The sequence below is a fragment of the Nocardia sp. NPDC057440 genome (genome assembly GCF_042802915.1).
Classification (GTDB): Bacteria; Actinomycetota; Actinomycetes; order Mycobacteriales; family Mycobacteriaceae; genus Nocardia.
This window is the reverse complement of the sequence record NZ_JBHVDF010000007.1, coordinates 348747-394394: the sequence shown is the minus strand read 5'-3', so window position 1 is coordinate 394394 and position 45648 is coordinate 348747. Positions and strand designations below refer to the sequence as shown.

The window sequence follows — 45648 nt, the reverse complement described above, 5'->3', positions numbered from 1 at the left end:
GGGGGGCCGGCCGGCCCCTACCCCGCTTCAGGGGTGTTTGTGGGGGGGGCGGTGGGGCGCGGTGCGCTGGCCGCCCTGGGGGGCGGGCGGTTCGGGGGGGGGGGGGGTCCCCGCGGCCGGGCCCGCGCACACCTCGACGATGTCGTGGTCTCGGGCGTCGGCACCGCCGAAGCGGCGACCGGTGGTCATCGAGGCGATGGCCGACTTCGGGGGGAGCTTGGCCTGGATGAGCGCGGCCATGCCCGGGGTGAACGGGATGCGGATGTCGACCTCGGGGAAGCAGAAGAAGCCGCGGTCGGCGCGCATCACGCGGTAGTCGTGGGCGATGGCCAACATGGCGCCCGCACCGAAGGCGTGCCCGGGCAGTGCGGCGGCGGTCGGGATGGGCAGGGTGAGCACGCGCGCGAACAGCGCCTGCACCCGCCCGATGTACCACTGGGTGCGCGCACCGTTGGCGATCAGCCAGTCCAGATCCAGGCCGTTGGAGTAGAACTTGCCGCCCGCGGTGGTCACCAGACCTTGTGCTCCCTCGGCCAGCACGGTGTCGAGGTGGGCCTCGACGGCGTCGAGGAAGTCGGGGGAGAAGCGGTTCTCGTCGCCGCCGAGGTCGAGGACGGCGATCTTGTCGTGGTATTCGAGAGTGGGCATGGTGATTCCTTTCGAGGGGTTTCCGGAAAAAGGTCAGTGCGGGCCCACGTCCAGGACCGCGCGCACCGAGGCGCGCAACTGGTGGCGGGCACGGGGATCGGTGAGCCGGTCACGGCGCAGCAGGATGGCTGTGGGCAGGTCGACGAGGCAGGTGGTGATCACCTCGACCGCGCGCGCGTCGCCGCGATCCCACAGGGCGCGTGCGAGGCGGATCATCAACTCCACCAGGGTCCGGTCGGTGCCTGCCAGTTCGGCGGCCAGCGCCTCGGGCACCTCGTCGCCGAGCAGTTCGTCGCGCGACACCAGGTGCAGCAGCCTCGCGGATTCGGGGAATTGTTCGGCGAAGAGCACCGGGGTCTCGGCCGCGGCCAGCACCGCTTCGATCGCCGCGGACTGCGTCGCGGCGAGGTGGGTGTCGACGAGTTCGGTCTGCATGGCCAGAAACCGGTGCGCGGCGCGTAACCAGCTGCGCCCGAGCAGTTCCGCGCGCGAACCGAAGGTGTGATAGATCGCCCCGTTGGACACCCCGGTCGCCGCGGCGACCGCGCGGATGGTGACCGCCGCCGGGCCCGATCGGACGGCCAGCAACTGTGCGGCATCGAGCACGGCATCGGGGTCGTGGGTTCGTGGGCGAGGCATACCGTCCACTGTAACAGAGCAATTGCTCTGTAATAGATCCGCACAGATCCGCCGCCATCGACCCTCGACGCCGAAACCTCTGTTGCGCACTGCCACTTCATGTTTCAGCCGGTCACGGATACTTTCCGGCGCAGGGAGCCCCGCATCGTAGATTCGTTGACGCTCGCACGAACCGGCCATACGATGCGGTACTGTTCGGTCCTCCCTGCCTTGCCCGAACGACAGAACGGCGCACCGATGTCACGAGTGGTCACCAAGGAGCAGTACTTCGACACCGCTCTGGAGGTGCTCGCCGAACTCGGGTTCAAAGGCCTCAACATCGGTGTGCTGTGCCGCCGCCTCGGAGTAACCAGCGGCTCGTTCTACCACCACTTCGGCAGCTGGCAAGGCTTCGTCGACGCGCTACTCGAGCACTGGGAGAACCGTCAGGTGCTCATCCTGCGCACACTGAACTTCAACCAGGGCAACCCCGACGACGACATCCGCGCCATGTCCGACCTCGCCTCGGGCCTGCACCATGCCGCCGAGGCCGCGATCCGCGCCTGGGCCGCCAACGACGAATCGGTCAACCTCGCGCTCAAGCGGGTCGACGAATCCCGCCGCCGCACCGTGCACAAGGCCATCACAGGTGTCGTCGGCGCCGACGACGACACCGCCGCGGTGGTCACCTCACTGGGCATGGCGATGCTGATCGGCTACCAGCAGATCGCCGCGAGCGGCGAGGATGTCTCACTGGACAAGCTGCTCACCGAATACGCCCGGCTGATCTACTCCCACGCCCGCCGCTGAACCACTCAGCCCAGTAGCTCGTCCACATAGCACCAGCGCCACGCCTCACCCGGCTCCACACTGCGCATCACCGGATGCGCGGTCGCCGCGTAATGCTTGCTGGCGTGGTTGCCGACCGAGGAATCACAGCACGCGATGTGCCCGCACGCCAGACACATCCGCAGATGCACCCACGTCAGGCCCTCGGCCAGACATTCCTGACATTCGTCGGGTGTACCGGGTTCGAGCACCAGCGGCGCGTCGCGCAGGTGCACGCAATTGTCGGCCGGTCCGGGCAGGGCGAGAAGTTCGACGTCTTCTTCCTCGGTCTCGTCGTATCGATCGATGATCGACTCTTCCAAATCGAGCCTGGCCAGCACATGCTGCAGGATCGCGTAGTCCAGGGCGCCCGAATCCCGCACCCGCAGCACCGTTTCCCGTTCCGCGCGCAACATCTCCAGGCGCAGCCGCCGATACTCCGCGGTCGGAGTCGCCTGCTCGGATTCCGCGCGCCCCAGCCGCTCCCACGCCGCATTGGTCTTCCACGCGACCCGATCACGCAACGACTCGACGACCCCGAGCGGGGTGTCAGGGGTGATCCGGCGTTCGAGCTCCGCCAAGCCCGCCGCGGTCGCCTGCTGCAACAGATTCGCCTTCTGCAAGGCGTCCTCCGCGCGACTGGGTCCACGCAGATGCAGCCACCGCACCAGCAACGGCAGCGAGGTGCCCTGCACCAGAAGCGTGCCGGCGACGACGATGACCGCCAACAGTTTCAACACCGGCAGCTGCGGGGTGCCCTCGGGCAGCAACAACACCGCCGCGAGGGTGACCACACCCCGCATCCCCGCCCACGACACCACCGTCGCGTAACTGAGCGGCACCTCCGATCCGGTGCGGTTGATCCGATGGAACAGCAGCGCCCACGGATAGATCCACAACGGTCGCGCCAGCATCGCCGCCGCCAGCACCGCCGCGGCAGCGATGATCAGCTTTCCGTGGTCGAGCCCGCTGCTCCACGCGCCCTCGAGGATCGCCCGCATCTGCAGGCCCACGATCAGGAACACCGAGCTCTCCAGAATGAACTGGATGGTCCGCCAATTGGTGCGCTCGGCGATGCGCGAGGCCGCGCTCTGCCACACCGGCGCGCCGTGCCCGAGGATCATCCCGCAGGTGACCACCGCGATCACCCCCGAGGCGTGGATGCCCTCGGCGGGCAGATAGGCGATGAACGGCGCGAGAAACGACAACGAGGTGTCCAGCACGGGATCGGTGATCCGGCGGCGCAGCATCGCCAGCAGATAGGCCACCGCGATCCCCACCGCGGCGCCGCCGCCCGCGGCGAGCACAAAGTCACCGCCCGCCTTCCACACCGTCACCGTTCCCGCCGACGCCGCGATCGCGGTGCGCACCGCCACCAGCGCGGTCGCGTCGTTGAACATCGACTCGTCCTCGAGGACGGTCACGATCCGCCGCGGCATCCCGATCCGGCGCGCCACCGCGGTCGCCGCGACCGCATCCGGTGGCGCCACCACCGCACCCAGGGCCACCGCGACCGCGAAGGGCACCGGCAACAGCCACCACACCACCGCGGCCACCAGGAAAGTGCTGAACAGCACCAGACCCACCGACAGCGACGCGATGGTGCGCGCGTTGGCCCGGAAATCCACCAGTGAAGTCCGAATCGCCGCGGTGTACAGCAGCGGGGGCAACAACCCCAGCAAAATGATCTCCGGATCCGGATGCACCTCCGGGACGAACGGCAGATACGACGCCGCGACCCCGGCCAGCGTCAGCACCAGCGGTTCGGAGATTCCGAACCGCCGCGCCAACGCCGCCAGCGACACCGCCGACGCGACGAGAACAACGAGGCCGAACGCGACATGCACTGTGGCATTCTCGCAGAGCAAACGGCTGGCGCGAACCGACCGCACAGTACGTGACATGAACTCTGACAGTGGTTCGGCGGAATCGCTGTGGCGTCCGCGTTCGCGCGCAATGCTTGTCGACACAAATGGAGGAGGTTGATATGGAGGAGTTTGCGCTCTGGCGAGCCAGCGGACGGCGCCACACCCACCGCGGTCACCAGATCTTCTGGCGCGACGGCGGAGCGGGTGAGGACGGCACGCTGCTGTGTATTCACGGATTTCCCACCGCATCCTGGGATTGGCACGCGCTATGGCCGGGTCTGTGCGCGCGATTCGCCCGCGTGATCGCACCGGACATGATCGGATTCGGCTGGTCGGCGAAACCGCTCAACTACCGCTACACGATCGCCGATCAGGCCGACCTGCACGAGAACCTGCTACGCGAGCAGGGCATCGGGCGAGTCCACATCCTCGCCCACGACTACGGCGACACCGTCGCCCAGGAGTTGCTGGCCCGCGACACCCGTCGCCGCGCCGAGGGCGACGACTCGCTGGTGATCGAATCGGTGTGCCTGCTCAACGGCGGGCTGTTCCCCGAAACCCATCGAGCCCGCCTGATCCAGCGGCTGCTGGCCGGTCCACTCGGCCCGCTGATCGGTTTTCTCAGCACCGAGCGCACCTTCGCGCGCAGCCTCGCGGCCGTTTTCGGACCCCGCACCAAACCCGGCGACGAGCAGATGCGCCAGTTCTGGCTGCTGTGGTGCAGCAAGCACGGTAAACGCAACGGCCACAAGCTCATTCGCTATATGGGCGAACGTAGGGCGAACCGGGCACGCTGGGTGGGCGCGCTACAGGAAACCACGGTGCCGTTGCGGCTGATCGACGGCCTGCTCGACCCGGTCTCCGGCGCGCACATGGTGGCGCGCTACCGCGAACTCGTCCCCGGCCCCGATGTCGTCGAACTGCCCGAAGTCGGTCACTACCCGCAGCTGGAAGCCCCCGAGGACACCCTCGCCGCTGTCCTCGACTTCCACAGCACGCGCGTGAAATAACGCCGCCACCCGCCATCTGGACACTCTCATAAGATGGCGGGTATGGCAGCGGTACGCCGAGCAGGCAGCGAACCCTCCGCCCGCCCGCGCACCTCGAATGCGCGGCGGCGCATGGTCGACGGCGCGATCGAATCGCTGCGCATTCACGGAGCGAGCGCCACCAGTGTCGATCGGGTGCTGGCCGCCACCGGCGCCCCCCGCGGCTCGGTCTACCACCATTTCCCCGGCGGGCGCACCCAGCTGATCACCGACGCGGTCACCGCGGCCGGCGTCCTGATGTCGGAATTCATCGAAAGCATCACCCGCGACAACGACCCGATCGCCGCATGTCAAGAGATGCGCTCCCAGGTGGCGTCCTTCATGACGTAATGCTTGCCGAGGCCGTGTCTGACGATGCCGAGGAATCGGTACTCATCGGCTGACCTGGCCGACGCGGGTGCCTGCGGTGCGGGAGGACCGAGTGTGATGCGGTCGGACGAACCTCGCGTACCTCGCGCACACTCTCGTCCGGCAGTGCCGATAAAGTTCCCAAGTCTGGGGATAAATCCCGCCGATCAGTGCGGTGGCAGTCGGCGGGGAGTCGGAGGACTGTATTACCAAGCCCGTCATGAAGAGTTGGACCGCTCCGCTGTGCACTGCGGGCGGACCGGCTAGTCCACAGGGGAGGTGATGTGACGGCGCTGCGGTCCCCGCTCTCATGTATCTACCACGCCGCTGGAAGACACGGTGTACGAGTTGCAAGACTCAGCAAACGATCCACGCGGCACGGTAAGCAGCCGATTGGGCAGCCCGCGCGGAAGTAAGCAAGCCCTGTCCGATTGCCACCGACAGTGGCGTGCAGCGCACCCCACTGAACGCGTGGCTATTTCAGGATGTCGGCACCGACGCAGGCACTGCCCACCGCGGCCTTGCCTACGGGCGCACCAGCCACGGTGACCCAGGTGTTGTTGACCGCGGAATTGCCGGAGAAGGTGTCGGTCAGCGCCGGATCGTGCAACAGGTTGACATTCGCACCGACCCCGGCCGATATCGCGTTTCGTCACGTCCGGTCACGGGGTGTCCCTCCAGCCACACAGCAGCGGCCGTAGGCGATCCGTGCCCCGATCAGTGGACGGTTCCGTGGTCGCCACGGATGTGGGCCGGCCCCGCCGGAGGCGAAGCTATGAGCACGTCCGGTTCACCCGAACACACGGACACACCGGCTCGATACGACCCACGACTTCAGGAGTGAACATGACCAGCTCTGCCACCCACGGAATCAAGACCGTGCTGCATCCCGTGTCCGACCTGGCGACAGCCAAGGCGGTGTACGCCGCCCTGCTCGGGGTAGCACCGCAGACCGACTCGTCCTACTACGTCGGATTCGAGGCCGAGGGCCAGCACATCGGACTGGTGCCGAGTGGGGGACCGCAGAGTTCGACCGCACCGGTGTCCTACTGGCACGTGCCCGACATCGAGGCGAAGCTGGCCGAGCTGACCGACGCGGGCGCCACCGTGAAAGAGCCTGCGCACGACGTCGGCGGCGGCCGCCTGGTGGCCACGGTAACCGACACCGACGGCAATGTCCTCGGGCTGATTCAGGACCGATAACCACCGACCCGACTGCCGTTTTCGGCGTCATCACGACACCGAGCAGCGACTCACCCAACCCCACCACCTCACCGAAGGAACTGCCATGACCACCATCGAACCCGTCACCCTCGAAGTGACCGACCCCCAGGCCGCCGAGGCCATCTACGCCGCCGCCTTCGGGCTGGGTGACACGCTGAAGTTCCGCGCCTCGCAGGCACCCACGACCGGCTTCCGTGGCTTCATCATGTCGCTGGTGGTATCCCAGCCGAGCACCGTCGACAGCCTCATCGCCACCGCGCTCGACGCCGGCTTCACCACGCTGAAGCCGGCCAAGAAGAGCTTCTGGGGCTACGGCGGCGTCATCCAGGCCCCGGACGGGACGATCTGGAAGGTCACAACGTCACAGAAGAAGGACACCGGCCCAGCCACCCGCGAGGTCGACGACGTCGTACTGCTGCTGGGAGTCGAGGACGTCAAGGCGACCAAACAGTTCTACGTCGACCGCGGTGTGGCCGTCGCGAAGAGCTTCGGCAGCAAGTACGTCGAGTTCGCGACCCCCGGGTCGTCGGTCAAACTGGCACTCTACGGGCGCCGCGCCGCCGCCAAGGACGCCGGCGTCTCCCCGGACGGCACCGGATCCCACCGGATCGTCATCGGCAGTAGCGCCGGAACCTTCACCGACCCCGACGGGTTCGCCTGGGAGGCGGTCTGACGCCTCGGCCGCCCTCCGCACCGGAGGAGCGGACCGTCGTCGACCTCGGGTTCGATGTCGAGTCGGCGCTGCCACTTCCGCCCGCTCCGAGAACATCGGCGCGGGTGGAAGTGGCAGCGCGTTCTCTCCTGAGCGCCGCGCCACCGGAACACCTACTGGACCGGGCCGCAGAGATCACCCACTCCGAAATTCGTTGGCCGCACCCGATCCTGATCGTCGAGGACAACCAATCATTCCGCCCACTGACGGTCGAGGTCTCCGCACCCGAAGCAGATCCGCAGACACTCCTCGGGCACCACCCACACCGCACCCGAACACCGACTAGATCGGGGTGATCGACAGGCGCAACGCGCCGGGCGCCGCGACGGGCACCACCGGGTTCTTCGGTGCGATCGCATCGATCCTGCGGTACCGCGCACCCAACGGCGGACGCTGATCGACCTCACCCTTGTTGGGCCACAACGACATTGCCCGCTCCGCCTGCGCGGTGATCGTCAGCGACGGATTGACCCCGAGATTCGCCGAGATCGTCGAACCATCCACGATGTGCAAACCCTCATAGCCGTACAACCGGTGATAAGGGTCCACCACACCGGAGTCGGGACAGTCCCCGATCGCGCAGCCGCCGATGAAATGACCGGTGATCGGGATATTCACCATTTCGGTCCAGCAACCCTGCGGGATGCCGTCGATCTTCTCCGCCACCCGGCGGGCGACATCATTGCCTTCCGGAATCCACGCCGGGGGAGCCGCACCGGTCCCCGGTGTGGTGGTCATCCGCCTACCGAACAGGCCCCGCTTGTTGTAGGTGATGATCGAGTTGTCCAGATTCTGCATGACCAGCAGGCCGATCGTCCGCTCCGACCACCGCCGCGGATTGTGCAACGTCACCAGATCCCGGCGCCGGCGCACCAATTCACGCAGACCCAGCACCCAACGGCGCTTACCATCCTGACCATCGACCAACACCGTGGTCAACAACCCCATGAAATTGCTGCCCTTGCCGTACCGCACCGGCTCGATGTGGGTGTATTCGTTGGGATGGATCGAGGATGTGATCGCGACCCCCTTGGTGAAATCCGAATCCTTGTTGCGTGAACGCGACGCCAGCACCGCCTCGGAGTTGGTGCGCGCGAGATGCCCCAGACGCGGTGAGACATTCGGCAACACCCCGCGATCCTTCAACGTGTGCAACAACTGTTGAGTGCCGAGCGCCGCCGCGGAGAACACCACCTGATCGGCAGTGAACGTCTGCTTCGCCTTACGCACCCACCGCCCCGTCCGCACCGTGTCCACCGCATACCCGCCGGCAGGCAACGGGCGCACCGTCACCGCCGTCGTCAACGGGTGCACCGTGGCACCGGCCCGCTCCGCCAAATACAGGTAGTTCTTGACCAGCGTGTTCTTCGCCCCGTGCCGACACCCGGTCATGCACTCGCCGCAATGGGTGCACGACCGCCGCTGCGGGCCCACCCACCGAAGAACGGATCAGCCACCGCCGCACCCGGCCGAGTGTCCTTGTCGGCGAACAACACTCCCACCGGCGTACGCCGATACGTCTGCGCGATTCCCATATCCTCGGCGACCGCCTGCATCACCCGATCCGACGGCGTCGTCGCCGGATTCGTCGTCACCCCCAGCATCCGCTTCGCCTGGTCGTAATGCGGCGCCAACTCCGACTTCCAATCGGTGATATGCGACCACTGCCGATCGCGATAGAACGTCTCCGGCGCCTCGTACAAGGTGTTCGCGTACACCAGCGACCCGCCCCCGACACCGGAACCGCTCATAATGAAAGTGTCGTTCAGCAACGTCAACCGCTGAATACCGAAGCAACCCAGCTTCGGCGCCCACAGATACTCCTTCACATGCCACGAGTTCTTCGCGAACTCCGCATCCGCGAAACGCCGTCCGGTCTCCAGCACACCGACCCGGTAACCCTTCTCGGTCAACCGCAGCGCCGAGACACTGCCACCGAATCCCGAACCGATCACCAGCACGTCGTAGTGCGTCCCCATGTGCGCGCCTTACCTTCCGGTCCGAATCAACACCGAGATTCGTGTTCGGCCTGAACATGATCGCGGCGGTGTAGTCATACCGACAACGGTAGGCATCGGGATACCTCTGGTGAGAGAGCCGGACGGCCATTGAATCGATATTTTCGGCCACCCGTGGGCGCGGTGTTCCGCCGCGAAACGCTACCGCGCTACCCGCCGACCGCGGCAAGCACACTGCGCGCCTGATGGTCGGCGCCGAGCTGGTTCGGATGGAACGGCACCGCCGGGCCCACCGGGTCACTGCTGAACGGCACCAAACCCTCCGCCCACCGCACACCCGCAGGCTGACACGCATCATGCCCGTCACTGGCCGCATACGTATCGACCAACTCGACGCCGGTCGCCTCGACCGCCCGCGCAACCATCGCATTCAACTCGACCAGCTTGCGGCCCACCCATCGCGCATCACCATCGGAAATCGGGATCGCCGGAAAACACCCGCCCTCGGTGCCGACACCCTGGAAATAGTTCAACACCAGCACCCGCGCGTGCGGTGCCCGCGCTCGAATGCCCTCGATCGTCGCGACCACCTTCGGCTCCGCCGCCGCGATACTCGCCGACATTCGATCAACCCCGTCGACGACAAAAGAATCCAAGCACGGCGTCGCTCCGGGATCGAGAGTCGGACACCCCTGGACCGCAGCGGCCAAACCCGCATCGTTGCCGCCGATCAACAGCGTCACCAAATCCGTCGACGGGGTGAGCCGATCGAACTGCGGGGGATTGAGCCCCTTCTGGCTTCCCGTCATGTCGACAGTCCGCGCGCCACCACAGGACGCATCCCGGAACACCGCGACCGCCAGCGCCGCAGCGACCTGCTTGGCATAGCTGCCCCGGCTCTGCACACACGCCAGTGGCACGAACTCCCCGCTCACCAGCCCCGGATTCAGCGTCGCATCCGCCGCCCACGAATCACCCAGCGCCACATACTCGCCGAACCGCGGCGGCGTCGCGGACACCGACTCCGAAACGACGGGCAGCGTCACGCAGACAGCCGCACACGCGATCAACACCCGAGACACCTTCTTCATGAACCCTCCACAAGTGACCCGTCGTCGCGAGTCGAACAAACTGGACGCACGTCCAGCATGGGGTGAAAATACCACCCTGACAGCGACTTTACCGACCGAGCCCGATCGAACCCGATCGAACACAACCCAGGAATCCCCAAGCCGCCAAGACACACAGCGCCCGAGAGCAACTGCCATTCACGCGAACATCCGTGCCGCAAAGCAGATTTCAAGACACGGCGGCGTCCCGCAACCAGACAGCTCGAGCACACCCCGAGGCCGCCGCGATCACTGCTCCCCCTCCGACACCGGTGAGATCGCCGCACCAGCCGCCAGCAGTCTCTCCGCCAGCACCCGACAGCGCCTCCCCAACTCCGGCGGTTCGAGCACCTCGAAATCGTGCCCCAACAGGAGCACATGCATCAGCACAACGTCGAGACTGCCTGCCCCGCTGAGCACCTCACAAGCCTCGCTCCCACGCCGACGCACGACAGCCGCCGACGCCGAAATCTGCGCGCGCACCGTATCGGCCGACGCATGCACAAGAAAACGCGCCCGCTGCGGATAGACCCGACTCGCCACCCCCTCCTGCACATACGACACCGCGTCGGGCACCACACGCGGACGAAAACGCCAGGTACGCGCAGACACACCGGCCATCCGGTCGACGCGGAAGCTGCGCCAGTCATCACGATCGAGGTCATACGCGAGCAGATACCAGCGCCGATCGGAGGCCACCAGACGATAAGGCTCGACCCGCCGGCGCCGCACCTCGCTCCCCGACGGGTAGCCGAAGCCGGCCTCCACCTCATCACGGCAGGCCCTGGCCAGCGTGATGAGTACCTCGGGGTCGACCGGCATGCGGCCCGCACCGAAAGACTCCACCGAACCGGCGAGCGCGCGCACCTCATGCCGCAACCGGATGGGCAACACCCGATCGAGCTTGCTCAGCGCCCGCAGTGCGGCGTCGCCGGCACCTGCGACCGCGCCACCCGCGCCGACCAGCAGCGAGACCGCAGTAACGATCGCCTCCGCATCGTCGAGAAGCAACGGCGGCACATCCTGCCCCGGGCCGAGCCGATAGCCGCCACCGACACCCTGGCCACCATGCACCGGATACCCGAGCGCGCGCAACCGCTCGACATCGCGCCGTACCGTGCGCGGCGTGACCCCGAGCCGGTCGGCAAGCTCCGGGCCAGTCCAGACCGGGCGCTGCTGCAACAGCCCAAGCAGGGTGAGCACCCGCTCCGTCGTACCCCGCTCGGCACCGCCCGCCACATCCACCTCACCCACCCTGCCAGAAATAGCGGACCGATTCTGTCCGCTAGGCGTGCCAGGGTGGACCCATGAAGCCCAACGAACTCGACTGGAACCGGACGCTACGCGAGCAATGGGAGTTCCACTGGAACCATCAGCTCCGAGCCCGGCTCGCCGGCCTCACCGACGACGAGTACTTCTGGTCGCCGGTGCCAGACACCTGGAGCGTGCGACCACGCGGCACCTCGACGGCGCCCACGCAGGTCGGCGCCGGGACCTTCACCATCGACTACGGCTTCCCCACGCCGGTCCCCACGCCCTTCACCACGATCGCTTGGCGACTCGGTCACGTCATTGTCGGCGTGCTCGCCGCACGCAACGCGTCGCACTTCGGTGCGCCCGCGGCCTCCTACGACACCTGGGAATACGCCGACAGCGCGGCCACCGCGCTCAACCAGCTCGAGGCCCAGCTCGACGTCTGGCTGACCGGCGTGCGCGACCTCGGCGAGGCCGGACTCCTGGTCCCGGTCGGCGCGAAGGAGCCCTTCCCCGAGCTGTCCATGGCCGATCTGGTGCTGCACATCCACCGCGAGCTGATCCATCACCTGTCCGAGGTCTGTCTGCTGCGCGACCTCTACCTGCATACGAACCCCGGCAACTCCGGGAGGAGACCATGACCACACAGACGACACACCTCGACCCCGAAGAGCTCCCCAGCAACCCCGCCTTCACACAGGGCGTGATCGCACCCGCTGCCCGGACGCTCTACGTCGGTGGCCAACTCGGCACCGATAGCACCGGAAGACTGCTCGACGGTATCGAGGCGCAAACCGCTCAGGCAATGCGAAACGTGTTGGTCGTGCTCGCCGCCGCGGGCACCGGTCCCGAGCATGTCGTCAAACTCGACATCTACCTCGTCCATGGGGTCGACGCACAGGTGGGATACGCGGCGTCACGATCAGTGTGGGGCAATCACCGCACAGCCATCACGGTCGTTTCCACCGCAGGACATGCTCGCCCAGGCGCGCTCGTGGAGATCGACGCAATAGCGATCGTCCCCGAATAGGACGAACCCGCGGATCGAGGCCGCGAGGTGCGACTCGCTGCGTGGCCGATGCCGGTCGGCGTCAAACGTGACACCACATTGTCACAGTGACGTTTCTCGGTGTAGTCGCCAACATCGAGCGAAGGAGGGGAGTCGAGGTAACGCCCTGCCTTCCACGACAATTCGATCGCACCCCGCAGTAGGCATGCCTCCAGCAGGCGCAGAGCGGAGCGCTGTCATGGTGCGGCGACCATGACAGGCTCACTCACACGGTCCACGCGAAATCCCGGCAGGAACCGATCGACATACGGAATCATCACTTGAATCAGCGGCCCGATGCCGAACGCGTACACCAGCGTTCCGATGCCGACACTGCCACCCAATACCCAACCGGTGGCCAATACCGACACCTCGATCCCGGTTCGCACCAACCGCACCGACCACCCGGTACGCCGAACCAGTCCAGTCATCAGGCCATCCCGCGGACCCGGACCCATACCCGCCCCGATGTACAGGACTGTCGCGACCGCATTCAACACCACGGCCGCAATCATCGCCGCCACCCGCAGAGGAATCGAATCCCACTCCGGCAGCATCCACAACCCGACGTCCACCGACACCCCGATGACCACCACATTGCTCACCGTTCCCACGCCGGGCCACTGCCGCAACGGAATCCACGCCAGCAGCACAACCACCCCGGTGACCGCCGTCACCGCACCGAAGCTGATCGGCACATGCGCCGCCACACCCTGATGGAACACATCCCACGGATCCAGCCCGAGGCCGGCACGAATCATCACCGCCATCGAAAGCCCGTACAACCACAACCCGACATAGAGCGCCACCAAACGCCGAACCAACATTTACCCAGCCTCCCGCCAACTGGCCCTTGCGCAACAGATCCACTCGGCAATCGCTGGACCCTTCTCGCATCGTCAATCCGGCCAAACGGGCAGGCCAAATTGAATTCACTCGCAAAACTGGACCTGCCACCTTCCCCTAAAACGTCACTGTGACGCTTTAGGGGAAGGTGGCCACCGGAGGGGAGTGGGCCACGGATCCGAATCCTGCGCGCGCCAACGTTTCTCCGCCAAAAGACGGTTTTGACAGGAATATTTACATCAGACAGAAACTGAGATCAGGGGACCCGTGACACAAACTCGAATGCAAAGAACCAACGACAGCCCGCACAGAGAAGCGCATCCAGGGAAGCCAACCGAGGAACCGTCGAAACATCCTGCGCAGCAGCGACATTCCGGCGATACAGCCCACTTCCGCACACCCCGGTTGTTGCGCCGATAATCAACATTATGTCAAGTAACATCGGCATACTGCATCGGATGTACCAACTGACACTTCCCCTCCGCGGTTGTCCGGGAGCGTTTTAGTTGGCAAGTATGCAGCGTATCTGGCAATTTCCGGATCTCAAGCTTGCCGTGCAGTGTAGTTGACATCCACGATATTCCGCTTGACCTGGCATTTTCTGCGCATGACCGCCCATGGCCAACACCATGATTCAAGGCCGCCAGACCGACTCCGCCCGCCGCAGGCAGCGCGTCATCAACGCCCTCGCCACCACCCGCGAAGCCGGCGGGGAGATCACCGTGTCCGCCATCGCCCGCGCGGCGGCAGTCGACCGCAGTTTCCTCTACCGCCACCGCGACCTGCTCACCCAAATTCACTGCGCACAAACCGAGCCAGCACCTGCGCACACCACCGCAGCCGCGGTGACCACCGCATCGCTCAAGGCCGACCTCGCCAACGCCAACGCCCGGATCGGTCGCCTCGCCGGTCACAACAAGCAGCTGGAGAGGAAGCTCTCCGAGATGTTGGGCGAGCAAGCATGGCGCGAGTCCGGCCTCGGCGCTCCGGCCGACGTCGACCAGCTCCAACGCCACATCGCATCGTTGAACCAGCAGTTGATCGACCTGCGAGCCCAGCTCGAAGAACGCGATCAAGACCTCGCGGCGGCACGTGCAGCCAACCGGGAACTGTTCGCGAACATGAACAAACGCTAGAGCGATGATCGATTGGTTCCAGTCGCGAATCTCGGCACCACCTTGGTCGGCGATGCGATAGCGGCCGTGAGTGACCCCGTCGATCGCCCTGTAATGCCGATGTGCGACTGCTCAAACCGCGCTGGAGGACGAGGTTGTGACAATCGCACCCGCTGTGCGAAGCGCAATCACTAAAATCTCCATTTCGACCCGGGTTCCACTGAGTCCCCTGCTACAGAGCTCTTCGGCCATCGCGCGGGCTTCGATAAGCGATAGCGTTTGGATTTTTCGAAGAGCTTGCATCACCGTCGCCGGAGTGGCGCTACCCGCAGCGAGCCGAAGGTTGGTTGAGCCGTTGGCGGCCAAGATCGCCGCGCGCATCCCGGGCAGGGGTGTTGGGTAACTGCATTCGTGCCAGCAGGCTCCGCACTCGGGGCAGTCGCCTGCGGTGTCCCATTCATGGGTACCGGCTGTGAGTACCTCGATGACCGTGACTTCTATCAGCGACCGGCATCCGATGCATTCGGTGGTGTAAGGCGCGGTTTCTAGCACGACGTTCACCTGCTGAAGCCTAGATTCGCGGTTCCGCCGGGGCGTGCCGAAACGCACGCACATGCCGCATGGCGCGCTGACCGAGCCGGCCGATTCGGGATTGTTCGACGGTCGACTCCGAGCTGACTCGATCGGCGATGAAGCTCGCTACGCAGCGTGCCCTCACGAGACCGGGCGGCGACGGCGGGCCGGTCTCGCCGCCGAGCGACATCAGAGACCGCAGGGCGTGCCGGCCACGTCCAAGGCAGCGGTGAGAGCGGGATCCCCCATCACCCTGTCGAAGTCGTCGAGGTTCGTCGCGGTCTCGAGCCGACTCAGGTGTGCCGCAGCAGTATTCAGCGCGTCTTTCAGCGCGCCCGGGTCTGCGGCGTCCGCCACGACGCGGAGTTCCCCCGCGGTGTCGAGGTAGATCTCCCGCAGTTCGGAGAACGAGCCCGCGCCGCCGAGTGCTCCGAGCCGGTTGTTCAAATCGGTCCAGGCCTCGTTGAAGGCAGCGCATGTCGCCTTGTCGTCAACCGCTCCCGCAGGACCGGCAACCGCGGTGAGTCCGCAAGTGACGACCATCAGCGCCGATACGATAAAAGCTGTTCGTCGCATGAGCATGTCCCTTCTCCCGAGGCGATCCCCGGCACCGGACATCTTCTCAGCACAGCGAACTGGTGCGCGACGCGGGGGGAAAGAGTCCGGCCCGCACCGTGCAGGCATCGGCGGAAGGCCGTTTCGAGGTTGAGCCTTACCGACGCTGTTGTGCCACCAGATCGAAGTCCGATGCGACGAGCGTCCTGGTCCGAAGACGCAGTCGACCCGTCCCGCTGCTCGCCGATCGGCTCGAATCGGAGGCGGGTGTCTGTCGGCAAACGTCCCGTAATGCCGCTTATCGGTCACGTGAGGAATGCGGAGCCGATGGCCGCCGCTACCGTCAGCCAGAAGACGGGCTGGCCAATCCAGGAGGTAGCGCGGGAGTGGCCCTCTGACGGCTGTCACCGCCACGGCTGCGGATTCCTCGAATTGGCACGCTGAGCCACACGTGTCGTGATCTGCTACAGTTCGCGCGAAAGCCACTGAGCTGCAAAAACTCTCCCGATGCCGCTTCCGCCGATCGGTTGATCCCCAGAGAAGTTACGTTGCGGCATTGGGTGCCGTGGGACGCGGTGCGCCCGCCGGTCGATCAGTGACCAGCGGGTACACCAGGGCGACGGCTATTTCCGCCAGGACCGCAGACTCGTGCGAAGACGTTCAGGAAGGGCAGGAAGAGACAGACGCGTGGCCTGCTGCGACGGCACGACCGGCGCGGGCGGTTCGACGACGTCGAGATCGACCACGGGTTCCGCGGCCGCAGGCTGCTCCTCCTGGCGCCTGGGAGTAGGTAGCGGAGTCGACCACGAGCTTGTGGGGGCGGTAGGCGGCGGCGAAGGTTCCTGCGCGATCGCTGTGTCGACCTGGTCCAGGTCGACAGGAGCGCGTGGAACCACCGGCCGCGCGATGTTGTGCTCGGCACCGACAGCGAGATAGCCGACTGTGCGTTCAGCGATCGTGGCGGTGATGTCGTCGCTGTCCCCGCCCTGGTCGATGTGGTCGAGAAGCAGGTTGCTCAAAGTGAGGTCGGCGGTGTCGTAGTCGATGTGGACCGACACGTGCCGCAGGTGCTGGCGGGGTCCGTCGTCGTCTCTGGTGATGCGCCGGGTTCCGCTGGCGCCGTCGACGACGAGTACCCAGACCGCCGAGGCGCTGCGGTCCTCGGCGAGACGCAACTGGCCTGCGAGGGTGCCGTTGGGGTCGAAGCCCAGATGGTCTGCCGCAGCGCGGGAGTTCTCGGCGAGCCCGAGACGCATGAGCTGGCGAGCGATCTCGATTTCGGACGCGCCGATGGTCGCGGCGAGCTCATGCAGCGGCCGGGATTGCTCCCATCCCTCACGTAGGGCGGCATTCATGTCGGAGTCCCAGTAGACCTGCCGGGCTCGACGGAACCGCTCCCGTGGGCCTGTGCGCCAGTCGTAGTCAGGGCAGACCACAAGACTGCGCAGCACTGTCGGGGCATGGCGCTTGCTTGCTCGAATCTCAGGAGAGAGCAGATTGAGGCACTGACCTTGAAGCGCGGTGACGCTTCGCCCGGTCCGGTCGGCGATCTCTTCGATAGGCAGCTCAGCGCGTAGCAGCTCGATCAGCTCGAGGTTGCGTTCGTCGGTCCACCACTCATAGGCGCGACGTGGGTTGTTGTCGGACATGGAGCCCTCCCTCTGCGAATTCCCCTGCGGCACACCGTTACCGGCGCCCAACCTATGATGCTCCGCAGGACCGACACAGCGGAGCGAACTCGACGGAAGGGCGAATGCGCCGAAGATTAGCTATCACCACGTGAAGACTTCGTTATGTCGAGTTTCAATACCAATATCGAGGTTGCTACTCGTCGGAATCGAAATCCGTTGTGCCAGTTTTGATTTCACATGGAACCAAACGGCACCAACGAGCGTCGAAGAGATCAAGACCAACAACCCGAAGGGGTTCGAAAGGACGGAAAGTGTCGAATCCCCCTGCGGTACAGGATTTCAACCTCGTACCGACTGAAGTGACCGACGCCGGTCGGTACGTGCAGCAGACCGCGACAGCGCTCATCAGCGGCATCCGATCAGCCGACGCCGAAGTATCCGGGCTCATGACCACCCGGCAAGGTGCGGCCGCCGCCTACCTTGCGGGCTGGGAGGAAACCCGCCGCGGCGCAGTGCAGATCCGCGAAGCGCTCCACGACATGGGCGAATCGCTGGGCGTGACAGTGGCGACAGTCGTCGACCTCGACCAAGCCCGCGCCGACGTCACGGCCTCGCCGACCTTCTCCTTAGACCTGAACTGAGGTGGTGGTCATGGGATTTCGAGTCGACCTCGACCACCTCGACCAGGTGACCACCCGCATCGCAGCCCTGCAAGGGTTCGTGCAGGACTCGCTGACCGGTGTCGACCAGCGAGTCACCGCGATGCACCTCACCTGGAGCGGCACCGCCGCCGACCGGCACGCCGAAGCACACCACGAATGGGCGCAAGGCGCCGCTGATGTCCACGACGGCATCGAAACCATGCGCAACGCCGCGGCCACCGCCCACGGCGCCTACACCGAAGGCATCGCCGCCAACCTGCGGATGCTGGGGCAAGCATGACCACCGCCCTGGATGTCGACGAACAGGTTTACTACGACGCTGCCACCGCCCTGTCCACCGCTGCCACCGCCTTTTTCCGTGCAGTGGATGGGAAATGGGGTGCGTTGTCGGAGTGCGGCGAGATGTGCGGCAGCTACGAGGAGGCACGCAAATGGGCCACCTCCTACGACACACGTAGCGAATCGATCCTGCAATCGGTGACCCTCATCGCCGAGGCCGCGAGCAACTACGCGAACGTTTTGCAGCAGATCGGCTACAACTACGAGCTCGCCGAGCACACCGCGACCATGAGCGCCGGAGGTGAACCCGCACGGCCGGCTGCGTTGCCGCCTGCGGCATACCTGTGCCGGATCCCACTGCCCTCGGCCGGTGGCAGCGGCGGTCTGGTCGAAGCTCTCAAGCTCGTGGAGGCGATCGGCATCACCGTGCCCGACGGCAACGCCACCAAGCTCACCAACATGTCGAACACCTGGCGCGACATCGCCACGGCCGCTTCGGTGGCGGGGTTCGTCGCCGAGCTCGACCGCATCGCGACAATGTTCGATGGTCTCGCCGCGCCCGAGCTGGCATTCATCGGTGAGGATCTGCGCCACATCCGCGACGACGCACAAGCCGTGGTGAGCGCGGCCAGTGAACTGGCCACGTCCTGCCAGGCACACCGCACCGCGCTCGATGGCCTGCGTGAGGCACTCAAACACGAACTCGAAACCCTCGGTGAGGAACTCGTCAAAGAGCTTGCGATCACCTACGCGATCGGGCTCGCTGCGAGCGCGTTGACATTCGGTATCGGTGTGGCAGTCGCCTCGGCGCGAGCGGTGCAGATCGCTGCGAAATTCGGGCGCCCGCTGCGGTTGCTCATCGAGGGCTGGAAGACGGAGAAGAACATCGGCCGCGGCGTCGACACCCTCTCCGACGTTGCGAAGAACCAGAAAGAGCTCCAGCGGCTGCGGGAATTGGGTGCGGTACGAGCACCGGCGAAGCTGTCCAATACCGAAGCCACAGCCATCACCGACTACACCGGGTCCGGCCATCAATTCGCCAACATCCCGCTGCGGTCCGGGAAGATCACCGCCGAACAGCAACGGTATATCGACGACCTGAACGCCGGACTGAGCAAGCTGCCGGACTACCGGGGCCCGGTCAGCCGAGTAACGGAACTGACCCCGGAGCAGCTCGCGAAGTACCAAAAGGGCGGAAACATTACCGAGGAGGCGTTCACCAGCACCTCCCCCGCAAGAGCGGGTGGTGGGGTGCGCGAGGGAAACGTCGAGTTCCAAATCTTCTCCCAGACCGGCAAGGACATCACGCAATACTCCGCGCCCGGCAATCCGGAAATCCTGTTCAAGTCGGGAACACCGTTCCAGGTCACCAACCGCTACACCGATTGGAACACCGGCCGCACGGTGATCCAGATGGTCGAAAAGACAAGTTAGAAAGGCTCCATCATGGGCGAAAGAATCGGCGGGAAAACGTTCGAAGATCCCAACCCCAACGACCCTATTGACCCGGCGTTGCTGGCCGAAGCCAACGCGGCATTCGCCGCGTTCAACGCCCGACCACCGCAGTACAACCCGGCGGATCTGCCCGAACGCTTCCGAGATGACTTGGTGGGCACCGAGTTCGAGCACATCTACCGCGCCGCCGAAGCGCGCCGACAGAAAGACCGCGGCCAGTAGGAAAACCGCCTCTTAGGCGACAACCCGGATGCCAAGCAGCGCGGGCCCCACCAGGCGGGTCCGCGCTGATACGACATCGGGTGCAGTGCTGGGTGCTGCGGTACTGCCCGAGGCGGCGGTCTAGGTGTTGTTGCGAGTGTCGAACTCGGTGCCGGAGGTGTCGTCGATGAACCGTTCCGACAGGTGCAGGCGCTCGCTCTCAGGTACGGCGGCGCGTTGGGCGTCGAAGGCGGCGAAGGCCGCGTTTGCTGCGGCGATTTCTTCCGCCGTCGGCGGGGTCACGCCCGCTTCCTCGGGAGTGGAAAACGTTTTACCTGCAATGTGTTTGGCCATCTCGTGTCCTTACGCTTCGACCATGCGGATCACAGTCCGCATGGTTGCCGGGTCAACAAATTTATCGATCACATTGAATTTGGTGCCTGGTTTGAACAGGACCTCTTGCTCGTTGCGGCCACTGTAGGGGCCGTGCTGGCTGGCGTCTTCGATGTTCTTGCCGGTCTTGGAAACGATCTGGAATTCTGTTGTGCCGTCGAAGGCCGCCGAGGTGGAGCGTGAGGTGGAGGTGAAGCCGGCTTCGGTGACCGTTGTACCGACGTTGTACTCCTCGAGCGCGTTGGACGGAAGGGTGGTGCGGCGGACAACCGGGCCCTCATAGTTGGGGTACTTGTCGAGTGCCTCATTAAGTTGGCGTACCCGCGCGGCCTGCTCCTCGGTGAGGCGTCCTGACCGCAACGCCTCGTTCAGATCTTTGTAGCCGTTGGCTGTGTATCGCGTGAGCGCGGAGAATTCGGCGTCTGTCAGCTTCGGTGTCGGCGGCCTGTACTCTGCGCCTTTGGCGCCCAGCTCCTTGAGTCGCTGGAGTTCTTTCTGATTTTTGGCGATGTCGGTGGTCGTGTCGACACCATGCGCGATGTTCTTCTCACTTTTCCAGCTCTCGATGAGCAGGCGCAGCGGCTTACCGAATTTGGCGGCGATCTGCACCGCCCGCGCGGAAGCGACTGCCACACCGATACCGAACGTCAGCGCCGAGGCCGCCAACCCGATCGCGTAGGTGATCGCGAGCTCTTTGATCAGCTCTTCACCCAAAGTCTCGAGCTCGTGTTTCAGTGCTTCGCGTAGCGCGTCGAGGGATTCTCGATGTGACTGGCAGGATGCTGCAAGCTCATTGGCAGCCGCGACGACACCTTGGACGTCTTCGCGGATATGGCGTAGATCCTCGGCGACGAACGCGAGTTCGGGCGCGGTGACGTGGTCGAACATCGTGCCGATGCGATCGAGTTCGGTCACGAACCCGGCTACTGCGGTGTGTGCGGCGATATCGCGCCACGTCGAGGCCATGTTCGTGAGCTTGGTTGCGTTGCCATCGGGCACCGTGATGCCGATCGCTTCCACGAGCTTGAGAGCTTCGACCAGGCCGCCGCTGCCACCGGCCGACGGCAGCGGGATCCGGCACAGATACACCGGAGGCGGCAGCGCCGCAGGCCGCGTGGGAGCATCACCAGCGCCGATTGTCGCAGTATGTTCGGCAAGTTCGTAGTTGTAGCCGACCTGCTGCAGGATGGTCGCGTAGTTGCCTGCGGCTTCGGTGATGAGGGTCACCGATTGCAGGATCGATGCGCTGCGTGTGTCGTAGGAGGTGGCCCATTTGCGTGCCTCCTCGTAGCTGCCGCACATCTCGCCGCACTCCGACAGCGCCGACCACTTCGCGTCGACACCGGCGAAAAACGAGGTCGCGGCCGAGGAGAGGGCGGTCGCGGCGTCGTAGTAGGTCTGTGCTTCGACGTCCAGGGCGGTGGTCATGCCTGCCCCAGCATCCGTAGGTTGGCGGCGATGCTGTCGCTGTAGGCGCCGTGCGCGGTGGCGGCGGCTTTGCGCATGATCTCGATGCCGTCGTGGACATCCGTTGCGCCTTGCGCCCATTCGCGGTGCGCTTCGGCATGCCGGTCGGCGGCGGTGCCGCTCCAGGTCAGGTGCATCGCGGTGACCCGTTGATCGACACCGGTCAGCGACTCCTGCACGAACCCTTGCAGGGCTGCGATGCGGGTGGTCACCTGGTCGAGGTGGTCGAGGTCGACTCGAAATCCCATCGGCGCGCTCTCACAGATCCAGTGAGAACGTCGGTGAGTTCGTGACGTCGGCGCGGGCCTGGTCGAGGTCGACGACCGTCGCCACTGCCACGCCCAGCAACTCGCCCATGTCATGGAGCGCTTCGAGGATCAGCACCGCACCACGGCGGGTTTCCTCCCAGCCCGCAAGGTAGGCGGTGGCTGCCGTGCCCTGCCAGGTGGTCATGAGCCCCGATACTTCGGCGTCGGCCGATCGGATGCCGCTGATGAGCGCTTGCGCGGTCTGCTGCACGTAACGACCGGCGTCGGTCACCTCAGCAGGCACCAAAGAGAAGTCCTGCACCCCAAGGGGATTCGACACTTTCCGTCCTTTCGCCCCCCCGGGTTGTTGGTCTTGATCTCTTCGACGTGCACAGACGCGGTTCGGTTCCACTGGAATGGAAACTCGCGCAACAAATTTCGCTACCCAAAGGTAGCCACCTCAACATCGGCAATCAAACTCGACAAAACGAGGCCCTCACCAGCACTGTGGCTAATCTCCCGCACACCACCGCATCGAGTCGGCCCTACTGGTTGACCGGTGGGCGCACCGCATCCCGCGCCACATCAAGAGATCAGGACCACCACCCACCGGACCGGATTCCACACACCCCGTCCGTCCTGATCAGCGGCTATGTTCAAATCCGTTGCTTTCTCGCGCGAAAGCCACCGGAACCCCGCCCCGGTGGCCGAAGTGCCGGTCGTCGAACAGGTGGGGAGCGGCACTGGATTTCGCCGGCGGGCCGGATCGATCGGTCGTCGCGATCAACTCTGTACGGGCGTTGTCAATTCCCCTGGTCGAGGGCGCTGAGCCAGTCGTTGGTTACCACCTGTAACCGGACCGTGTGTTGGAAATCGATCAGCCGCAGGGTTGTTTCAGGACCGGTCCAGCGGATTTCGGCAACCCTGTCGTCAAGGCGATCGGTCGGTTCGCCGATAGATCCAGTCAATACCTCCGCCATCCGGGCATAAGCCGCCAATGTAATGACACGGCCGTCAGGCGTATCAGCCGCCTGGGTGCTGACGGTGACTTCTACGCGTACCGCGTCGCCATCGAAGCCGACGATGTCGACGGTGTCGACGGTGTCCGAGCCGAAACCAGCGTCGAACTGAACCCAGTCCCCCGAGTGGATCCGAGGGTCGCGCCAACCGAATACGATCGCCAAGCGCAGCAAATCGTCCATCCGCCATGACCAGACCAGCGTGCGCAGTTTCTCGGCGAGATCGGCGATCTCGTTGTCGGACAATGCCTGCCATCCGATTGGTCGCGGCGTGGGCTGCGCGACGGATATGCGGCCGGCAACCAAGGGGGGTTTCGACTCAGGTCGGCCTGCGTGGCGCGTCGACAGCATTTCGGTGGCCGCCGCGTAGTCGAATGTCACGTCGTCTTCGGAAGTGATGCGGGCTGGCGGCGCTTCGGCTGGCGGCGTGGTGGCGAATGTGAGGGTCGCATCCCACATATGTGTTCTGGTTTCTTCTAGATTTTTGCGTGCGCGCTCCAGTGAGGCAGCGCTGGGCGTTGCGTCGCTGGCCGCCGCATCCGCTGACAGATGCCGACCGATGACAGTCAGTCCTGCTGCGCGGCAGCCGACTTCGACGAGTCCGATCGATGTCGCGATGTCGAAATAGGGGATGGCATCAATGGTGATGGACCATTCATCGGCGGCGGTGCGCAGCAGCGTGATAATGGTTGCGCGAATTGACGGGTATCGCGGGTGGTTTCGGGTTCGGCACCCCAATTCGCTGCCTACTGGATCGTCCGCAGCACCCGATGGGGCAAGCCCGATGGCCGCTCGAAGTTCCTCGAGTTGGGCTTGATCGAGCCGACCACTTGTAACCAGGCGAAACCGCCGAATCACTTTCATCCGAGGCCTCCAGATGTTGCCTTCACGACTGCACTACGAGACGCTCGGGCGTAGCTTCGCTGTCCAGCCACGCAGCTGCGATCTTTCTCGCAACGGCCCGATAAGAGCATATCGTCGGCGCCGTTCTCCGACGCGATTACCTCTGTGGCCTTGTTCAGGACCACAGTGTACTGACCGCCTTGTATATCCGTGTACCGGTAGCGAACACGCTCCTCGTCCTCCTCAACTCTCTCGATTTCTGCGTATAGTGCCAATGCCATACCCTCCTGGTCCCGAAAGCTCGCACGACCGATCAAACCTGACGCGCCAGCCCGAGCAGTGGCAGGTGAAGGTCGCGTTCGTCCGCGTTCTTGTTCCATGCGGTGTAGGTCAAGGCCCCGGGTCGGTGATTCGGAATGCGTCACGGAGTCCAGTCACCACCATTGCCGCCAACTGGCGGTATACGGCTGAATTGACCGGCCATGGCAGTTCGATCCACCAGTAAAGGCGCGAGGAACCGCGCACATGACGAGTACATACGATTGCGGAACCAAACCGAACTCGGCGCGAACGGTACGCGCTTGATCAATTTGAGAGTTGCATGGAATCTGGTCAGTGTCTTTCCGGGTGACTGGTACCTGGGAGGCGCGTTAGCGCGGCGCAGAGGCGACGCATTAAGCACAAAGACCTGGCTGAGCATCTGGGTTGATCTCGTGCCACCGGATCAGCTGATGGTGCGTTCCTCGCTCAACGGGTTACCGGCCACATCGACTTCCTCATAATCGATACTGAACTCGAGTTTCGCATTTCGGCACCGTTCGGCAAGCTCATGCAGCCGGGAAACAGCGGCCTCGACGGCGACATCGATATGGCCTTCGAGGAGGAAGTAATTAGGCGGATTCTGTGGCGATGCCTCATAGCAGAGAATTTCGAAGTCGTCTTTTTCGTAATGCGCTTCCCATCCACGACGCGGCAGCATACGCAGATCGTCGGTCGACAGCCACGACCTTAATATCTGCTCGACAATTTCCGGATCACCAGTTTCGATACTTCCATGGAAAGCCGTACTCGGCACGAATCTTCTCCAATCTCACAATCACAATCCTTGCTATTCTACAGAGCGGTGTCTGGCTTCGTCTTCACCATAGAAGATATTGATACCTGGGTTTTGCCGCAGGATTATTCGGATCGAGGGCGGCTGGTATGCGAGCCTTAGCGTGTTCTCGACGCCCCCCCATTGGACCCACGGGCTCGTTCCCGCGGCGCGAGCGGTCGGCTCGCCGTAGCTTGCGGTGAGAGCGGTTGCCATTCGAGTGAAGGCTTCAGTTAGTTGTGCGTGACTGTTGTCATCCACAGTCAGGGTAGCGACCGGCAGATCGATGAATTCGGCATCGCCACCGCTACCACCGATGTAGCAGTTACCAGGAACGGATCTGGTGTCCATGGTGATTTGGCCAGATTCTACATTTTCCAGTGTCCAGAACGTTGTCGCGCCACCGAGGCCGAGCAGGTCATCCATCCGCCACGACCACACCATATTGCGGAGTTCACGGGCCAGGTTGACGACCTCATCATCCTCCAGTGCTGGTCGTCGAACAGGTGGGGTACGGGGTTGGCTTTCATCGGCAGACCGGATCGGTCGATCGTCGAGATCGGCCTTGTACGCCAAAGATTCGAAGGCTGACATCGACTTCCCGTCACGCAGGACTCGATCAACGATCTCGTCTGCTTTTCGACGTCTTTCCGGGTTCACGACGACTGTCGACCGTAACGGGATGGTGTCGTGGATCGCGTAGATAGAGGGATCGAAAAGTAGTAGCGGTTGGGCGGCGACAGGGGCGGCGACATCGGTTGTGGGCATCGGCGCAGGAGAGGTAGCCAAGCGTTCCGGTGATGCCGTTTCGGTCTTGACCGAGGGGGGTTCGGCAGCTCGTCGTCGATGCTCGGCGATAGTGAACCCTACTGCACGGCAACCTAATTCGGCGAGGCCCAGCCACTTGGCGTATTTTGTGCCGGGTATGGCATCGACAGTGATGGTCCATTCTTTGGTGCCGGTGCGCACCAAAGCGAGAACCATCGAGGTGACCGTTTGGTATTTGGGGTGCTGTTCGGTGCGGCGTCCCAATTCGGTGCCAACCGGGCAGTCCACGGTTCCGGATGGGCTGAGCCCCAGGCACTCTCGCAGTTGATCGAGGGGGCCAGGTAGCCTTCGATCGTCCGTCCCAGGACACGACAGTGATCGACAGCCTGGTTGAGCGCGAGTGGATGATCGTAGAGCCCCGCGCGCAGGCGTTCGTGTTCGGAACTCGGCTCGTGGGGAAGGTGTGCACCCAAGAACGCCCGACTTTCCTGGGGGTCCCAGGATGACAACGCCAACTCCTGATAGCCGCTGTCGAGATTGGTCACGGTCGTGGTGATCAGAACCCGGCACAGAGACCGCCGCGGGATCAGACCACGCACGATGTCGGGATCATCGACACCGTCCAGGATCAGCAACAGCCCCGTCGTCGCCGGCAGGGCCGGGGTTACCGGAATCCGCGCCTCGGCGATACCGACATTCTGCAGATCCTCGCCGTGCCCACTCAGCTGCTGTAACGCGGCAATGACCTCCGCGCGACTGACAGCCTTGACGAACACCGACCGAAGAGCCTCGCGTTGCATGGCAGCGAATTGCACTGCGACACTGGTTTTCCCGCAACCGGTCATCCCGCGCACGACGACCGGAACAACCTCACCCACACCTCCCGGATCGAGTAGCTCACCCAGCCGCGCCAACGCGGCGCCCCGCCCCACGAACCGGTTGTCGACCACCCAGCCCTGGCCCGGCTTGGGCAGGGTAGCGGCCAGCCGCCGGTCGTGTTCGCCGAGGACGATGGATTCGATCTCGGCCACCGGAAGAGTCCGCGCGGCCAACGCACGGGCGTCGCCAGCGGTCAACAGCGGATAGATGTGCTCGATCAGCTGGATGCGCGCGTCACGGCGTGGCGGCTCAGGACGTTCCCGGCTCAGCTCGGCAATGCGCTCGGTCAACGCCTCGAAAGCCTCCTCGGCGTGCAGACGAGCGAAACCGCGTCCTCGTCGCGCCAAGAACTGAGCGACCGCCGCCGCTCCCGTCGCCACGATCTCGAATTTGCGCGGTAATGGTTCAGGCGCCAACTCGAGATCCGCTGCGAATCCGCATGCCTCCGCCTGTACAAGCCCGACAACAGTGACCAGCCAGTCCACGAAATCCGCAGACGGCGCGCCCTCGATCACGCTGTCGTGATCACGGCGGGCAGGGCCGACGAACCCGGCATTGGACCAGAACACCGGCCGATAGACCCGACCGGCCTGTGACCACTGACGGTGCAGAACCTGGAAAACCTCCTTGAGGTCGGTCCGATTCCATCCACTATCACCGGCTACCCGGTTCGGTTCACGGTGCTTGATCGACACCAGCTTGGGTCGCGCGTCGCCGTACATCATGACCACATCCGACGAATGCTGCGGCGCCGCGGCTACCAAACCTGTCCCGTCGAGCAATTCACGAATCAACTGCAAAGCGACAGCGTGCTTTTCGAAGCGTATCCAGGACTCGGTCCGCGGCCCGGCATTGCTTGAGTCCACCGGCAGACGTCGCACCGGCCCACACTCCTGCTCCCCCATCTCGGTCACACCCCGACGATACGAGCGACCACCGACATACCACCACCACCGGTGTCCGGCTGCCGAACAAGGGGCCCACACAACAAACAACCACACCACGTCGCAGGGACTGGTCACCTACGCAGCCACCGTTCCGAGCAGCAACTCGGCCACAGCCCATCCAATCGGAAGCACTCGACCCACCGAACGCAGCCGCGTTGAGGGAATTCCACCTACCCACAACCTGTCACGTGACATAACCAGGTCAGGGTGGGGCCCGAGGTTGTGGCACGACCTCGACCCCGCCACCCATAGAGTGTTCAAGATCGATCCGTTCCAGAATTGCCAGATACAGCGCACCTCCCTTCGGACTTGCCAACTACTTTGCACACAAGTTGTCCGAATTCGGTGCAATCTAGTTGGCAAGTCCCAGGCCACAGATGCCAACTAAATCGCTCCCGGACAGCGGTGTCGGCGGTCAGTGAGCGAGGTTTGGACTCTCGACTACTGCGACCCGTGGTAATGATTGTCCTGGATGCTTGTCCGGTCCTCTTCGGGGTCGTCGTCCGGCCAAAATGGGTACACCTCCTTGTGCTCGGCCAGCATGTTGTCCGGGCCCAATCGGTCAGCGTTCCCGGACGCGATAAGGCCGGTGGCGTACAGTGATTCGCTGCCGGCGGTGAAGTAGTGCAGATGGGCCTGCACGCTGTAGTCGATCGGCGACGAGTAGCTTTCCGGCGCTTCCGCCTTGATGCGGGTGGCGCCGAACTCTTGTCCAGCGGGATCGGGACCACCCAACCAGGCGTGGCCCGCGTAAGCGTTCAGGTCGTTGGATGCTGAACCGACGTACACGTGTCCGCGGTCCAGGTGGAAGTCGGCGGCGCTGCGCGCCTCGTCGGTGCTGACAGGTCCGAGCAGCACCACATCGTTCGCGTGCAGTTGACTCGCGGCCGCCGCGTCGGCGGTGACTATGGCCCCGGCGGAGTATCCCACCACGGTCAGGTGCGACGGACCCTGATGCGTCGCCCACAGCCCGTCGACGTCCTCGGCCAGCAGGTTTCCGCCCTTGCGTTCAGCGGTTGGATCGCCACTCAGCACGGCGGTGATCCCGTCGGTCGGCGAGTCGTATCCCATCCAGGCGACGACCGCGGTCGGATGATCCGGGTCGGCTCTGTTCGATTCGACATACAGGTTCTGCGCTTGTTCGCCTTGGACATCGAACCAGCCCTTGTCGGATGCGTCGCTGGCTCGCACACTCTGACTTGCTCCCGGCACGACGACCGCAGTGTTGGGAGCGGTGTCCGGATCGCCGATACTGATTGCGGCCCTGCCCTTTCCCCCGAACGCGAGCGGCTGGTACACGTACAGATAGGTGGGATACGGGACCTGCGGATAACGTCCGGGATCGGCCTTGTTCGAACCGCTGTATTGTTCCAGTCCGGCGCGGACGTTGATCGCATTGTGGTAGCGCGTAATGTCATCGGCTGTCAGGCCGTATTCCTTCGGGTCTTTCTCGATCGCATCGACCGGCACACCCTTGGTTGTCGCCACATCCTCGACCCGGCGGATATCGGCGTTCATGACCCGCTGATTCGCCGCGTTACGGACCTCGACCGGTATACCGTTGAGGTTGCCGATCCGTTCGGGGTCCTCGGCCAGCAGCGACTTCTGCTCCTGCGGAGTAAGCGAATTCCACCACTTGTTGACTCGTACCGCGTCCTCCGCTGTTCCAGTACGAGGCTGCTTTTCATACTCCTCCTCGTCCAGCAGGTTGTAGAGAGCGACGCCTGACAGCGCTGCGCCACCACCGATTGTTAGAGCGGTTCGGGTATCGGTGACGCGCAGATGACCGGCAGCAGTCCGCAACCCGGCACCGGTAGAGCGGTAACCCGCCGAGGCCCTCGAAACCGCCCTCGAGAGGGCGGTTTCGATCGCTTCGGCGGCGGCCCGGACGCTGCCGGAAATCGGGTTTCTCATCTACGCGGGGGTTCGCAATCCTGGTCAGAATTCATATCGCAGTGCCTGCCGGGATCGCTTCATGATTGGATAAGGGCTACTCGAGAGACCCAAGCTACTGCCTCCGCCGCCCTTGGTATCCCCAGCCAGAAGAATGTTCGCCACCAAGGACGACTTGTTCGCGGCGGCCATCGGCGCGATATTCGCCGAGGTCCGGTCCCGGTGGCCCGATCGCACAATAGTGGCCGAGACCAACGGCTCAGCCGGGGGCTTCTACCGGGCGATCGGGTTCCCCGCGACATCCCCGGGTGAGAAGCATCCACGCGTCGAACGCTTTTCTGTAGCTCGAACCCGAACCGACTCCCCACGCTCCCCCGTATTTACTCCATCACCGAACCCCAGCGACCCCAGCAACGATCCATTGCTCCCGGCACACGGCGGCCGCGCCGATCGAGCAGGTCGTGAATCCGAATCCGCAACTCCTGACCCACATCAACAGAGATCGGCCTCCATCCGACGTGGCCGGAACGGTATGAACGCAGCCGAAATTCATCGCTACCCTCGAAGGTGGCTCGATCTACCACAGGTATGGGGGGGACGAATGAGTGACAAGCAGAGACCGGCCGTATTCGGCTCAGTTGTCGAGTTCGTCGAGAGTTACTTGACGCTGATCTATCGGCGCGACATCGACATTCACGCGTGGTGCCCGGAATGGTGGCGGCACGCCGAGGCTGTCGTACGCTTTGACGCGCTCTGGAGAGCATGGGAGCACCACCGGCTCGATGGGAACATCGGGCTCTCGGTGTGGTTTCTCGACCACGCCGATGCTCACATGCGCGTCCTACTCAGCTTCAACGGCCCGTTCAGCGGCTGCTCGGTCCGCAACGGCCACTCCGCCAAGGTACCTCCCCTGCCGCTGGAAGCCCCTCCTCTCCCGAATATGTTCCGATCCCCGACGCTCACCCGAGACGACTAGCGGCGGATGGCATTTCACCACTCCCACCAGCGCTTATCTGAAAGGTCCTGTGGTCAACTAACGTTCATGCGGTGCTAGGACATTCTCATGCGACCAGTGGCGCGTTCGCCTGGTCGGTAGCGGCCGCGACATTGCCCGTATCGGCGATGACGTATCCCGTATTGACAAGTGCGGACGTGCATCTCGGCCCCGTCGACATACTGTTGGGCGTCTTTCTGACGGCTGGCGCAGCGCTGCTGCCCGACGCAGACCACCCCAACGGGACCATCGCCCACGTGCTCGGACCGATTTCGTACTACCTCTGCCGGTTCATCTCATGGATATCGGGCGGGCACCGCCATGCCACGCACTCGTTCGCGTTCGTCATCGCCGTGGCATACGGGACCTGGGCAGGCGAACACTGGATCGGACGATATTTCACCCTCGCACTCGTCTTCTTCCTGCTGGCCCTCGCGGTACGCGCACTACATATCTGCCCCTCCGGCGACGGCGTCAAAGCATGGGGCACCGTGGTGATCCTCGCCGCCGCAGGCACCTTCGCCATGGACCACTGGATCACCGACAAACCGGTCTGGCTACCGTTCTCCGTCGGCCTGGGTGCACTCGCCCACCTCGCGGGCGACTGCCTCACCGACCGCGGCTGCCGCCTCTTCTGGCCCTTCCCGTTGCGCACCCGCGTGCCCATCGTCGACCGCACCGGCAACAAGGTCGAAACCTGGGTGCTGTCGCCGCTGTTCACTCTCGGCGCACTCGGGGTGCTCTGGCACGTCTTCACCACCAGCCCCTGACCGCCACCGGCATGGTGACTGTCTCTCGTGCAACCCCGACCGGTCTTCCACGAGAGACAGCACCTGCCGGCACAGCCCGACACTCGAACGCCCTGACTCCCCCGCCGTACCAACAACTGCGATGGGCGACCCTCTCTGCCCTTGCTTGTCTTTTGTTGATGGACGTAATGGACATGAGTGACAACGCAATTGAGGCTCTATGCAAAGATATGCATAGGCCAATATTCACATGTGTTTCAGTCGAGTAGCCGAGCCTCGTTGACCGGAGCCTCGCCCCCTGCCATGCAGCGTCCATCTCATCATGCAACGAACTGCGAGGTCGGGATCGACCGATCCCCCGTTAGTAGATGAGCCCCGTCGCGCTTCGCTCCCCCAACCGGTCGGCAACCGCTCCCCTGTCCCATTGCCCCACAGCGGACCGGCCCGGGCCCCCCTAGCGACGCCACTTGGCGTGATCGATCGATATGCCTTCCGGCACTGGCTGATTCACGCTGCGGGACCTGGTGTCGCAGTCCGCACACGAGTCGATCACCGCGCCGGATCGCACACGCCGTAGCTCGCAGACGTTCGTTCGGTCGCGCTGAGGTAGCTGCGCAATGCCTGACGAGACTGGGTGAGCGCGTCGATGCGTTCGTCGAGTCCCCGAAGGCGTGCCCGGAGTACGTCGAGCAACTCGGTGCATGGCGCAATGTCAGGGCCGGCGCCGGTCGCGCAGGGCAGCAAGATGCCGATGTCCTCGGTCGAGAGTCCCGCTTCGAGCAGCCCCCTGATCTGGGTGACGGTCAGGATCGCGTCGTCGGCATACTCGCGGTATCCGTTGGCTCCGCGGCCGGGCTCGAGCAAACCCTGGGATTCGTAGTAGCGCAGCAGATGCGTGCCGACTCCCGTGCGGCGGCTCAGCTCCCCGATCAGCACCGTGGCTCCTCCTTGACCTTCATACAGATATCAAGGTTGATGATACCGACATGACCGATCAATCGACGTCCAACTCCGACGCCGGCCACGCGCCGGTCACTGTCATCGGCCTCGGGCTCATGGGCCGAGCACTCGCCGAAGCGTTCTTGTCAGATGGACACCCGACCACCGTATGGAACCGCTCGGCCGCAAGGGCGGAACCGCTCGTCGCTCGCGGCGCCACCCTTGCGGGCTCGGTCGGCGAAGCTGTCGCGGCGAGCCCGCTCGTGGTCATCTGCGTCACCGACTACGAGGCGGCGCGCGAGCTGCTCGACCCGTTGGGGGATGCCCTCACCGACCGGGTTCTGGTGAACCTGACCTCGGGCACCTCCGCCCAGGCCCGGGAGGCCGCCGAGTGGGCGTCCACGCGAGGCGCGTCCTACCTCGACGGCGTAATCCTGGCTATTCCCCCCGCCATCGGTACCGCAGACGCCGTTCTCCTCTACAGCGGTCCACAGCAGGCCTTCGACCACCATGAGGCGACCCTGCGAAGTCTGGGCGCGAACACCACCTACCTCGGAGTCGATCATGGTTTGTCCTCGCTGTACGACATGGCGATGCTGAGCATGATGTGGAGCGTTCTGAACGGATTCCTGCACGCCGCTGCCCTGCTCGGTACGGCACAGGTCGACGCGGCAACAGTCGCGCCGTTCCTGAACAACGGGATCGGGACCATGACCGAGTGGATCACCGCCTACGCGGACCAGATCGACGCAGGCACGTTCCCCGCCGAGGACTCCACCATCGACACCCACCTGGCGGCGATGGAGCACCTCGTCCAGGAGAGCGAGACGCTCGGTGTCAATGCCGAACTACCCAGGTTCGTCAAGATGCTGGCCGACCGGGCGGTGGCCCAGGGTCGCGGCGGCGACGGCTACGCCGCGATGATCGAGCAGTTCCGAAAGCCATCGGCATGAGCGCCGCACCATTCGATCCGCACGCGCTGCTCGCGGAGAGCCGGCTCGCCGTCCTCGCCACGATCAAGTCGGACGGCCGCCCGCAGCTCTCCCCCGTGCAGCCGTTCTATGACCGGGCGTCCGGACTCGTCTATGTGTCGACGTCCGGGACGACCGCCAAGATCGCCAATCTGCACAGGGACCCACGTGCCGCGATGGAGGTGACCAGCCCCGACGGCTCGTCCTGGGCGACCGCCGAGGGCACGGCCACGCTCACCGGACCGGGAACCGACCCTGCCGGTGCCGAGGTCGAGGCTTTGGTGGACTACTACCGTATGGCCGCCGGTGAGCACCCGGACTGGGACGAGTACCGGTCGGTCATGGTCAGCGACCGACGGGTGCTCATCGCGATGACGGTGGACCACGTGTACGGCACCACGATTCGTTAGCGAGCCGCCGACCGAGGACGTAGCAAGGCGGAGCTCCCCCGTCCTTGCTACGTCCGGCGGAGCCGGACGGTGGTGATCCTGTGCATCAGTGGCCTACATGCTTTGATGCGCATATCTACGTATGGTGATGTTTTCTGTGGATCCATTTCGGTCGAAAGGAGACGGCTCTCGGGCTAACCTGGGGCATGTTTGCTGGTTCGACGATGCAACCCCAACGCTGGACGCCGCCGCGGGCGCTCCCCCGCGCTCGCGAAACTCGCAGCGCCACACCGCTCCCCCCGGTTTCCAGGCTGGAGGTGCCGAGCGCGGGCCCCGAGGATGTGGTGCTCGCGCCGGATGGGCGGGTGCTCGCCGGGGTCGATGACGGGTCGATCCTCAGCATCGATCCGTCCGACGGGGACGTGCGACGGCTCGGCAACACCGGCGGCAGACCGTTGGGGCTGCATGCGGATGCGGACGGATCGATACTCATCTGCGATTCGACGCGCGGACTGCTGCGGCTGGATCTCGATGGCGGCCTCGAAATTCTCGTCGACCAGGTCGACGGCGAGCCACTCCTCTTCGCCAGCAACGTCGTTCGCGATGACGACGGCACGATCTACTTTTCGTCGTCGTCGCGCCGCTATCGCCTCGATCAGTGGATGGGCGACATATTGGAGCATTCCGGCACCGGCAGGCTGTTGCGCCGCGATCCGTCGGGCGCGGTCGAAACCCTGCTGGACGGACTGCAATTCGCCAATGGGGTGGTCCTGTCCCCCGACCGTTCGTGTGTGATGGTTGCCGAGACGGGTGCATACCGTGTGTCGCGCTATTGGCTCACCGGCCCGAAGGCAGGCACGCATGATTATCTCGTCGAGAACTTGCCAGGATTTCCGGACAACATGGGTCTCGGTAGCGACGGACTCGTCTGGATCACCCTCCCCTCCCCTCGAAACCCCTTGCTGGACCGGCTACTTCCGCTGCCGGGCGTGCTGCGGAAGATCGTGTGGACGCTACCGGCGTGGTTGCAGCCGCAAGCGCCGAAGACGGTCTGGGTGATGGCCGTCGACTTCGACGGCAGTGTCGTGCACGATCTTCAGATCGAAGGCACCAATTTCTCGATGGTCACCGGCGTTGTCGAGCACGAGGGGATTCTCTATCTGGGGAGTCTCACCGAGTCCGCGGTCGGCGTGACGCGGGTTCCGTCCTGACGCGAGCACGGTCCGACGTCGGACCGACCGGGTGGCTGTCGGTGCGCCCGGGCACTCTCGGGTTCATCGCGCTGGGTGTGCGAATGCGCCGCGAGGGTGTCCGGGCTCGCGGTCAGAACAGTTGTTCGGGGTGGGCGTCGGCTTCGCTGCGGACGTCGGCGGCGAATCGGGCTTCGATGTCGTCGGGGTCCCCGGAGCTGTGCGCTGTGTAGAGCAGCAGGCAGCCGCGGATGCCGTCGAGGAGGTCTTCGAGGAGGTCGAGGGCCGGGCGGACCGGGTCGAGGCGGCTGATGCGGAATTCGGCGAGCAGGGCTTCGCGAGTGTCGCTGTCGAGATCGAATTTGCGGGCTTGTTCTTCGATTTCGGCCACTCGGCTGACGACGGCCCATGGTGCGGGCACGTGTCCTTCCGACACGGACACGGCCTCGGCGATCAGATCGACGACAATGTCGGTCGGTGTCTCGCCTTCGCCGAGGCGTTCCAGCACCATGGTGGGGGTTTCCACCTGCAGTGCTTCGATATCGTCGGCTTCGACGACGACATCGACAGTCGGTACGCGTGCGAGTTCGCCAGCGACTTCCGCGGCGGCGTCGAGCCAGTGTGCGGCAGCGACCGCCGCGGAAGCGGGGTCGAGTTCGGTGAACAGTTCGATGGAGCCGAGTGGGTCGGCGCGCAGCAGTTCGTCGGCGGCTTGGACCTGGGCGGGTGAGACGTCGGGTCTGGACAGCTCGACTGCTTGGCGTGCGCGTCCGGTGAGGTCGCCGAGTTCGGCGGATTCGATGGCGGCTTGTTCGGTGATGACTTCGGCGAGGATGGTGTTGCGCAGTTCGAGGTCGTCGATGCTGTGCAGGGTGCGTCCGACGCGATGGGCGGATTCGACGACGCCGCTGTAGGAGACGAGCAGGCCGTGGTCGGTGGGCAGGTTCGGGGTACGGATGGCCGCGTCGACTTCCTTGAAGTTTCTGCGTTCCTCGGCACGGCGCCAGGCTTCGCTATTGGGGATGTCGGGATCGCCTGCGGCGCTGGCCGGGTGTGTGTAGGTGCGCCATTGGAACCGGGACAGGGTGGTCAGATTCGACGCCAAACTGGTTGCCTGGTCTGGGCTTATCGGGGGCAGTGCGGCCACCGTCGCCGCGAGATCGCCGCGTCCGGTCGCCCAGATGGCGACTAGTGCGTTGCGGTCTGCGTCGATTGCATATCGGGTCACATCGGCAAGTCTTGCTGATTCCGCGTGGTTGTGCGCGGGCAATCCTGTCCATCCCGCTGCGGTGACCGGCGTTTCTCCATGGCACGCTGGGGAGTATGACTCTCGATCACGGTGATCCGGGCGATGCGCCTTCGGTTCCGCAGCCGACCGCGCCGGTGGTGAATTCCGCGCGTCCGTCTGCGGCGGAGGAGGCCAGAACTGTTGCGGCGGGGACGAATACGGGGACGTTGGCCAGCCTGAGTGGGGATGGTTCGCCGTGGGCTTCGTTCATCACCTATGGCTTGTTGGATGGTCAGCCGGTGTTGTGTGTGTCCAGGATGGCGGAGCACGGCCGTAATCTGGCCGCGGATGCGCGGGCCAGTATTGCGGTGGTGGAGCCGAATCCTCCTGCCGATCCGTTGGCTGGGACGCGGATCACTCTCGCGGGGGTCGTCGAGCAGCCGGTGGGTGCGGAGGCCGAGGCGGCGCGGCAGGCGCATCTGGCGGCGGTGCCTGCGGCGAAGTATTACATCGACTACAGCGATTTCGCGGTGTGGGTGTTGCGGGTGCAGCGGATTCGGTGGGTCGGTGGGTATGGGCGGATGGATTCGGCGACGGCCGAGCAGTATGCCGCTGCCGCGCCGGATCCGGTGATCCCGGTTGCTGGTGCGGCGATTACGCATCTCAACGATGATCATGCCGATGCGCTGCTGTCGATGGCCCGGGTGCTCGGCGGGTATCCGGATTCGACGGCGGCCAGTTGTGAGCGCGCCGATCGGTACGGGTTGGATCTGCGGGTTGTGACGCCGCGTGGGGTGGCGCGTACGCGGGTGGGTTATGTGGCGCCGCTGGATTCCATCGATGAGTTGCGGGCGGCGACGGTCGAGTTGGCGCGGCGGTCGCGGGAGGTCTGAGCGTGGCGGTCGGCGCCTAGGGTAGGCCGGAATGCGGGCGGCGTCGGGTGTGGCTTCATCGGGTCCGAGGGTGGGGTGTCGATTGTGCCCAGTCGGGGACTTCGGCGACCAGTTCCTCGGGAGCGGATAATCGCCAGGCTTCGAAGACCAGTTCGGACAGTTCGTCGGCTTCGATGCCTGCCAGGGAGACGACTACCCAGCCGAATCCGCCTGCGGTGAACTGTACTTCGAAGACTTCGGGCCTTTCGGACACCAATGCGAGCTGTTCGGACAGGGTCTGCTTCAGGCCGACGGTTTCGGTGCGCGGCCAGTAGTAGCCGAACCGCTTGCTGCGGACGCTGAAGGTGGTGTATTTCTCGCTTTTGGCGCGTTGCACGTCGACGAGTGCGTCGATGATTCGGAAGAACTCTTTGTTGTGTACGGCCATCGCGGACTCCCTTACGCAGAGTCCGCCGCAGCGGCCTTCGCCGACGTCGCACCGATCGGGAGGCAGGCGATCGCGTAGGTGCGGCGCAGCAGGGTGATCGGCATGTCTCAACTCAACCACATCCTTCGGTGTGGCCGGACATCTCGCTGCTGGCCGTGCGCTCCGGGCCCGCTGGGTCGGGCGGGCGGATCGGGAAGGAAACCAATGGAGGATTCCCAGCGCGGAAGCTGATCACCGAACCTCCACGGCTATGCACCATCGCCCAGCTGTGGAGGTTCGGACCGGTCGGGTGTCCTTACCTGATCGCGACCACCATTGCGTCGCTGATCGACCGCCACGCCACGCCCGCTTCGAGGAATCCGGCTTCTTTCAACCGCAGGCAGTGCCACGTGGCTGGATGTTCCTCGCCTCCGCTGTGCCGGTCGAAAATCGCTCGGCTGCCCTCGTGTTCCTCGGCCAAGGCACGGTCGTTAGCTACTGTTGCCCACCACTGCTCCCAATCCAGCGCACCGTCGGCACGGGCGCGTTCCTGATGCGCGTTCTGGACAGCCGTATCTATGGCGTTGAGTATCGGAGTCTCCGGATCGGGCATGTGATCGGCATTGACGAACACCCCGCCCGGTCGAACCAGCTTCGCCAGATCGGCATACAACCACGTCACAATTTCACTCTTCATCCAATGTGTGGACGTCGCGGTCAGCACGGCATCGAACAGCTCGTCCTGTAAACATTCCATCCAACCGGGCTCAGCCAAATCAGCCGTCATAAACGTGATCCGTGAATCCCCCTCGAACGATCCCCGCGCAATCGCCAGCATCGTCGGATCCATATCGACTGCGACCGACCTCGCTCCCGGCAACCGCGCGAACAACCTCCGGCTGATAGCGCCTGTCCCACACGCCAAATCGAGAATGTGTGGCGTCGGCCCCACCGCGGCCGCCACCACATCCAGCATCACCCGGAACCGTTCCTCGCGTTCAGGTAGATACAGCTCCTGCTGCTGATCCCAACTGCGCTGCCACAACTCCCAGTCCACAACGCCTCCATATCCAGAATGAACGTCAGATTTTCCGAACAGTGATATGGCACAAACACAGACGTGGCAGCTGCACCGTCATCGACCGATATTCGACGATCTCGCGCGGCATAACGCCTGGTAGAAAATCGAAGCGGATCTCGGCAGGGAAGAGTACACACGTTTCAGCCGAACCGGCCGGCAATAAGGGTCCGATTCCTGCATCGTGCCGAAAACTTCGGATTGACCTTGCGATATTTGCGCGATTGTTACCGTCGAAGACGAAGTATCCCGGTCGCACGGGAACAGAGCCTGTCGAGGCTCGATCCGCGACGGATGCACTCGAGCCGGAAGCTTCAGGCCGGCTGTATCCGGTCGAGGTGGTGTTTCGCGGCGGCGAGTTCAGCAGTTTTCCACAGCAGGCTCAGCTGAGGCGGTGTTCGGCTAGAAGGTCGGCATTGCCGAGGATTTCGTTGATGGGTCCGTCCGCGACGATACGGCCGTTGTCGAGGATGACCGCGCGGTCGCAGATCCGCTGGGCGTAGGGCAGGTCGTGGGTGACCAGGACGAGTGTCGTCGGGAGGGTCAGCAGGATGTCGGCGAGTTCGCGGCGGGCTACCGGGTCGAGGTTGGCGGCCGGTTCGTCGAGGACGAGTACTTCGGGGCGGCATGCCAGGACGGTGGCGAGCGCGGCGCGGCGGCGTTCGCCCAGCGACAGTCGTGCCGGGGAACGGTCGGCTCGATCCGACATTCCGACCGCGGCGAGCGCGAAGCGCACACTGTCGGTGAGGTGCTCGCCGCGGATACCGAAATTGCTCGGGCCGAACGCGACGTCCTGTTCGACCGTCGGCATGAACAGTTGATCATCGGGGTCTTGGAACACCACGCCGACGCGCTGGCGGATGGCGCGGACGGTTGTTCGGTCCAGGCGGGTGCCGCCGATATACACCTGACCGGAACTCGCGGTGAGCACACCGTTGAGATGCAGCATCAGGGTGGATTTACCCGCGCCGTTGGGTCCTAGAACCGCGACTCGCTCGCCAGGGGCGAGGTCGAGATTCAGCCCGTCGAGCGCAGGGGTTCCATCCGGATACGCGAAGGTCAGGTCGGTCAGGCGGACGGCGGCCGCCATGGACTCGCTCACCGTGCGACCCAGGCGCCGACACAGACACCGACTGCGGCGAAGGCGGGAATGCACGCGACAAGCCATTGCCCGCGGGTGGCCGAGGGTGTGCCGAAATCGGTGATGGTGCCGGTGAATCCGCGCGAGAGCATTGCCAAGTGGACCCGTTCACCTCGTTCATAGGATCGCAGGAACAGGCTACCGACGCCGCGTGCTGTCGCGCCGATCTGACGTATCGTGCGCGGGTCGTCGCCGCGCGAGACCCGCGCCAGGCGCATGCGTGCGGCTTCGTCGGCGATCACATCCACATACCGCAGCATCAGCACCACGATCGTGACGACCGAGCCGGGCACGTGGAGCCTGCTGAGCCCGCCGGGCAGTTCACGAACGCTCGTCGTGGCCGCCACGGTCAGCGAAATCCCCACTCCGATTGTTCCTTTCGCGATAATTCCCCAAGCCGTATAGAGACCCGTGGTCGACAGCGACAGCCCGAGCAGTGTCGTCCTGGGTTCTCCGGCCGCGAACGGCAGCAGAATCGCCAGCACGACGAACGGCAATTCGATGAGTAGCCGCGGCGTGATCCATCGCAGCGGGATGTGCGCAACGCGCCAGAGCTCGACCAACCCGACCGCGTAGACGGCGAACGGCCAGAATATCTCTCGTGGTGTCGCGACAACGGCGAAGACCGTGAGCGCGGCGCAGACGATCTTCACTTCGGCCGGAGCCCGATGCACCGGCGAATCGCCGGGTAGATGCAGTCGGTGACTGACAGTGGCCACCTACTGGGACTCCGGCTCGGGCGAGGTGCTCGCGCCCTCCGAAACGGGATCGGCCCGCCGGTGTCCGGATCGGCCTGCCCTGATGATGCGAACGACCGCGAACAGTGCGGCGAAGGCGGCGGCGACCCCCAGCACCCCCGCGACGCCGGTCAGCCGGTCGTTGCCGTCGATCGTGTAGTCGGCAAGCGGCGAATCCGCCCATCGATGATCGGCTGCGTTCTGGGCGATGCACTCACCGCGCAACTGTTCTGCTCCGTCCACCTCCACGACCGTGCAGCCGCGCTGTGTCGTCGCATCGAGGCCGTCCGGCTGCGAACTCGCCGCAGAGGACAGCAGGCCCGCCACGAGCACCGCGACCGACGCGAAACCGAACAAGAATCCGTTCACCGACAGTGCGGCGCGCCGCGGTGACGCACCTACCACTGCCTGATCGGTCGCACGCAGCAGATACACGAGGTCGGGGCGGGCGTTGACGACGGCGACGACGGTGATTGCGGTGATCACCCCTTCTCCGATGCCGATCAGCGTGTGCGTGACCAGCATGTACCAGGCGACCGCGCCGACGGTGGACCCGGCGGCCCCGCCGATCGCATACTCGACAACGAAACCCATTGCGGCACAGATAGTTCCGGCCAGTGCGGCGACGAAGGCTACGACACCGATCCCGCCGCGCCTTGGCGCCAGAGGCAGCGAACGGCGCGCGACGAAATATCCGACCACGACCCCGATCAACGCCATATTCGTGATGTTCGTGCCCAGCGCGGTCAACCCGCCGTCTGCGAACAGCAGTGCCTGGACAACCAGCACGATTGCCACGCAGAGCGCCCCCACGTAGGGCCCGACGAGGATCGCCGCGAGCGCTCCGCCGAGTAGATGCCCGCTCACACCGGGCAGGATCGGGAAGTTCACCATCTGCACCGCGAAGATGAACGCGGCTACCAGACCTGCCATCGGAGCGGCACGTTCCTCTAGCTCGGCACGGGCGCGCCATGTCGCGTATCCCAAGCCCGCGACGGCGATGACCGCGAACATCAGAGAGGTGGGTGCGTCGACAATGCCATCGCTCATATGCATGGCCGATGTGGTGTGGCTCACCTCCCGATACGATACTCGCAATATATGTACAGGTGGACCGATATGTGAGCATCGGCGATGACTGGCCCCGGCAAGGAGAGGACGGCAGAGTAGAACAGTGCCCTCAAGCCTCCCACTCGACCCACAACACGCCCGGCCCGCAGCGCCTGGCCTGGATGTCGCCGGTATCGAACACTGGGCCAACCGATTCGACCTGCTCTCCGACGCCAATCGACTCCGTCTGCTCGTGTGCCTGCACCACACCCCGGACCAGAGCGTGACCGACCTCGCCGCCGCCGTCGGGATGACCGCAACCGCCGCATCACACGCCCTGCGGTTGTTGCGTTATCAGGGTTGGGTCACCTCCTCCAAGAGCGGCCGAATCGTGCGCTACCGCCTCGCGGACGAAACGATCCATCAACTCCTGCACTGGATCGGCGCCCCCCACGCCTCCGAGCCGAGCCCGCTCTGAAGCCGGTGGCCGCCGTCAGCCTGCCGGGACGACGGCAGCGGCCTGATCGCTATATCGCTCCGGGTCGATCAGCAGCGCACGGGCCAGCGGCGTGCCTGGGTCCGGCTGGAGCCTGGGCCTCGCCTTCTACAACGCAGGAAACCGCCGGCTGCTGCGCCGACCCGGCATGCGCACTCATCCGGGAGTCTGGGCGGGTCGGTGCCACGAATACCGCGCCTCGGGTTGTTTACTGGGCAGGCCCTCGTTCACGACCCTGGTTCTATGCGCAGGCAGCACCGTGAATGCGGCTGTCGGCACGCCGATCCGGCGATCATGTCAACGATCGTCATCGTGTCGCCCGGCATCGATGCAGGCTGGAATCGACTGTGCGGAGGGCTAGTGACGAACACCGTGGTTCGCCGGGCTGCCGGTCTGGGCACCAAGCTGGGTTTGGCCGGTGCAGTGGCAAGTGCGTTGGTGCTGGGGCAGCACACCGTCGCTCGCGCCGCGGAGACGGCCACGTTCCAGCTCCCGCTGGTGAAGATATCCCAATCATGGGGTGTTCCCACGCGATTCAGCATCTACTTGACAGCGACCGTCGGTGACAATCCCGTATGCTCGATCTCGCCGTCCCACCACATCCGGCTACGGCGAATCCAACTGTCCTGCCGAGCCATTGTCGTCGAGCCCGGATCTCGATCGGCGGTGCGCGTCGCGCAACTGACGCTCTGCCTTGATGGACATCGGATGATCCGAACCGAGGGCGCGCAGGCAGCTGGCGTGGGTTGCCATGTACCAGTAGAGCGCTTCGTCCTGCTGCCCCGACGCCCAGCACGCATCGGCGAGTACCAGCTGGGCCCCGAGCGTGCGCGCATCCTCCGCACCGAATGCGTCGATACATTGACCGACTTCCCACCGACGCTGGGCAACATCTGGATTCGGTGTCGGCGCGCGCTCCTCCTCCGCCGCCGTTCGCACGCCCAGCCGGTTGCCGAACCGCCACGCGATGATGCCGACTCCCCCGGCTGCCGCATAGGCACGCCAGTAGTCATTGTCGGCATACCACGATCCGACCGCGAGGATCGCGCAGTACGCGGCCACTCCAGCCCCAACCCTGCTACCCCAGAACCAGAACGCCGACCTACGCATTGATCTCCTTCACGGCGGGTGATTGGTGTGTACTACGCATCTGTTCGTAGCCGAAGAGGCTCACGATTGGTGCCCCCACCGACGTACCGCTAGGCCAGCGGCTCCCACCTGGCCGCCGCGGACCGCGACGGGCATCGAGTCGCTCCGCACCGCGCTCACCGAACGCGGCGTCAAAGCCACCCCATCTGCCTACGACGCCCACCGCGTCGAGACCGTCACACCCCACGCAGCGACGTGACGGCGGATGAAAGCCGACGATCTCGCGGGTTCACGCCGAGAACATCGGTGCCGAGAATGGTTGGGCGGCAACAGAATCGGGAAGAATTCACCCGGCCCGAGGCGCCGCGGAACGGCTCATCCGTCAGCTCGGGCTTCGCGGCGCGATTCGTGGCAAGAGCGGGATGTCTCGAATCCCGTTTCGGCGCAACCGATTCCGTCTCCACGAAACCGGAACGTTCACAGCCAACATCTCTTGGATCCCGCCGTATTCAGCGGCGCGCCCTCAGGTTGGCCATTGCTATGCGCTAACGAACCTGTCCGACGCCGTGTAGTCGGAGGCGATGATCGCGAAGTGAGAATCCCCAGCAGTCCCCACTCCGCGACGGTATCGCAGCGTGCGCGAGCGGGTCGGGGGTGACACGTCGGGCGTTGCCGCCGACGCGCTATGAGGGTGCGCGGTCAGCGAGATCGGTTGCGGCCGGCCGGAGCCGGATCGCGAACGGGGACAGGGACAGTGAGCATGGCGACGATCATGTCGATGATTTCGGCGGCGTCCTGCTCCGGGTTCACGGTGCGGACGCCGGACTCCAGTGCGCGTTCGTAGTCGGCGAAAAGGGCGAACATCACCGTTGCCATTGTTTCCAGGCGTTGGCGGCGTCGGCGGGGCGGCAACTGCGGGAGCGCGGCGTCCAGGCGGGCGGCGATGATGCGGACCGCGGCACGGTCGGCGCCCGCGAGGCGGCCGGCATCGGCGATCACGGGGTGGGCGCGCACGACTTCGAGGAAGCGGCCGTAATGGGTGACGCCGGTGGTGCCGACCAATTCGAGTATCGGTGCGGCGAGCATGGCGACCAGGGTGTGGACTTCGTGCGCGGTACCGTCGGTCTCGTGTTCGGCCAGCAAGCGCATCCTGCGGTCTTCGAGCCAGTTCATCCTGCGCTCGACGATGGCTTCGATGAGGCCGGTGCGTGAGCCGAAGTAGTAGTGGACCGCGGAGTTGTTGCGCTGACCTGCCGCCGCGGCGATGTCGCGCAGCGGGACCTCGACGCCACGTTCGGCGATGAGTCGTTCCCCGGCGTCGAGCAATGCCGCGCGCGAATCGTCGATGTGCATCCCCGAACTGTACTAAACGCGAGTATTGACGATGTTAAGCATCAGTGATTAATTGATGGGGTGGGAAGTCCAGAGGGCCGCATCGCGCACGGACCGATATTCCAGCTGTGCTGGGTGGTCCGGGACATGGCGGGCGCGCAGCGGGAGTTCACCGAGCGCTATGGGGTGGCGCACTGGCTCACCATCCCGGATGTGCACTTCGGGCCGGAAACCACCGAATTGCGTGGCGCGCCCGCCGATTACACGATCACCGCGGCCTTGGGCTATGCGGGCGGGCAGCAGCTGGAGCTGATCGAGCCGAGGCGCGGGGTGAGCCTGTACTCCGAGCATCTCGACCGCGTCGGTCCCGGTCTGCATCATGTCGCGTGGGTTCCCGAGGACTTCGACGCCGCACTGGCCGAGGCGACGGCCTGCGGGTCCGGCATCCTGGCCAGGGGCGCGTTCGAGGGGGTCGGGATGGAGTTCGCCTACCTCGACGGCGGCGCATTCGGTTCCCACGTCGAGCTGATGCGGCTGTCGGCGGACATGCGTGCGATGTTCGATTACCTTATCCCCGAAGGGTATTCGAACCCGTGGACCTAGACGACGATCGCCCGAGCACACGACAGTCGGCGGACTCCGCCCCGCGACTCCTGTCGGGCGCCGAGCTGCCGGAATCGGCCGGCGATCACCTAGTCCGCGCTCGTGCTGCCGACCGGCGCATTGCGGCAGACGATGTCGGCCTACAACGCGGTCGCGGCCGACGGGCACGATCCCGAAAGCATTCCGACTGGCTGACGCCGTTGGCCGAGGGCTCGTGGGGTGCCTTCGATCTGACGCCCGCGAAGCCACCTATGTCGGGTTCACCCTCGGCGGGCCGGCCACCTCCGTCGACGGGCCAGTGCTGCGCGCCGACGGGTCGCCGATTCCCGGGCTCTATGCGGCCGGTGCCTGCGCTTCGCATATCGCGTTGGACAGCTCCGGCTATCCCAGTGACGCCTGCCTGGGCGAAGGTTCCAATTTCGGCCGCCGCGCGGGCGTGCACGCCGCGCGCACCGCAGGCCAGACCGAGCACGACACACCGCACACCTCCGCACCGAAGGACGCCTGATATGCGTTTCACCTACGCCGAGACGATGGTCGACCCCACCTATTACGTGCCGCTGGCCCGCGCGGCCGAGGAGGCCGGGTACACGACGATGGTCGTCGCCGACAGCGTCGCGTACCCGAAGGATTCCGACGCGAAGTACCCCTACACTCCCGACGGGAGTCGGGAGTTCCTGGAGAACAAGCCGTTCGTCGAGGCATTCGTGGGGTGCGCCCCCCAGGCCGCGGTCACCACCACCCGGCGGGTGACGCCGGGGGTGGGGTGTCTGGCCCACCCCGCCCCCCCGCGCGGGGCCCAACACGCCCCCCCCCACCCCCCGCCCACCGC

Annotated in this window: 50 protein-coding genes and 3 pseudogenes; 22 read left to right on the top strand and 31 right to left on the bottom strand. The window is 64.9% G+C overall.

Going from position 1 to position 45648, the window contains the following annotated elements:
* Nucleotides 1–27 precede the first annotated feature (27 nt).
* Nucleotides 28–648 (bottom strand): enoyl-CoA hydratase-related protein, encoded by a 621-nt coding sequence (locus ACFU4Z_RS17905; RefSeq protein WP_379064189.1) that lies wholly within the window; start codon nt 646–648, stop codon nt 28–30.
* Between the two features lie 33 nt (nt 649–681).
* Entirely contained in the window at nt 682–1287 is a 606-nt protein-coding gene (locus ACFU4Z_RS17900) for a TetR family transcriptional regulator (protein ID WP_379064187.1), read from the bottom strand.
* A 237-nt stretch (nt 1288–1524) separates the two neighbouring features.
* Between ACFU4Z_RS17900 and ACFU4Z_RS17895 the strand changes: the two genes are divergently transcribed.
* On the top strand, nt 1525–2076 hold the full coding sequence (locus ACFU4Z_RS17895) for a TetR/AcrR family transcriptional regulator (protein ID WP_379064185.1): 552 nt from the start codon (nt 1525–1527) through the stop codon (nt 2074–2076).
* Nucleotides 2077–2081: 5 nt separating this feature from the next.
* On the opposite strand, the gene ACFU4Z_RS17890 is transcribed toward ACFU4Z_RS17895, so the two are convergent.
* Nucleotides 2082–3998 carry a Na+/H+ antiporter gene (locus ACFU4Z_RS17890; protein ID WP_379064183.1) on the bottom strand — a complete coding sequence of 639 codons (1917 nt, stop codon included), beginning with the start codon at nt 3996–3998 and terminating at the stop codon, nt 2082–2084.
* 83 nt (nt 3999–4081) lie between these two features.
* Between ACFU4Z_RS17890 and ACFU4Z_RS17885 the strand changes: the two genes are divergently transcribed.
* The gene (locus tag ACFU4Z_RS17885; protein ID WP_379064181.1) at nt 4082–4972 is read left to right on the top strand and encodes an alpha/beta fold hydrolase; all 891 of its coding nucleotides are present in this window, start codon (nt 4082–4084) and stop codon (nt 4970–4972) included.
* Nucleotides 4973–5014: 42 nt separating this feature from the next.
* The gene (locus ACFU4Z_RS17880; RefSeq protein ID WP_379064179.1) at nt 5015–5341 is read left to right on the top strand and encodes a TetR/AcrR family transcriptional regulator; all 327 of its coding nucleotides are present in this window, start codon (nt 5015–5017) and stop codon (nt 5339–5341) included.
* Between the two features lie 493 nt (nt 5342–5834).
* On the opposite strand, the gene ACFU4Z_RS17875 is transcribed toward ACFU4Z_RS17880, so the two are convergent.
* Nucleotides 5835–5969, bottom strand: a complete 135-nt coding sequence (locus tag ACFU4Z_RS17875) for a hypothetical protein (protein WP_379064177.1) — start codon at nt 5967–5969, stop codon at nt 5835–5837.
* A 236-nt stretch (nt 5970–6205) separates the two neighbouring features.
* On the opposite strand from ACFU4Z_RS17875, the gene ACFU4Z_RS17870 reads away from it, so the two are divergent.
* Nucleotides 6206–6562 (top strand): VOC family protein, encoded by a 357-nt coding sequence (locus ACFU4Z_RS17870; protein WP_379064175.1) that lies wholly within the window; start codon nt 6206–6208, stop codon nt 6560–6562.
* An 85-nt stretch (nt 6563–6647) separates the two neighbouring features.
* Complete coding sequence (locus tag ACFU4Z_RS17865; protein WP_379064173.1) at nt 6648–7256, top strand: glyoxalase; 609 nt, start codon at nt 6648–6650, stop codon at nt 7254–7256.
* Nucleotides 7257–7577: 321 nt separating this feature from the next.
* On the opposite strand, the pseudogene ACFU4Z_RS17860 reads toward ACFU4Z_RS17865, so the two are convergent.
* The 3 genes and pseudogenes from ACFU4Z_RS17860 to ACFU4Z_RS17850 all read right to left on the bottom strand — a co-directional run bounded on the left by ACFU4Z_RS17860 (nt 7578) and on the right by ACFU4Z_RS17850 (nt 11616).
* Nucleotides 7578–9274: pseudogene (locus ACFU4Z_RS17860) on the bottom strand (GMC oxidoreductase).
* Between the two features lie 188 nt (nt 9275–9462).
* The gene (locus ACFU4Z_RS17855; protein ID WP_379064171.1) at nt 9463–10344 is read right to left on the bottom strand and encodes an SGNH/GDSL hydrolase family protein; all 882 of its coding nucleotides are present in this window, start codon (nt 10342–10344) and stop codon (nt 9463–9465) included.
* Nucleotides 10345–10611: 267 nt separating this feature from the next.
* Complete coding sequence (locus tag ACFU4Z_RS17850; RefSeq protein ID WP_379064169.1) at nt 10612–11616, bottom strand: helix-turn-helix transcriptional regulator; 1005 nt, start codon at nt 11614–11616, stop codon at nt 10612–10614.
* Nucleotides 11617–11669: 53 nt separating this feature from the next.
* Between ACFU4Z_RS17850 and ACFU4Z_RS17845 the strand changes: the two genes are divergently transcribed.
* Together ACFU4Z_RS17845 and ACFU4Z_RS17840 are read left to right on the top strand one after the other, a co-directional pair.
* Nucleotides 11670–12257, top strand: a complete 588-nt coding sequence (locus ACFU4Z_RS17845) for a DinB family protein (RefSeq protein ID WP_379064167.1) — start codon at nt 11670–11672, stop codon at nt 12255–12257.
* Nucleotides 12254–12646, top strand: a complete 393-nt coding sequence (locus ACFU4Z_RS17840; RefSeq protein WP_379064164.1) for a RidA family protein — start codon at nt 12254–12256, stop codon at nt 12644–12646. The genes ACFU4Z_RS17845 and ACFU4Z_RS17840 overlap by 4 nt, the downstream gene beginning before the upstream one ends.
* 215 nt (nt 12647–12861) lie before the next feature.
* Here ACFU4Z_RS17840 and ACFU4Z_RS17835 read toward each other — a convergent pair whose 3' ends face one another.
* A complete protein-coding gene (locus tag ACFU4Z_RS17835; protein WP_379064162.1) occupies nt 12862–13491 on the bottom strand; it encodes a YitT family protein in 630 nt (209 codons plus the stop codon).
* Nucleotides 13492–14127: 636 nt separating this feature from the next.
* On the opposite strand from ACFU4Z_RS17835, the gene ACFU4Z_RS17830 reads away from it, so the two are divergent.
* Entirely contained in the window at nt 14128–14646 is a 519-nt protein-coding gene (locus ACFU4Z_RS17830; protein ID WP_379064160.1) for a DUF6262 family protein, read from the top strand.
* A gap of 111 nt (nt 14647–14757) precedes the next feature.
* Here the strand turns inward: ACFU4Z_RS17830 and ACFU4Z_RS17825 are convergent, their stop codons facing one another.
* The 3 genes from ACFU4Z_RS17825 to ACFU4Z_RS17815 form a co-directional block, all read right to left on the bottom strand.
* Nucleotides 14758–15186 carry a hypothetical protein gene (locus ACFU4Z_RS17825; protein WP_379064158.1) on the bottom strand — a complete coding sequence of 143 codons (429 nt, stop codon included), beginning with the start codon at nt 15184–15186 and terminating at the stop codon, nt 14758–14760.
* 201 nt (nt 15187–15387) lie between these two features.
* Nucleotides 15388–15774, bottom strand: coding sequence for a hypothetical protein (locus ACFU4Z_RS17820; protein WP_379064156.1), 387 nt, complete (start codon nt 15772–15774; stop codon nt 15388–15390).
* Nucleotides 15775–16376: 602 nt separating this feature from the next.
* Nucleotides 16377–17402: a hypothetical protein gene (locus ACFU4Z_RS17815; protein WP_379064154.1), complete on the bottom strand. Its 1026-nt coding sequence runs from the start codon at nt 17400–17402 to the stop codon at nt 16377–16379.
* Nucleotides 17403–17695: 293 nt separating this feature from the next.
* On the opposite strand from ACFU4Z_RS17815, the gene ACFU4Z_RS17810 reads away from it, so the two are divergent.
* Genes ACFU4Z_RS17810 through ACFU4Z_RS17795 form a run of 4 tightly spaced genes read left to right on the top strand, consistent with a single transcriptional unit; the run spans nt 17696 to nt 20002 of the window.
* A complete protein-coding gene (locus tag ACFU4Z_RS17810) occupies nt 17696–18025 on the top strand; it encodes a WXG100 family type VII secretion target (protein WP_379064152.1) in 330 nt (109 codons plus the stop codon).
* A gap of 10 nt (nt 18026–18035) precedes the next feature.
* Nucleotides 18036–18326, top strand: coding sequence for a WXG100 family type VII secretion target (locus tag ACFU4Z_RS17805; protein WP_379064150.1), 291 nt, complete (start codon nt 18036–18038; stop codon nt 18324–18326).
* The gene (locus ACFU4Z_RS17800; protein ID WP_379064148.1) at nt 18323–19759 is read left to right on the top strand and encodes an ADP-ribosyltransferase domain-containing protein; all 1437 of its coding nucleotides are present in this window, start codon (nt 18323–18325) and stop codon (nt 19757–19759) included. The genes ACFU4Z_RS17805 and ACFU4Z_RS17800 overlap by 4 nt, the downstream gene beginning before the upstream one ends.
* A 12-nt stretch (nt 19760–19771) precedes the next feature.
* Entirely contained in the window at nt 19772–20002 is a 231-nt protein-coding gene (locus tag ACFU4Z_RS17795) for a hypothetical protein (protein WP_379064146.1), read from the top strand.
* A 120-nt stretch (nt 20003–20122) separates the two neighbouring features.
* On the opposite strand, the gene ACFU4Z_RS17790 is transcribed toward ACFU4Z_RS17795, so the two are convergent.
* The 10 genes from ACFU4Z_RS17790 to ACFU4Z_RS17745 form a co-directional block, all read right to left on the bottom strand.
* The gene (locus ACFU4Z_RS17790; protein WP_379064144.1) at nt 20123–20335 is read right to left on the bottom strand and encodes a hypothetical protein; all 213 of its coding nucleotides are present in this window, start codon (nt 20333–20335) and stop codon (nt 20123–20125) included.
* A gap of 9 nt (nt 20336–20344) precedes the next feature.
* A complete protein-coding gene (locus tag ACFU4Z_RS17785; RefSeq protein WP_379064142.1) occupies nt 20345–21601 on the bottom strand; it encodes an ADP-ribosyltransferase in 1257 nt (418 codons plus the stop codon).
* 197 nt (nt 21602–21798) lie between these two features.
* The gene (locus tag ACFU4Z_RS17780) at nt 21799–22089 is read right to left on the bottom strand and encodes a WXG100 family type VII secretion target (RefSeq protein WP_379064140.1); all 291 of its coding nucleotides are present in this window, start codon (nt 22087–22089) and stop codon (nt 21799–21801) included.
* A gap of 10 nt (nt 22090–22099) precedes the next feature.
* Complete coding sequence (locus ACFU4Z_RS17775) at nt 22100–22429, bottom strand: WXG100 family type VII secretion target (RefSeq protein WP_379064138.1); 330 nt, start codon at nt 22427–22429, stop codon at nt 22100–22102.
* A 463-nt stretch (nt 22430–22892) separates the two neighbouring features.
* Nucleotides 22893–23972: a DUF6301 family protein gene (locus tag ACFU4Z_RS17770; RefSeq protein ID WP_379064136.1), complete on the bottom strand. Its 1080-nt coding sequence runs from the start codon at nt 23970–23972 to the stop codon at nt 22893–22895.
* Between the two features lie 369 nt (nt 23973–24341).
* Nucleotides 24342–24476: a hypothetical protein gene (locus ACFU4Z_RS17765; protein WP_379064134.1), complete on the bottom strand. Its 135-nt coding sequence runs from the start codon at nt 24474–24476 to the stop codon at nt 24342–24344.
* A gap of 199 nt (nt 24477–24675) precedes the next feature.
* A complete protein-coding gene (locus ACFU4Z_RS17760; RefSeq protein WP_379064132.1) occupies nt 24676–25026 on the bottom strand; it encodes a hypothetical protein in 351 nt (116 codons plus the stop codon).
* A gap of 33 nt (nt 25027–25059) precedes the next feature.
* A complete protein-coding gene (locus ACFU4Z_RS17755; protein WP_379064130.1) occupies nt 25060–26028 on the bottom strand; it encodes a DUF6301 family protein in 969 nt (322 codons plus the stop codon).
* Nucleotides 25926–27605: a hypothetical protein gene (locus ACFU4Z_RS17750; protein WP_379064128.1), complete on the bottom strand. Its 1680-nt coding sequence runs from the start codon at nt 27603–27605 to the stop codon at nt 25926–25928. The genes ACFU4Z_RS17755 and ACFU4Z_RS17750 overlap by 103 nt, the downstream gene beginning before the upstream one ends.
* A gap of 474 nt (nt 27606–28079) precedes the next feature.
* The gene (locus tag ACFU4Z_RS17745) at nt 28080–29552 is read right to left on the bottom strand and encodes an alpha/beta hydrolase (RefSeq protein WP_379064125.1); all 1473 of its coding nucleotides are present in this window, start codon (nt 29550–29552) and stop codon (nt 28080–28082) included.
* 580 nt (nt 29553–30132) lie between these two features.
* On the opposite strand from ACFU4Z_RS17745, the gene ACFU4Z_RS17740 reads away from it, so the two are divergent.
* A complete protein-coding gene (locus tag ACFU4Z_RS17740) occupies nt 30133–30507 on the top strand; it encodes a DUF4913 domain-containing protein (protein WP_379064122.1) in 375 nt (124 codons plus the stop codon).
* A 71-nt stretch (nt 30508–30578) separates the two neighbouring features.
* Entirely contained in the window at nt 30579–31295 is a 717-nt protein-coding gene (locus ACFU4Z_RS17735; RefSeq protein ID WP_379064119.1) for a metal-dependent hydrolase, read from the top strand.
* Nucleotides 31296–31823: 528 nt separating this feature from the next.
* Here ACFU4Z_RS17735 and ACFU4Z_RS17730 read toward each other — a convergent pair.
* The gene (locus tag ACFU4Z_RS17730; RefSeq protein ID WP_379064116.1) at nt 31824–32210 is read right to left on the bottom strand and encodes a MerR family transcriptional regulator; all 387 of its coding nucleotides are present in this window, start codon (nt 32208–32210) and stop codon (nt 31824–31826) included.
* 50 nt (nt 32211–32260) lie between these two features.
* Between ACFU4Z_RS17730 and ACFU4Z_RS17725 the strand changes: the two genes are divergently transcribed.
* The 3 genes from ACFU4Z_RS17725 (at nt 32261) to ACFU4Z_RS17715 (ending at nt 34784) form a co-directional block, all read left to right on the top strand.
* Complete coding sequence (locus ACFU4Z_RS17725; RefSeq protein ID WP_379064113.1) at nt 32261–33166, top strand: NAD(P)-dependent oxidoreductase; 906 nt, start codon at nt 32261–32263, stop codon at nt 33164–33166.
* Nucleotides 33163–33594, top strand: a complete 432-nt coding sequence (locus ACFU4Z_RS17720; RefSeq protein WP_379064111.1) for a PPOX class F420-dependent oxidoreductase — start codon at nt 33163–33165, stop codon at nt 33592–33594. The genes ACFU4Z_RS17725 and ACFU4Z_RS17720 overlap by 4 nt, the downstream gene beginning before the upstream one ends.
* A 203-nt stretch (nt 33595–33797) precedes the next feature.
* The gene (locus ACFU4Z_RS17715; protein WP_379064109.1) at nt 33798–34784 is read left to right on the top strand and encodes an SMP-30/gluconolactonase/LRE family protein; all 987 of its coding nucleotides are present in this window, start codon (nt 33798–33800) and stop codon (nt 34782–34784) included.
* A gap of 112 nt (nt 34785–34896) precedes the next feature.
* On the opposite strand, the gene ACFU4Z_RS17710 is transcribed toward ACFU4Z_RS17715, so the two are convergent.
* On the bottom strand, nt 34897–35991 hold the full coding sequence (locus ACFU4Z_RS17710) for a hypothetical protein (protein ID WP_379064107.1): 1095 nt from the start codon (nt 35989–35991) through the stop codon (nt 34897–34899).
* 95 nt (nt 35992–36086) lie between these two features.
* Between ACFU4Z_RS17710 and ACFU4Z_RS17705 the strand changes: the two genes are divergently transcribed.
* The gene (locus tag ACFU4Z_RS17705) at nt 36087–36884 is read left to right on the top strand and encodes a HugZ family protein (RefSeq protein ID WP_379064105.1); all 798 of its coding nucleotides are present in this window, start codon (nt 36087–36089) and stop codon (nt 36882–36884) included.
* A 55-nt stretch (nt 36885–36939) separates the two neighbouring features.
* Here the strand turns inward: ACFU4Z_RS17705 and ACFU4Z_RS17700 are convergent, their stop codons facing one another.
* The 6 genes and pseudogenes from ACFU4Z_RS17700 to ACFU4Z_RS17675 form a co-directional block, all read right to left on the bottom strand.
* Entirely contained in the window at nt 36940–37311 is a 372-nt protein-coding gene (locus tag ACFU4Z_RS17700; protein WP_379064103.1) for an MmcQ/YjbR family DNA-binding protein, read from the bottom strand.
* Between the two features lie 295 nt (nt 37312–37606).
* Nucleotides 37607–38266 (bottom strand): class I SAM-dependent methyltransferase, encoded by a 660-nt coding sequence (locus tag ACFU4Z_RS17695; RefSeq protein ID WP_379064312.1) that lies wholly within the window; start codon nt 38264–38266, stop codon nt 37607–37609.
* A gap of 484 nt (nt 38267–38750) precedes the next feature.
* The gene (locus ACFU4Z_RS17690) at nt 38751–39458 is read right to left on the bottom strand and encodes an energy-coupling factor ABC transporter ATP-binding protein (RefSeq protein WP_379064311.1); all 708 of its coding nucleotides are present in this window, start codon (nt 39456–39458) and stop codon (nt 38751–38753) included.
* A gap of 8 nt (nt 39459–39466) precedes the next feature.
* Nucleotides 39467–40228, bottom strand: a complete 762-nt coding sequence (gene cbiQ, locus ACFU4Z_RS17685; RefSeq protein ID WP_379064100.1) for a cobalt ECF transporter T component CbiQ — start codon at nt 40226–40228, stop codon at nt 39467–39469.
* Nucleotides 40229–40615 (bottom strand): PDGLE domain-containing protein, encoded by a 387-nt coding sequence (locus tag ACFU4Z_RS17680; protein WP_379064310.1) that lies wholly within the window; start codon nt 40613–40615, stop codon nt 40229–40231.
* A gap of 36 nt (nt 40616–40651) precedes the next feature.
* Nucleotides 40652–41302 (bottom strand): annotated as a pseudogene (locus tag ACFU4Z_RS17675) (energy-coupling factor ABC transporter permease); the annotation flags it as partial.
* Between the two features lie 172 nt (nt 41303–41474).
* Between ACFU4Z_RS17675 and ACFU4Z_RS17670 the strand changes: the two are divergent.
* The gene (locus ACFU4Z_RS17670; RefSeq protein ID WP_379064309.1) at nt 41475–41774 is read left to right on the top strand and encodes an ArsR/SmtB family transcription factor; all 300 of its coding nucleotides are present in this window, start codon (nt 41475–41477) and stop codon (nt 41772–41774) included.
* 624 nt (nt 41775–42398) lie between these two features.
* Here ACFU4Z_RS17670 and ACFU4Z_RS17665 read toward each other — a convergent pair.
* A complete protein-coding gene (locus ACFU4Z_RS17665; RefSeq protein WP_379064098.1) occupies nt 42399–42902 on the bottom strand; it encodes a hypothetical protein in 504 nt (167 codons plus the stop codon).
* A gap of 678 nt (nt 42903–43580) precedes the next feature.
* Nucleotides 43581–44234, bottom strand: a complete 654-nt coding sequence (locus ACFU4Z_RS17660; protein WP_379064096.1) for a TetR family transcriptional regulator — start codon at nt 44232–44234, stop codon at nt 43581–43583.
* Between the two features lie 60 nt (nt 44235–44294).
* On the opposite strand from ACFU4Z_RS17660, the gene ACFU4Z_RS17655 reads away from it, so the two are divergent.
* From ACFU4Z_RS17655 to ACFU4Z_RS17645, 3 genes and pseudogenes are all read left to right on the top strand, one after another.
* Complete coding sequence (locus ACFU4Z_RS17655; RefSeq protein ID WP_379064093.1) at nt 44295–44816, top strand: VOC family protein; 522 nt, start codon at nt 44295–44297, stop codon at nt 44814–44816.
* Nucleotides 44817–45030: 214 nt separating this feature from the next.
* On the top strand, nt 45031–45324 hold the full coding sequence (locus ACFU4Z_RS17650; protein ID WP_379064091.1) for an FAD-binding protein: 294 nt from the start codon (nt 45031–45033) through the stop codon (nt 45322–45324).
* Nucleotide 45325: 1 nt separating this feature from the next.
* A pseudogene (locus ACFU4Z_RS17645) lies at nt 45326–45648 on the top strand (LLM class F420-dependent oxidoreductase); the annotation flags it as partial.

Bases quoted from the DNA above. Each gene is read 5' to 3' on its own strand.
- ACFU4Z_RS17725 (WP_379064113.1), top strand. From the start codon at position 32,261: ATGACCGATCAATCGACGTCCAACTCCGACGCCGGCCACGCGCCGGTC.
- ACFU4Z_RS17790 (WP_379064144.1), bottom strand. From the start codon at position 20,335: ATGGCCAAACACATTGCAGGTAAAACGTTTTCCACTCCCGAGGAAGCG.
- ACFU4Z_RS17900 (WP_379064187.1), bottom strand. From the start codon at position 1,287: ATGCCTCGCCCACGAACCCACGACCCCGATGCCGTGCTCGATGCCGCA.
- ACFU4Z_RS17795 (WP_379064146.1), top strand. From the start codon at position 19,772: ATGGGCGAAAGAATCGGCGGGAAAACGTTCGAAGATCCCAACCCCAAC.
- ACFU4Z_RS17695 (WP_379064312.1), bottom strand. From the start codon at position 38,266: ATGCTGGATGTGGTGGCGGCCGCGGTGGGGCCGACGCCACACATTCTC.
- ACFU4Z_RS17770 (WP_379064136.1), bottom strand. From the start codon at position 23,972: ATGAAAGTGATTCGGCGGTTTCGCCTGGTTACAAGTGGTCGGCTCGAT.
- ACFU4Z_RS17815 (WP_379064154.1), bottom strand. From the start codon at position 17,402: ATGTCCGACAACAACCCACGTCGCGCCTATGAGTGGTGGACCGACGAA.
- ACFU4Z_RS17715 (WP_379064109.1), top strand. From the start codon at position 33,798: ATGCAACCCCAACGCTGGACGCCGCCGCGGGCGCTCCCCCGCGCTCGC.
- ACFU4Z_RS17885 (WP_379064181.1), top strand. From the start codon at position 4,082: ATGGAGGAGTTTGCGCTCTGGCGAGCCAGCGGACGGCGCCACACCCAC.
- ACFU4Z_RS17690 (WP_379064311.1), bottom strand. From the start codon at position 39,458: ATGGCGGCCGCCGTCCGCCTGACCGACCTGACCTTCGCGTATCCGGAT.
- ACFU4Z_RS17720 (WP_379064111.1), top strand. From the start codon at position 33,163: ATGAGCGCCGCACCATTCGATCCGCACGCGCTGCTCGCGGAGAGCCGG.
- ACFU4Z_RS17895 (WP_379064185.1), top strand. From the start codon at position 1,525: ATGTCACGAGTGGTCACCAAGGAGCAGTACTTCGACACCGCTCTGGAG.
- ACFU4Z_RS17840 (WP_379064164.1), top strand. From the start codon at position 12,254: ATGACCACACAGACGACACACCTCGACCCCGAAGAGCTCCCCAGCAAC.
- ACFU4Z_RS17880 (WP_379064179.1), top strand. From the start codon at position 5,015: ATGGCAGCGGTACGCCGAGCAGGCAGCGAACCCTCCGCCCGCCCGCGC.
- ACFU4Z_RS17705 (WP_379064105.1), top strand. From the start codon at position 36,087: ATGACTCTCGATCACGGTGATCCGGGCGATGCGCCTTCGGTTCCGCAG.
- ACFU4Z_RS17835 (WP_379064162.1), bottom strand. From the start codon at position 13,491: ATGTTGGTTCGGCGTTTGGTGGCGCTCTATGTCGGGTTGTGGTTGTAC.
- ACFU4Z_RS17865 (WP_379064173.1), top strand. From the start codon at position 6,648: ATGACCACCATCGAACCCGTCACCCTCGAAGTGACCGACCCCCAGGCC.
- ACFU4Z_RS17800 (WP_379064148.1), top strand. From the start codon at position 18,323: ATGACCACCGCCCTGGATGTCGACGAACAGGTTTACTACGACGCTGCC.
- ACFU4Z_RS17755 (WP_379064130.1), bottom strand. From the start codon at position 26,028: ATGGTTCTCGCTTTGGTGCGCACCGGCACCAAAGAATGGACCATCACT.
- ACFU4Z_RS17905 (WP_379064189.1), bottom strand. From the start codon at position 648: ATGCCCACTCTCGAATACCACGACAAGATCGCCGTCCTCGACCTCGGC.
- ACFU4Z_RS17805 (WP_379064150.1), top strand. From the start codon at position 18,036: ATGGGATTTCGAGTCGACCTCGACCACCTCGACCAGGTGACCACCCGC.
- ACFU4Z_RS17820 (WP_379064156.1), bottom strand. From the start codon at position 15,774: ATGCGACGAACAGCTTTTATCGTATCGGCGCTGATGGTCGTCACTTGC.
- ACFU4Z_RS17745 (WP_379064125.1), bottom strand. From the start codon at position 29,552: ATGAGAAACCCGATTTCCGGCAGCGTCCGGGCCGCCGCCGAAGCGATC.
- ACFU4Z_RS17740 (WP_379064122.1), top strand. From the start codon at position 30,133: ATGAGTGACAAGCAGAGACCGGCCGTATTCGGCTCAGTTGTCGAGTTC.
- ACFU4Z_RS17700 (WP_379064103.1), bottom strand. From the start codon at position 37,311: ATGGCCGTACACAACAAAGAGTTCTTCCGAATCATCGACGCACTCGTC.
- ACFU4Z_RS17890 (WP_379064183.1), bottom strand. From the start codon at position 3,998: ATGTCACGTACTGTGCGGTCGGTTCGCGCCAGCCGTTTGCTCTGCGAG.
- ACFU4Z_RS17855 (WP_379064171.1), bottom strand. From the start codon at position 10,344: ATGAAGAAGGTGTCTCGGGTGTTGATCGCGTGTGCGGCTGTCTGCGTG.
- ACFU4Z_RS17870 (WP_379064175.1), top strand. From the start codon at position 6,206: ATGACCAGCTCTGCCACCCACGGAATCAAGACCGTGCTGCATCCCGTG.
- ACFU4Z_RS17830 (WP_379064160.1), top strand. From the start codon at position 14,128: ATGGCCAACACCATGATTCAAGGCCGCCAGACCGACTCCGCCCGCCGC.
- ACFU4Z_RS17660 (WP_379064096.1), bottom strand. From the start codon at position 44,234: ATGCACATCGACGATTCGCGCGCGGCATTGCTCGACGCCGGGGAACGA.
- ACFU4Z_RS17665 (WP_379064098.1), bottom strand. From the start codon at position 42,902: ATGCGTAGGTCGGCGTTCTGGTTCTGGGGTAGCAGGGTTGGGGCTGGA.
- ACFU4Z_RS17780 (WP_379064140.1), bottom strand. From the start codon at position 22,089: ATGGGATTTCGAGTCGACCTCGACCACCTCGACCAGGTGACCACCCGC.
- ACFU4Z_RS17845 (WP_379064167.1), top strand. From the start codon at position 11,670: ATGAAGCCCAACGAACTCGACTGGAACCGGACGCTACGCGAGCAATGG.